The organism is Ferrovibrio sp., from assembly GCF_036381655.1.
Taxonomy (GTDB): domain Bacteria; phylum Pseudomonadota; class Alphaproteobacteria; order Ferrovibrionales; family Ferrovibrionaceae; genus Ferrovibrio.
On record NZ_DASVCJ010000007.1, the window covers coordinates 1 to 42,989 of the forward strand.

Below are 42,989 nucleotides of genomic sequence, written 5' to 3' on the forward strand. Positions count from 1 at the left end.
ATACGCCGTAAACGACGCCCCGCCCGTCTCAGCCAAAACCTTCGTGATCGCCGCCGTCAGCGACGTCTTCCCATGGTCAACGTGACCAATCGTCCCAATGTTGCAATGCGGTTTCGTACGCTCAAACTTTGCCTTGGCCATTGTTTTGTCCTGTTTCCGACCTGCGGTGTCGCTCGACCTGCTTTGCCGCCCCTTTCGGAAGCGGTCTTGGTTAGTAATGACCGGTCTCCGACTTTGCCGCGCTGCATCAGCGCCCTGGGCATTGCCGAACACCGTCGACGGATCAGACCCTTAGGTCGGCTCCGCCCAACGAGCTGGAGCGGGTGAAGGGAATCGAACCCTCGCAACCAGCTTGGAAGGCTGGGGCTCTACCACTGAGCTACACCCGCCGCTTCGCGTTACGTCCGAAGACTCTACGCTAACTCTCTGGTGCCAAGGCACTTTTGCGTCAGCGTCTGATGGTGGAGGGGGTTGGATTCGAACCAACGTAGGCGTGCGCCAACGGATTTACAGTCCGTCCCCTTTAGCCACTCGGGCACCCCTCCGACCGGGCCCCCCGATTACCGAAGGGATTACCGCTAGTCAATGGATTAAACGCGACAAAAGCACCATCATCGCCCCCATAGCCCCAAAAAATTTAAGAGGTTGGGCGGCAATGTTGTTGCTTCTACCGCCAGCCAGTATAAGAGCCGCCATGCGCAGACGCAAGCCGAATGCCCGTTCGCCCAAAGCGGCGACGGGCCCTTCCCGCCCACGCCACGGCCATTCGCCACAGCCGAATCGGCCGCATGGGCCGAAGCCGCTGGAGACCGGATCAGGACGGGAACGCCGCCCCGAGGCCGACCACCGGCGGCATGAGCGCGGCGGCCGGCCCGATCTGCCGGTCTGGCTCTATGGCCGGCATGCCTGCCTCGCCGCGCTGCAGAACCCGCACCGCTACCTGCGCCGCCTGCTGCTGACGCGGGAGGCCCTGGCGGAACTTCAGGGGCATCTCCCCCCCCATCCTCAGCCCGAGATCGTCGACCGGTCGCGGCTGGAAGCCACCTTGCCGGCCGGGGCGGTCCACCAGGGAATCGCGGTTTTCGCCGATCCGCTTGACGATCCGGGCATCGAAGGGCTGCGGGTCCCGCCAGAGAGCGGTCGCGACACCGTCCTAGTCCTCGACCACGTGACCGATCCGCGCAATATCGGCGCCGTGCTGCGCTCCGCCGCCGCCTTCGGCGCCCGCGCCCTGCTGGTCACCGACCGCCATGCCCCCGAGGCCACCGGCGCCTTGGCCAAAGCCGCCTCGGGCGGGCTGGAGATCGTGCCCATCATCCGGGTCACCAATCTCTCGCGCGCACTCGATCAATTGGCCGAATACGGCTTCTGGCGGATCGGGCTGGAAATGGCGGCGGACCGGACGCTCGCCCAAGCGGTGCAGGACATCCACCGCATCGTCCTGGTGCTGGGGGCCGAGGATGAAGGCCTGCGCCGGCTGACGCGGGAGAAATGCGATTTCCTCGCCCGGCTGCCGATGACGGGCGCGGTGGAAAGCCTGAACGTTTCCGCCGCCGCCGCGATCGCGCTCTACGAATGCGTGCGCCGCTAGGGCGAACGCATTCGCTTCAGGACGGCTTGCCCTCGCCCATCTGTGACTGCAGATAATTCTGCAGTCCGACCGAGTTCACCAGATCGAGCTGGGTCTCGAGATAATCGATGTGGTCTTCCGTATCCTCGAGGATTTCCCGCAGCAGATCGCGGCTGACGTAATCAGGGGTAGTCTCGCATAGACCTATGGCGGCGATCAGATCGGTGCGGCCCTTGCGCTCGAGATCCAGATTGGACTGCAGTCCCTCGGGAATAGTTTCGCCGATATGCAGCTTGCCAAGGTCCTGCAGATTCGGCATGCCCTCGAGCAGTAGAATGCGCTCAATGAGCTTGTCGGCATGCTTCATTTCTTCGATGGATTCTTCGTATTCGTGATGTCCGAGCCGCTCGTAGCCCCAGCTCTTCCACATCCGCGCATGCAGGAAATACTGATTGATGGCGGTCAGTTCATTCTTCAGCACGGCGTTGAGGTGCTGGATGACTTTCTTGTCGCCCTTCATGCGAGCCTCCTTGCAAAGCGCACCCGATCATCGAGGCACCGCTTAAAGGCATAACGCCGCAAGCTGCATCCTCTCAAGGGAAATAGCGGGAAATACGGGGTGATTTAGAGAAACTCAGCCTGGCGAAGAACCGTGCGACTGCATTCCACCGAAGTGAGAGCGCGCATCATTCGCAGTTTGAGCACCAGCAGGCCACCGCCGCCTAGGCAGGTCAGGGCGATGAGAACAACGCCCGTCATGCCGCAGCTTCCGTCAGCGCCATGGTCATGCAGCAGTTTCCTTGTTCGGAAGCCGCCTCGGCCACGCCCTGCCCGTTCACCATGCTGCGGACATCCGGCACGCATTTGCCGCATTGCGGACGGTCGGCGATATGGCGGTACACCGCCGCGACCGATCTGCATCCATCGGCAATCGCCTTGCGGACATCGCCGTCAGTAAATCCATGACACAGGCAGACATACATGACGCTCACTCACCTCAATGAACGGATAGCGCGACGGGCATGGCAACGAACGGCACAGGCCGATTCCGCTGCCCCACGCGGTATGGGAGATCGTGCCCGCTGGAGGCGAGGCGCTCGCCAAACGCATTCAGCGGCGTCAGGAAGGCATCCAATCCAGAAGGAAGAACCAGCCACCCAGCCATAGCCCGGGCCGCAGTGGTCGCCCCGGCCTGCTGCGCTGCGACGATGCACACCAGGCAAACCTCGTCGGCTCCCACGCAGGCACAGCACGGTTGGTGATAGACAATCGACCGGCGCGCATGGCGGCTGAGGCCGGTCAGCGCCGCATCGAGCGCAAACAGAGCGGGCCGCGCTTCCTGGCGCAGGAACTGCCGGTCGAATTCCCGGGCCAGCATCGGCAGATGCTCCGGCCCCGAAACCCAGCGCCGGAATGCCCAGACGACGAGACGCTCGCCTTCGGTCAGTTCGCCGGTGGTGGTCGGCCAGGCATGCCCCTGACGGAGTTCCGCCCGATCCTCTGCCTCGTCGCCGCGCTGCGCCATATCCGATCCTGCAAATCACTCGCAGAAACAAGTTAGTTTTATTGCGATTGATTATCAAGTGCCAATTTGACGCAGCGTCGGCTGTTCGCGGCCTTGCCGGGTGAAGAAGCCTTGCGTAAATAAGGCCACGCCGAAGCGTGAAAAAATGCCGGATTAGCTCAGCGGTAGAGCAGCGGTTTTGTAAACCGAAGGTCGGGGGTTCAATCCCCTCATCCGGCACCATTATCAAATATTAAGCATTCGGCCCCGCAAACGATAAAGACATCGTAACGCTTTGCCCCGATCATCGCTCTGCCTGAGCGTTGTTTTGCCTAGGCAGATGGGGGGCTTTTTGCTGTCGTATATCCGCCATCTCTTTGTAATGGCTGCGCTCATGGCTATGACCCCGATTGCCATGGCGGATGACGGCCGCTTTCCCGAGAAATCCAGCCAATCCGATGTCGGGCTGATCGTTTCCATCGCCCCTCCGGCCGGCGCCGTGCCTTCCGGGGCCGAGCTGCCGCCGCCAGGACCGCAGATCTGCCCCCTCTTCGTCAGCCCGCAGGATCCGGTTTTCTGCCTGGCCCAGCTGGCTCCGACCTCCCTGACGGAAAATCCGGATACCGACTTCTCCCTGCGGGTTCTGGACCATTTCAGCCTGCTGGATTTCGACCACCTCTTCAGCGACCTGGCTCCATCGGCGGGACCGGACGGCATGGGGTTTCACTCCCGCTTCACCGATCCGCTGGCGCTGACCATCGTGGGATTGCCCGCGGGCGACGAAACCGGGGCTTCGCCGCGGGCGCTGCGCGCCGCCTATGACGTGCCGCAGTTTTTCGAGGGTCTGACGGTCACCAGCTCCGGCGCCATCCGCCGCACCACTCTGGCGGGCGATCTCGCCAGCAATTCCGCCAATGGCCGGATTGGCCTGACCTACAAGGAATACGGCATCAACGTGAATATCGCTCCGGATGTGCTGGTCAACTGGGGCGACATGGCCGGCAGCGAAACCCGCTATGGCGTGGTCAACCAGGTCTCGACCGATCTGGCGCCCAATCTGAGCCTGATGCTGTCCTCCGCCTACAATTACTTCAGCTACGAAGATCCGCTGCAGAACCGCAGCGTCGTGCGGGGCCGCATGGGGCTTACCTACAAATACGCCAGCGGCTACAGAATCGGCGCGAGCTTCCGGAGCCAGAACGCCTACGACGAATACGACAGCCGCTATATCTTCGGCCCGGGGATTTCCGTCACCGTGCCGGTTTCCGATACGGTCAGCTTCACCGCCACGAATCAGTTCGACTTCACGCAACTGAGCCAGTCGGATGCCGGCATCGACATTCCGCAATATGGCCGTCGCCAGCAGGTCGAACTGCAGGCCAACTGGACGCCCAAGGCCGTCGCCAACCAAGGCATGACCGTCACGGCCGGCTATGCCTATACCTATGATACGCTGACCATCGACAGCGCGGAGCCGCGTGTCGCCTCGGCGAGAATCGCCGTGGCGATGCGGTTCTGAATCATCAGGGACAAATAACGGCTATTCGCCGAGAAGCAGGTCTTTTGCCCGGTTGATTTGCGCGGCGAGATGCGTCGAGCCGCCCTGATCGGGATGAAATTTCTTCATCAGCCGGCGATGGGCGGCGCGAATGGCATCGGGAGATGCGCCCGGCTTCAGCCCGAGCACGGCGAATGCCTGTTCGCGCGTCAGACCATCGCCGGTCGAGCCGGCATCGGAGTCGCCGGCCCGGTCCGCCTGTTCGCGCCAATCCTCGCCCACCATGCGGTCCAGATAGGCTTCCAGCAAAGCGGCCGATTGATTGTCCGCAGCATTGCACGTGCGCCATAAAGCCACCAGATCGTCGAAAGTCAGGGACGACAGGCGACGGCCGGCGAACACCCCCTGCAGAACGTCGCCGTCCATACGTCCCGTGGCGTGGTCGAGCTGCATTCTCAGCCAGGCGGTTTCCACGCTGGAGCGGTTGCCGGACGAGCCGGCCGGGGATGGCCCCGAACTGTCGTAGCCGGTGCGCGCTCTGCTCCATCCGCTGCCGAGGCCGCGGCCGCCAAGCAAACCGCCCTTGCCGAAGAGCTGACCGCCGAGCTGAAACAGGCCGCGCGGCCAGTATCCGAGCGCCCCGATGGCGGCGAGCGCCAGGAACACCGCGACATCGACACGGCCACGCACGAGAAAGAACAGCCCGAAGCCGCCGCACAATATCGCGGCGACGATCCTCAGCCCCTTGGCCAGCGCTTTCGGATCGGCACGCACAAAAGCCTGCGCGGCCAGCCACAGAATGATGACCCCAATGACGCCCAAACCGAACCAAGCGAGCATTTGCCTACCGCATCTGTCCGATCAGTAGCCGTACTTCGGAACCTGCCGTCTTGGCATAGCTTTCGAGTGCCTTGAGGCCGCCGGCCGCGTAGACGGCAACCGCGGACAGCAATTGCCGCAAGACGGCTGCGCTGGAACGATCGAAAGCGCAAAACGCGCCGCGGGTGAGCCGAGCCATTTCCTTGAAACAGGCTCTGGCCTGCGGGTCTTCGCCCTCCTGGAAGGCAAAGATCGGCACGCCCATCAATCCCAGTTCGCCGGCACGAACCGCGACATCGTCAGGATCCTCCTCCAGGCAATCGCCGACATAGACCAGAGCATTGATCCGACCCTCGCGCGCCTCGGCGATCGTATGATTGAGCACGCGCTCGATCTGGGTATGGCCGCCGACGCATTCGACCTGCCGCATCAGGCGCAGCAACGCTCCGGCCTCGGAAACCCAGCCGGATGCCTTGCATTCCCCCAGGCCGCGAAAGAACACCAGTTGGATATCCAGGCCGCCGAGTTCTGCCGTGGCGCGGAACATGTCGCCCTGGATCCGCTGCGCCTCGTCCCAGGTCTGGCGACGGCTCGCCGTCGCATCCATGGCGAAGATCAGCCGACCGCGCCCGGACTGTTGGCCAGCGGCACGCGGGGCGGCAGCGACGCGGCGGAGGAAGTCGCTCACCTCCTCGCCGGTGGATCTGGCAGGGATGCCGCCTGAGCCGGGCGGCTTCGAATCTGATGGGTTCATCCGCTGACCTTCCCATAGGCCATATCAGGTATAGGCCTCTGGCGCCGGCAGCGCCAGAGGCCCCAATCAGCGGCCGGCCTACGCCGTCAGTGCGAGGCAACCCCGAAAAGAAGGTTCGGAAGCCATGTCGAGACGCTCGGGATGTAGGTCACGATCATCAGGAACAGCAGCAGGATCATCAGCCAGGGTAGCGCCGCGCGGACGACCTTCAGGATCGGCATGCCGGTTATACCCGATGTGACGAACAGGTTCAGACCCACCGGCGGCGTGATCATGCCGATTTCCATGTTCACCACCATGATGACGCCAAGATGGATCGGGTCAATGCCGAGCTTGACGGCGATCGGGAACAGGATTGGCGCCAGGATCAGGATGATCGCCGATGGTTCCATGAAGTTGCCGGCAATCAGCAACAGGATATTGACCACGATCAGGAAGGCCCAGGGCGGCAAGCCCCATTGAACGATCGCCGCGGTGATAGTCTGCGGAATCTGTTCCGTCGTCAGGACATGCGCAAACAGAAAGGCGTTGCAGATGATGAACATCAGCATCACCGTCGTCTTGCTGGCCTCGAGGATCACACGCGGCGCCTCGGTCAGCTTCATGTCCTTGTAGACGAAGACCGCAACGACAAAAGCATAGACGGCCGCCACCGCCGCCGCCTCGGTCGGCGTGAAGATGCCGCCATAGATGCCGCCGAGGATGATGATGATCAGCATCAAACCCCAGATGGCATCGCGCCCGGTCCGCAGCCGCTCCGCCCAGGAATGCCTCTCCTGCCGCGGCAGATCGAGCATACGCGCCGAGATGTAGACCGCCGCGATCAGCATCAAACCAAGCAAAATGCCGGGGATGACGCCGGCCATGAACAGCCGGCCGACGGAACTCTCGGTCGCCGCGCCATACACCACCATCACGATCGACGGCGGAATCAGAATCCCCAGCGTGCCGGCGTTGCAGATCACACCGGCGGCATATTCCTTGGAATACCCGGTGCGCACCATTCCGGCGATCACGATCGAGCCCACGGCCACGACCGTGGCCGGCGAGCTGCCGGACACCGCGGCGAACAGCATGCAAGCCATTACGGAGGCGATGGCGAGGCCGCCATAGGTATGGCCGACGCAGCTGATCGCGAAGTTGATCATGCGCCGCGCCACGCCGCCCGTCGTCATGAAGGCGCCGCCAAGGATGAAAAACGGAATCGCCAGCAGCGTGTACTGGTCCATCGTGGCGAAGAATTTCAGCGCCAGCGATGCAAGCGAATCCTGCGCAAAAAGCATGAGCGTCAGAAGACTCGACAAGCCGAGCGAAATACTGATCGGCACGCCGATCGTCATCATGACGAACAGCAGGGAAAACAGGAAAACGATATTCATCGGGCCTGCTCCCCGCCCACATCCTCGGCATGCGCGCGCAGCACTTCCGCCGCTTCGTCGCCGAGATTGAAGCCTCCCAATTTACCGGTGACGATTTTCCACCAGACCTGCAGCAGTCGGATCCCGAGCAGCGCAAAGCCGATCGGCATGATGCTGACGAGCAGCCAGCGCGGCAGCGGAATATCCTCGGCCTCGACACCCAGCATGTGCATCGTATCGAAATATTGGTAGGCACCGTAGGTCAGCAGCCCTGCATAGGCCAAGCAGAGCAGCGTGGTAAGCAGGCCGATAATGCGGCGCCCCTGGCGCGGCATCAGATTGACCACGGCATCGACGCCAATGTGGAAGCCGACCTTGATGCCGTAGGAAATCCCGACCATCACCAGCCAGCCGAACATGTAGGTGGTCGCTTCGAGCGCCCAGCCCCAGCCGGTGTTGAAGATGTAACGCAAAACCACCTGCGAAAAGGTGAGCAGCGTCATAGCGGAGAGGAGGAGGATCAAAAGACCCTCCTCCAGCCGGTTCATGAACTTCTCGATCATGAGCGCCGCGTCCCCCCTCGCGACGGGCCGATCACGCTCAGCTAGCCTTGTTCGAGGCCAGGGCGGCGTCGATCAGATCCTTACCGACAGCCGGCTCGAACTGCTTGTAGACCGGAGCCATCGCCTTGCGCCACTGCTGCTGCTGCTGCTTGGTCAGAGTGATGATCTCGGTCTTGCCCGAGTCCATGATCTTCTTCTTGTCACCCTGGTTGATGTCGTCAGCCAGCTTGTTGGCATACAGCGTGGCCTCGTCCATGCACTGCTCAAGGGCGGTGCGGATGTCCGCCGGCAAGCCGTTCCAGAACTTGGTGTTGGTCACCACCATGTAGTCGATCACGCCGTGATTGGACTCGGTGATGTATTTCTGGGCTTCGTGGAACTTCTGCGAATAGATGTTCGACCAGGTGTTCTCCTGGCCATCGACGGTGCCGGTCTGCAGGGCCTGATACACCTCGGCGAAAGCCATCTTCTGCGGATTGGCGCCGAGAGCCTTGAACTGCGCCTCCAGCACATCGGAGCTCTGGATGCGGAACTTCAGCCCCTTGGCATCCGCCGGCACCCGCAGCGGCTTGTTGGCCGAAAGCTGCTTCATGCCGTTATGCCAATAAGCCAGGCCAGTATAGCCCTTGCTCTCGATCGACTTCAGCAACGACTGGCCGACCTTGCTCTTCTGGAAGCGGTCGACGGCCTGAATGTCGTCGAACAGGAAGGGCAGATCGAAAACCTGCAGTTTCTTGGTGAATTTGCTGAACTTCGACAGCGACGGAGCGATGATCTGCACGTCGCCGAGCAGCAGCGCCTCCATCTCCTTGGAATCGCCGTAAAGCTGCGAGTTCGGATAGACCTCGACGACGACCTTGCCGGGCAGTCGCTTTTCCACCAGTTCCTTGAACTTGAGGGCACCCTGCCCCTTCGGGGTCGCGTCGGCAACGACATGGCTGAACTTGATCTTGATCGGTTCAGCCGACGCTGTCGTGGCAAATGCCAACGCCGCACCCAGCATCGCCACGCCGGTGATAAAATTCCGCATCTGTTTTCCTCCTAATTGTCCACCACCCGGATTTCCGCCGGATTACTATTTTTCGTTTAGCTCTCCCTCGGCGATCCGGGTACCCCGGTCATCCGGTCGGGCAGAATAACCAGATCGTATACCGCCAGCAACAATCTCATGGCCCGCAATCGCTTGATGACGCGACGAAATTCAACGCTTTTTCCCGAAGCGGTTTTTGTTGCAAGTGCACAATGGCACCATTAGTCGTCCGTGAAGAGCCCGAGACCAACCAGCAGTGAACGAACCTCTTGCCGCGCCGCCGCCTGCGCCATGTTGATACTGCCGGTGCGGTCGAGGTCCATCAGGGTGAGGCCAGACAGGAACAGCTCGCGGAAGATGACGCGCTCCGACAGGCCGGGCAGGAAGCGGAAGCCGATCCGCTTCTCCAGGGACTGCAGCACATGGCCGACATTACGCTTGTTGCGCGCATCGAGATGCGAAAGCCGATTCCTGATGACCACCCAATCCACACTCTGCCGGTCGCGGGCAAAGCGCTGCTTGCGCTGTTCCCAGACCATGACCGCGTAGCGGCTCGGCTTGACCACCTTGAGGGTTTCCGGGTCGACGGTCGCCAGCAGGTCGACATCGATGAAGCTGTCATTCACCGGCGTGATCAGCAGATCGGCATAGGAATGGCCGTGCCGCGAGAGATTGGTATCGCTGCCCGGACAATCCAGCAGCACGAAATCGTGGCGCGCCGACAGATCCGCCATCGCCGCCGCCAGCCGTTCGGCTTCTTCTGCTGCGGCTTCGCTTCTGACCGGCCTGTCGCTTTCCGCAACAACGACATGCTCGGGCATCGGCAGCCGCAGCCCGTTCTTTTCAATGAAGGCTTTGCGGTTTTCCAGATACCGGGTCAGGGTCCGCTGCTTGGCATCGAGGTCGATGGCAGCCACCCGGCCGCCTTCCAGCAGCAATCCGGTCAGGATGTGCATCGCCGTGGTCGACTTGCCGGAGCCGCCTTTTTCATTGCCGACCACGATGATGCGCGCCCGCGCCGGAGCGTCCATTGCCCTACTCCCGATGATTTGCAGCTTGGTATTACAACAAGCCGAGGTCGCGCAACTCTGCCGCAAGCTCGGGCGGCAATTCCGCACTGCCCCTGCCCATTTTCGGCAGATCGGCCGGGGCTTCATCAGCCTCGAGATAGCGCCAGCCCTGATGCGGCCGGCGAGGCTGCGGCACGACGGGGATGAGTTCCGTCTTCATGACGATGCCGCAATGCGGCCCCTCGCCTTCCAAAACGACATCCTTCAGCCCGACGATCGGACAGCGTACCGCGATCCGTCCCTTGACGATCCAGTACAGCGATCCGCCGGCGAGAACTTCCTCGGCGCGCTTGGGCATATGCCGCGTGTGGTGGGTGAACGTCCTGCCGCGGCGCGCCTTCATGCGCTGGCGGAAATGCTCGATGCTTTCGATCCCGACCGCAACTTTCACCAGATGAACGGGCACGGCAGTCTCACAGGCACTTCGACTTCATCGCCTTGGCGACGCGGGAGGCCGGCGGGCGGCCAAGCCGGTCGGAAATCCACCAGGCCGTCTGGACCAGCTTCTTCAAATCGACGCCGGTTTGGATCCCGAGGCCATCGAGCATGTAGACCAGATCTTCGGTCGCGACATTGCCGGTGGCTCCGGGAGCATAAGGGCAACCGCCCAGTCCGGCAATTGAGGCATCATGACGGGCAATGCCGCATTCCAGCGCCGCCAGGGTATTCGCCAGGGCCTGGCCGTAGGTGTCATGGAAATGTCCTCCCAGGGCCTCCAGCGGCACGAGCCTGGCACAGGCCTCTATCATCGCCTTTATCTTGCCTGGCGTACCGACGCCGATCGTATCGCCCAGACCGATATCGTCGCAGCCGAGATCGTAAAGCTGCCTGGCGACCTTGGCGGTCTGCTGCGGCGGAATATCGCCTTCGAAGGGACACCCGACCACCACCGAGACGAAGCCGCGCACTTTGACGCCGTCCCGCCTGGCGGCCTCGACCACGGGCCGGAACCGCTCGATGCTCTCCTCGATGCCGCAATCGATGTTGCGGCGGGAAAAGCTCTCGCTGGCCGCAGCAAACACGCCGATTGCCTCGGCGCCGGCGGCACGCGCCGCCTCATAGCCCCTCATATTCGGGGTCAGCACCTGATGGAGGACGCCGGGCCGAGGCTTCAGCTGCGCCATCACCTCGGCATGGTCGCCCATCTGCGGCACCCATTTCGGCGAAACGAAACTGGTCGCTTCGATATGGGTCAGGCCGCAATCGGCCAGCCGCTCGATCAGCTCGACCTTGATCGCCGTCGGCACCACGCCTGGCTCGTTCTGCAGCCCGTCGCGCGGCCCGGCTTCCCAGAGCGTGACGCAGCGTGGCAAACCCATTGTCATTCTTCCGCCTCGATACTGAGCAGCGCGGCGCCTTCAGGCACCTGGTCGCCGGCCCGGAAATGCACCTTGGCAATGCTGCCGCGTCCCGGCGCGCTGATCGTGTGTTCCATCTTCATCGCTTCCAGGATCATCAGTGGCTGGCCACGTTCGACCCTGGCTCCCTCGGCCACCATCACCTGCACTACCTTGCCCGGCATCGGCGCAGTCAACTGGCCGCTGCCGGCCTCGTCGAGTTCGACGGCGGCGCGCGGATCGACCAGAATCAGGCGGTGCGTTTCGCCCGGCAGCAGAATCGTCAGGTCATCGCCCTGTCGGACGATCCCGACTTTGATGCGCCGTCCGTCGAGCACGGCGTCCAGGCTGCCATTATCCAGGTTCCCCTGCGCGACCACGTCTTTCTCAAGACCGCGCAACCGGATCGCACCGTCGCTGAGATACTCCACGCGGCAGATCGTGTCGGTATCGCGATCCTTGAAGATCAGCTCGTCAGCACCCTGATCATTCAGCCGCCAGCCATTGACCGCCGCCCAGGGCGACCAGGGATCGCCTGCGGTACTGGCCGCCGCCCTGGCGCGCCGCTCCAGAACGACCGCCAATGCCGCCAGGGCCAGCACGTTGGCGGAAGCCGGTGCCGGCTGGGGGATCAGATCGGCACGGAAACGCTCGATGAAGCCGGTATCGAGATCGCCGCCCGCGAAGGCCTCGTGGCTCACCAGCGACATCAGGAAGGCGGTATTTGTCGTGACGCCGGCGATCTGATACTTGCCGAGCGCCTGGCGCATCCGGCGCAAAGCCGATCCGCGATCCTTATCCCATACAATCAGCTTGGCGATCATGGGATCGTAATGGGGCGAGACCGCATCGCCTTCGCGCACGCCGGTATCGACCCGCACATGCGCGGTCTCCGCCGGTGCACGCAGGCGGCATAGCGTGCCGACGGATGGCAGGAAATTGCGGCCCGGATCTTCCGCGTAGACGCGCGCCTCGATGGCATGGCCGGTGATCGCCAGATCATCCTGCCCGGCGGGCAGGGTCTCGCCGGCGGCGACGCGCAATTGCCATTCCACCAGGTCCTGCCCGGTGATCATCTCGGTCACCGGATGCTCCACCTGCAGGCGGGTATTCATTTCCATGAAATAGAAGCGGTCGGCGCGCAACCCCTCCGAAACGTCGGCGATGAACTCGACGGTGCCGGCGCCGACATAGCCGATCGCCTTCGCCGCGGCGACCGCCGCCTGCCCCATCACCTCGCGCATGGCGGCCGGCATGTCGGGCGCCGGCGCCTCTTCCAGCACCTTCTGGTGCCGGCGCTGCACCGAGCAGTCGCGCTCGAACAAATGCACGGCATTGCCCTGGCTGTCGGCGAAAACCTGGATTTCGATATGGCGCGGCTTGACGAGGTATTTCTCCAGCAGGACCTTGTCGTCGCCGAAGGCATTGGCCGCTTCGCGCTTGGCACCTGCCAAGGCGGCTGCGAAATCCTTCGCCGCGTCGACGCGCCGCATGCCCTTGCCGCCGCCTCCGGCGACCGCCTTGATCAGTACCGGATAGCCGATCCGCTCGGCTTCCTTGGCGAGAAAATCCGGCGCCTGTTCGTCGCCGTGGTAGCCCGGCACCACCGGCACCTTGGCCTTTTCCATCAGCGCCTTGGCAGCACCCTTCAACCCCATGGCGTCAATCGCGGCGGCCGGCGGACCGATGAAGACAATTCCGGCCTCGGCGCAGGCGCGGGCGAAGCCGGCATTCTCCGACAGAAAGCCGTAGCCCGGATGGATCGCCTCGGCCTCGGTCATTCGTGCCGCCGCGATGATCCGCTCGGCGAGCAGATAGCTTTCCCGCACCGGCGCGGGGCCGATATGCACCGCTTCGTCGGCCATGCTCACATGCATGGCCTTGGCATCGGCATCGGAATAGACGGCGACGGTGGCAATGCCCAGCCGCCTGGCGGTGCGGATGACGCGGCAGGCGATCTCGCCCCGGTTGGCGATCAGGATCTTGTGGAACATCGTCTTACTCCGCCCATTTCGGCCTGCGCTTCTCGAAGAAAGCCACCAAGCCCTCCTGCCCTTCCGCGCTGGCACGCCGGTCGGCGATGTTCTGTGCCGTGAATTCCATCAGCTCGTCATCGACTGCCTGCTGCGCCACGCGGCCGATCAAGGTTTTCGAATCGCGGATCGCCCCCGGTGCACCCAGCAGCAATGCCTTAACGATCTCCTCGCCGCGCGCCGCCAGGGCGGCTTCGTCGGCAGCGACCTCATGCACCAGGCCGATGCGGCAGGCTTCCGCAGCGCCGAAACGCTCGCCGGTCAGGAAATAGCGATGCGCCTGGCGGCGCCCGATGGCAGCGACCACGTAGGGGGAAATCGTCGCCGGCGTGAGCCCCAGCCGCACTTCAGTCAGCGCGAACTGCGCCGACTGCGTCGCCAGCACGATATCGGCGGCCGAGGCCAGGCCGGTGCCTCCGGCCATACAATTGCCATGCACCAGAGCCAGCGTCGCCTGCGGCAGGTCGCGAAGCTGCTTGAGCATGCGCGCCATGTTGAGCGTGCTGGCGCGGTTCTGCTCCGGCGTGGCCCGGCCGGACCTGCGCATCCAGTCGAGGTCGCCGCCGGCGGAAAAGCTCTTGCCCGCCCCCTTGAGCACGACGACGCGGATCGCGGGATCGGCCGCCACCTGGCTCCAGATGGCAGCAAGCCGCTGCACGATGTCATCGTTGAAGGCATTGTGAATCTGCGGCCGGTTCAGCGTCACCGTGGCGACGCCGCGGCCATCGCGTTCGAACAGCACCAGGGTCTGGCTATCGCTCATGGCTCACATCCTGAAGACGCCGAACTTCGTCGGCTCGATCGGCGCGTTATGGGCCATGCTCAATCCCAGCGCTAGAACCATGCGGGTATCGAGGGGATCGATGATGCCGTCGTCCCACAACCGCGCCGAGGCATAATAAGGGTGGCCCTGGCGGTCGTATTGCGCGCGGATCGGATTCTTGAACGCCTCTTCCTCTTCCTTGCTCCAGTTCTGCCCCGCCGCCTCGATGCCGTCCCGCTTCACCGTCGCCAGCACGCTGGCAGCCTGCTCGCCGCCCATCACGGAGATGCGTGCATTCGGCCACATGAACAGGAGGCGCGGACCGAAGGCGCGACCGCACATGCCGTAATTGCCGGCACCGTAAGAGCCGCCGATGATGACGGTGAATTTCGGCACACGCGCACAGGACACCGCCGTGACCAGCTTGGCGCCGTCGCGCGCGATGCCCCCGGATTCGTATTTCTTGCCGACCATGAAGCCGGTGATGTTCTGCAGGAAGACCAGCGGGATGCCGCGCTGGCAGCAAAGCTCGATGAAATGCGCACCCTTCAGCGCGCTTTCGGAAAACAGGATGCCGTTATTGGCGATGATGCCGACCGGGTAGCCATGAATCCGGGCGAAGCCGCAGACCAGCGTGGTACCGTACAGCTTCTTGAATTCGTCCAGCTCCGAGTTGTCGACAATGCGGGCAATGATTTCGCGCACGTCAAACGGAATGCGCCCGTCCTTCGGGATGACGCCGTAAAGCTCTGCGGCATCGTAACGTGGCGCCACCGGCTCGCGAACATCGCCGGATACCGACTTGGTGCGGTTCATATTCGCGACGATACGCCGCGCCAGACCGAGCGCATGGGCGTCGTTCATTGCGTAATGATCGCTCACGCCGGAGGTGCGGGCATGCACATCGGCGCCGCCCAGTTCTTCGGCCGTGACGATCTCGCCGGTCGCCGCCTTCACCAGCGGCGGGCCGCCGAGAAAGATGGTGCCCTGGTTTCGCACGATGATCGACTCGTCCGACATGGCCGGAACGTAAGCGCCACCCGCCGTGCAGGAGCCCATCACCACGGCTATCTGCGGAATGCCCTCGGCCGACATCGTCGCTTGATTATAGAAGATCCGCCCGAAATGCTCCTTGTCGGGAAACACGTCGTCCCAGGTCGGCAGATTGGCGCCGCCCGAATCGACCAGATAGATGCAGGGCAGCCGGTTCTCGTGGGCGATCTCCTGCGCGCGCAGATGCTTCTTGACCGTCATCGGGAAATACGTGCCGCCCTTGACCGTCGCGTCATTGCAGACGATTACGCATTCGCGGCCGGAAACGCGCCCGATGCCGGTGATAATGCCGGCGGCATGGATACCGCCGCCATACATGTCCCAGGCGGCGAACTGGCTGAGCTCCAGGAAGGGCGAGCCGGGATCGAGCAGCGTGCGTACGCGCTCCCGCGGCAGCATCTTGCCGCGCGAGAGGTGCTTTTCGCGCGCCTTGTCGCCGCCGCCTCGCTTGATCTGCTGCACCTTCTGCTTCAGATCGTCGACAAGGGATTGCATCTGCGCGGCGTTGTCCCGGAAGGCCTCGGACCGGGTATCCAATTGGCTGGAGATCGCGCTCATGGCTGGGCGTTCTGCTTCTTGTTCTCTGGCGGCATGACGCGAACATGCCAGCCCCCCTTCCCTGCCGCAAGGGGCGCGGCGGCAAAAGGATGCGCGTGCCGCGGCGACCTGCTAATTTCCGCCATCTATCGGCCACATCGAGAAAAACTATGGAGGAGTCATGGCCCGCAGCAGCATGGATTTGAGCGGCAAGGTTGCATTGGTCACCGGCGGCAATGGCGGCATCGGCCTGGGCATGGCCGAGGGCATGGCGGCAGCCGGTTGCAACCTGGTCATCTGGGGCGGCAATCCAGACAAGAACGCCGCTGCGGAAGCCAAGCTGAAAGGATACGGCCATCGCGTCCTGGTTCAGAAGGTCGATGTCGCGGATGAACAGCAGGTCGAAGCCGCCTTCGCCAAGGCGCTGCAAACCATGGGCCGGATCGACGGCTGCTTCGCCAATGCCGGCGTCAGCCAGAAACGCTCGCCATTCCACGAGCTGAGCACGGCGGAATGGCGCCGAGTGCAATCGGTCAATGTGGATGGTGCCTTCTTCACCCTGCGGGCGGCTGCCCGGCACATGGTGGATCGTGCCAAAACCGGTGATACGGCTGGCGGCCGGCTGGTCGGCATGGCCAGCACGGCAGCGGTCCATGGAGCGGCCCAGGCGGAATCCTACGCTGCCAGCAAGGGCGCCATGGTGGCGATGATGCGCGCGCTCGCCGTCGAGATGGCGCGCTATAAGGTGACGGCCAATTCCATCCTGCCCGGCTGGATCGAGACAGAGATGACCGCGCGCGGCGTGGCCGACCCGAAATTCAGCGGCGCGGTGCTGCCGCGCATCCCGGCACGGCGCTGGGGTCAGCCGGACGATTTCGCCGGCATCGCGGTCTACCTGATGAGCGATGCCAGCCAGTACCATACCGGCGACAGCTTCGTGATCGACGGCGCCTATACGATCTTCTGAACGGCAAATGCCTTGCGGGCCTGCTGGGCTTGCAGCCATTGCATGCGGAAGACGCCCACGAGGATCAGTATCCCGCCGGCGATCTGCTGCAACGTGATGCTGCTGCCGAAAAACAAGGCAGCGACCATCACCGCAAAGACGGGCGCAAGGCTGCTGTAAAGCGTGGCAATCGGCACGCCGACATGGCTGACACCGTAATTCCAGAACAGGATGGCGATGCCGGCACCTCCCAGCCCCAGCCAGGCCAGCATGCCGACTGCCGGCAGCGGCGGCCACTCGACCGGCAGGCGGATCGGATCGATCCACGCCAGAATGGCAAACAGGCTGCAGATCAGGATTCCGCCGCACAACGACGTCAGGAAGGTGATCCGCATCTGACTCCAGGCCAGCGGCGTCAGCCAAGCCTGCGCCTTCAGTGAATACCAGCTCCAGCTTGCCATCGCGATAACCAGCAGCGCTTCGCCGGTATAACCATAGTCGCCGGCGGAGCCAGTCTTCGGCCGCACGGCGTCGAGCGCCACCAGCGAGGCCCCCACCATCGCGAGGATGGCCGCCGGCCAGAAGCCGCGCGCAAGCGGCGCCCGGATCATCATCTTCGCCATCAACGCCGCGATCAGCGGGCTGCAGCTCATGGCAATGGCGGCGCGGACGGGGTCCGAAAGCATGATGCCGATGGTGTAGAAGACAGAGAAAGACGCCATCCCGGCACCCAGCAGGAAGACCCGCGGCCAGGGCAGCGGTCCGCGAAACGGCGAGGCGCGCTCCAGGCCAAGGCTCATCAAAAACAGCAATGGCGCCGGAATCAGATACCGGATGGCCGAAACGAAGAAGGGATCGAGATACCGCGTCGCCAGCGCATGCGTCATCGGAATCATCGCGCCCCACAGCAAAGCCGTGACGACCAACCCGACGATCGCCTGCGGCGCGGCTCCCGCGTCCTTCCCGGTCATGATCAGGATCGCGACCGTCGCGCCAGCCAACGGTCGATATGATCGATCCGGTCGGCACCCCAGAACATCTCGCCATCCACAATGAATGTCGGCGTGCCGAAAGCCTGCCTGGAAATCGCCTCCGCCGTTGCATCCAGCACCGCCTGGCGCGCCGCGCCGTCCTCGGCGGCTGCGGTCAGCTCCGCTTCGGGAATGGCCAGCGACGACAACAGCCCGGCCAGATGTTCCGGCCTGGCGATGTCCCTGCCCTCGCCCCAATACTGCCGGAACACAGCCTTGGCCAAGGCGATCGCCTTGGCCGGATCCTGCGCCTTCAGGCGATAGAACAGCAGCCGCGGCAGCTTGGCGTCGGTGGGGAATGGCGTCGGCGTCGTGACGATCGGCAGATCGGCCAGTTCGGCCGAGCGTGTCCAATCGTGCATCATGTAATCCATCTTGATCTTGGGAAATGGCGTCCGGTCCGGGATCGCCTTCCACAAATGGCCAATGGAGACCGCCCGCCAGTCGACCGCTCGGCCATGCTTGTTCGCCACGGCCTCGATCAGGTTGGCACCGATATAGGCGTAGGGTGACGGGAAATCCCAATAGAAGATGATCGGCTCAGCCATTTGGCCCTACTCCTACCAGCCGCCGCGCTCAAGCCAGCGATCGATCATCTCCAGCCGATCGGCGCCCCAGAATGGCTCGCCGTCGACGATGATGAAGGGCGAACCGAAAACTCCGCGATTCTTGATCGCGTCATCGTTGACTTCACGCAGCTTGTCCTTGATCTCGGGATTTTCGATGCCGGCGAGGAGCTCCTTCCGGTCGACGCCCATGCCGGCCGCGATATCCGCCAGCAGGTCCGGCGACGATATGTCCTTCCCATCGACGAAATAGGCGGCATAAACCGCTTTGATGAACGGCACCGCTTTCGCCGGCAACACCTCCTTCAGCCAATAGACACCGCGTGCAGCCGCCTGCGTCGGAAGCGGAAATTTCTCCGGCATATTGAAGGCGATGCCATGCTCCCGTGCGCTGCGCTTGAAGTCGTGCGTGGAATACTGGCCCTTCAACGGATAATGCGTAAGCGGCTGGGTGCCTGCGATCTTGAAGACGGCGCCCAGCAGCATCGGCCGCCAGTCGACTTCCCGGTTGTGCTTGGCTGCTATCGCATCGATGCGCTGGGCGGCGATATAGCCATACGGCGATGAGAAGTCGAAATAGAATTCCAGTGGGGCGGCCATGCTTCCTCCTTTTTTGTCCATTTCAGTCGAAACCGAAGGCGCGACGGAAGCCTCGCAGGAACGGGTGCTCCTCCGGCTCCAATTCGATGCCAACCGACGTTATCCGCTCGTTGCGGACTTCGCGCACGACCAGCTCGACGGGCCCGACGCGCAAACGATCGCCGACAACGGCACGCTGCCGCAAGCGCCGGCGGATATAGGCGCCGACCGGTTCGTTGCGGTCCGTCTCGTCGATGGGTACGCCATAGAGGTTGGCGACCTCCCCCAGCAGCGTATCGCCTGTGAGGATGAATTCGCCGAAAACCTCCTCGCCACGTTCGCGCCGCTTGCGCGTCGGCTTCCGCCGGGCGGCAAAAAGCCTATCCAGCGAGAAGAACTGCTCGGGCGGCGCCAGGACCAGCAGGTAGTCGTCAGGCTGCAGGCTTTCGAGCCTGGTGCGATCCATGACGGTGCCATCGCGGATCACCGAGATGATACGGCAGCGGCGCGGCAAAGGCAGTTCGAGGAAACGATAGCCTAGCGCCGGTGCTTCCGGTTCGACCCGGTAGCTGGCGATATCGCGATCCAGGGCCGAGCCCAGATCGATTTCGGTGCGGGTCGGCGCCTCGGGTGATGGCGGCAGTTCGAGGCCGAAGAACCGGGCGACCGGCCCGATCGTCCAGCCTTGCAGGGCCAGGGACGCCACGACACATACGAAGGCCGCGGTAACGTAAACCTCCGCCTGCGGCACATTGGCCAGGACCGGGATCGTGGCCAGGAAAATCGGCACTGCGCCGCGCAGCCCGACCCAGGCAACGAAGCCGATCTCGCGCATCGTGTAGCGGAACGGCAGCAGGCAGAGCACGACGGCGACCGGACGGGCGAGGATGATCAGGAGTACCGCGACCACGGTGCTGCCGATGAAATAGGGTTCCATCTCCGCCGGCGTCATCAGCAGGCCAAGCAGAAGGAACATGATGATCTGGCCCAGCCAGCTCAAACCGTCGTAGAAGCGCAGAATTACCTGGGCGCCGCGATGGCGGCGGTTGCCCAGCACGAGGCCGGCAACGTAGACGGCGAGAAAATTCGAGGCGTGGACGAAATGCGCGCCCGAAAAGATCAGCAGGGTCGCCGCCATCGCCACGATCGGATAAAGACCGCCGGCGACCGGCACGCGGTTGAATAACGCCACCAGCAGGAAGCCGCCCACGGCGCCGATCACCAGACCGCCGACCATCTGCAGCAGAAACTGAGCGGCAAGGTGGAGCGTGTCCGGCGGCTGTCCCAGCCTGAGCAATTCGACGCAGATCATGGTCAGGAAGATCGCCATGGGATCGTTGATCCCCGATTCCACCTCCAGCGTGCCGCTGACGCGCTTTTGCAGCGCCATGCCCTTGACGTTGAGCAGGAAGAACACGGCGGCCGCGTCCGTCGAGGCCACGATCGAGCCGACCAGGAAGGCTTCGAGATAGCCGAGGCCAAGGGCGAAATGTGCCGCCGCGGCCAGCAGGCCGGCGGTCACCAGCACGCCGATGGTGGCCAGCGCCAGGGCCGGCGCCGCGACCAGCTTCACGGTGGCAAAGCGCGTGCGCAAGCCGCCATCGAATAGGATGATGCCGAGCGCCGCGGAACCGACCGAGTAGGTCAGCTGATAATCGTGGAAGACGATGCCGCCCGGGCCGCCTTCCCCTGCAAAAAGGCCCAGTCCCAGGAAGACCAGCAGGAAGGGGACGCCGAAGCGGCTCGAAGCCGAACCGGCGAAAATGCTGACCAGAACCAACAGCGAGGCAACGAAAAGGATATCGTTGGCCTGGTTCAATGCTGCGTCCTCTAGGTAGTTAGGGCGCGGCTGATCACCAGCCGCTGCACATCGCTGGTGCCTTCATAGATCTGGCAGACCCGGACATCGCGATAAATCCGCTCGACCGGAAAATCGGCGAGATAGCCGTAACCGCCATGAATCTGGATGGCGTCCGAGCATACGCGTTCCGCCATTTCTGATGCAAATAGTTTAGCCATGCTGGCTTCCTTCAGGCAGGGCAAGCCGGCTTCCTTCAGCCTTGCGGCGTTCAGCACCATCTGGCGCGCCGCCTCGATGCGGGTCGCCATGTCGGCCAGTTTGAAGGCCACCGCTTGGTGATTGCGGATCGCGGTGCCAAAAGCCTGACGCTCGCCGGCATAGGCCAAGGCCGCCTCGAAGGCAGCCCGAGCCATGCCCACCGCCTGGGCGCCGATGCCGATGCGGCCGGATTCCAGATTGGCCAGCGCGATCCGGTAGCCTTCGCCCTCCTCGCCCAGCAGGGCATCGTCGTCCACGACCAGATCCTCGAAAACGATCTGGCAGGTATCGGAGCATTTCTGGCCGAGCTTCCTTTCGATGCTGGCCACCTTGTAGCCCGGCGTACCGGTCGGAACCGCGAAGCAGGAGATGCCGCGCTTGCCCTGCCCCGGATCGCTGACCGCGAAAACCAGCGCCAGCTTGGCGATGGAACCGGAGGTAATGAACTGCTTGACGCCGTTGATCACCCATTTGCCGCCCTCGCGGCGGGCGCGGGTCTTGAGCGCCGAGGCGTCCGAGCCGGCCTGCGGTTCGGTCAGGCAGAAGGCGCCGATCCATTCGCCGCGCGCCAGCGGTTTCAGATAGCGTTCCTTCTGCGCGGCACTGCCGTAGCGCTGCAGAGCGGCGCAGACCGGCGAATTATTGACCGACATGATCGTGCTGACCGCGCCATCCGCCGCCGCGATCTCTTCCAGCGCCAGCACATAGGCGATGAAATCGGTCCCGGCACCGCCCGCTTCCTCGGGCACGACCATGCCCATCAGGCCGAGTCGTCCCATTTCCCGCAGCAGGTCGAGCGGCGGCTGGCCGTTGCGATCCCGCTCGGCCGCGCCCGGCAGCAGCTTCTCCTGCGCGAAGCTGCGGGCCATATCGCGGACCATTTGCTGCTCTTCGGTCAGCATTGCCGTATTCCTTCTATTTTGTGGCGCTCGAGTCCGCTTCGTCGGCTTGTCCGAGCCGCAAAGCCCCGGCTGTCGCCTTCGCCCGCTCCTCCGTCATCTTCTCGCCGGCGCTCGCGCAGTAGACGCCATCGAGGCGCAGACTGCCCTCGGTAAGAGCGTGGCCTTTCGCGGGGGCCTTGCCTTCCGGCGCCGCGTAAAACCCGACCGCGAGGCATTCCCTGGCGCCCAGCTCGAAACGGCGGGTTTCCGCCGGTCCGGCCGGCGTCTGCCGCTCATGGTCCTTGTCGTCGAGCGCCTTGGGCGAAGGCGCTTCCAACCCCTTCAGCACCGTGCGGGCAAACTTCATCAGATCGACCGGCCCGCTCAAATAATGATCGTCGCCGGTCAGGTCGCGCAGGACGACGATGGCGAAAGCGCCGGCCGGCTTCTGCGCCCGCCAGAAATAGCGTTCGATCCGATAGCCCAGCGGCGCGGTGAAGGACTCGGCCATATGCGGGCTGGCGGCGAGGTCCTGGGCCTGCCACTGCACTTGCCGATCCTGCGGCGCAATGGCGGACCAGTGAACCTCCTCATCCGCGGCCAGGACGGTATGGGAGCCGATGAGCGGCAGCAGAACGGCGGCGAGAAACGACACCCTACGCAGCAGAATCACTTGGTCTCCTCGAAGATTTCACGGCCGATGAGCATGCGGCGGATTTCCGACGTGCCGGCGCCGATTTCGTAAAGCTTGGCATCGCGCAGCAGCCGTCCGGTCGGATAGTCGTTGATATAGCCGTTGCCGCCAAGAATCTGGATCGCATCCAGCGCGATTTTGGTAGCCTTCTCGGCCGCGAAAAGAATGGCGCCCGCGGCATCCTTGCGCGTCGTCTGGCCGCGATCGCAAGCGCGCGCCACCGCGTAGACATAAGCGCGCGCCGCGTTCATCTCGGTATACATATCGGCGACCTTGCCCTGGATGAGCTGGAAGGTGCCGATCGACTGGCCGAACTGCTTGCGCTCGTGGATATAGGGGATCACCACATCTATCGCAGCTTGCATGATGCCAAGCGGCCCGGCCGCCAGCACGGCGCGCTCGTAATCCAGCCCGCTCATCAGCACATTGACGCCCTTGCCGACCTGGCCGAGGACATTCTCCTCCGGCACCTCGCAATCCTCGAAGACCAATTCACCAGTATCCGAACCGCGCATGCCGAGCTTGTCGAGCTTCTGCGCCGTCGAGAAGCCCTTGAACCCCTTCTCGATCAGGAAGGCGGTAATGCCGCGCGGCCCGGCATTCGGATCGGTCTTGGCATAGACCACCAGCACGTCGGCGCTCGGCCCGTTGGTGATCCACATCTTGTTACCGTTGAGGATATAGCGGTCGCCCTTCTTCTCGGCGCGCAGCTTCATCGACACGACGTCGGAGCCGGCATTCGGCTCGCTCATCGCCAGCGCGCCGAGATGCTCGCCGCTGATCAGCTTGGGCAGGTAGCGCTTCTTCTGATCGGCATTGCCGTTGCGGCGGATCTGGTTGACGCAGAGATTGGAATGCGCGCCATAGGACAGGCCGACCGAAGCCGAGCCGCGGCTGATCTCCTCCATGGCCACGCAATGCTCAAGATAGCCGAGCCCCGCGCCGCCATATTCCTCCTCCACCGTGATGCCGTGCAGACCGAGATCGCCCAGCTTGGTCCAAAGGTCGCGCGGGAATTCATTGGTCTTGTCGATAGCGTCGGCGCGCGTCGCCAGCTCGTTGTCGACGAAGCTGCGCACGCTCTGGCGCAGCATATCGGCGGTCTCGCCGAGCCCAAAATCGAGCGTCGGATAAGTATTGGCGATCATGATGGTAGCCTCGCGGAATCAGGTTGCGGGATATTAGCGAATCAGATGCAGGGATGCAGCATCAGCGGGGTGCGTCGGCGCGTCCCAGCAGACACATCATCGTGGCCAGTCCGGTGGCGCAGGGCGTCACCTTGCCGCCCCGGTGGGCGAAGACGTCCAGCGTGCAGACGGTGAGCGTGCGGCCATGGCGGGTGACCCGGCCGCACGCCAGCAGCAGATCGGCATCGGCGGGCGCCAGCAGGTTGAGCTTGTACTCCACGGTCAGGACGGTGGAATTGGCGGGAAACAGGCTGAAGGCGGCGTAACCGGCGGCGCTGTCGGCGATCATGCCGACCACGCCGCCATGCACGAAGCCGTGCTGCTGGGTGATCTCCGGTTTCTTGGGCAGGCTGATCTCGCACAGACCGGGCGCCACCGTGGCAAGCCTGGCGCCGATCAGTTCCATGGCCGGCTGGCGGGCGAAGCTGTCGCGCACCCTCGCCTCGAAACCGGCATCCTGCGGCTGAAAACCGGTCACCGCGTTCATGTCACCACCTCCTGGGATGCAATCGGCTTTGACTTGAAAGCCGCCGCAATTCGCGAAATCCGCCGGAAAGGCGGTGTTGGCCGGATCCAGCCCTAGCCCGAAAAACGACATAGAGGAAATCAATTGTCTTTATGGATTAAATAGTCTTTCTCTATTGCCATGAACCTGACCCTGATCCGCTATTTCATGGCCGTGGTGGAGACCGGCAGCTTCACCCGGGGCGCCGAACGCGCCAACGTCACCCAGCCGACGCTGTCGGCCGGCATCAAGCGGCTGGAGGAAGCGCTGGGCGCCTCGTTGTTCGAACGCAGCCGCGGTGCCCAGCTCACTCCGGCGGGGGCGCGCTTTCTGCCCCGCGCCCGGCTGCTGCTGCAGGAATGGACCGCCGCCCGGCGCGAATTGCGTCAGGCCAGACCGGCGCCGTTGCGTTTGCGGCTCGGCTACATCCCCGGCCTGCCGCAGCATGGCCTGACCGCCCTGCTCGGCAGCTTCATCGCCGCCCATCCCGACATAGCGCTCGAGATTCTTGAAGCGCCGGCGGCGGCCCTGAGCCGCCGCCTGCAGCTGGGCCGCATCGATGCCGCCCTGCTGTTCCTGGAGGACAGCTCGGGCGACGCCGCTCTGCCGCTTTTCCGCCAGCGCTATCTGCTCGGCGCGCCGCCGATGCACCCGCTGGCGCATCGCAGCGCCGCGCGCATTGCCGATCTTCAGGACCAGCCCTTCGTGATCCGGCCGCAGGCCGAGATCATGCCGGCGGCCGAGCGGCTGTTTGCCTCGTTGAATGTCCGGCCGCGCATCATCGGCCGGGTGGAAAGCGACCTCGGCCTGCTGGCCCTGGTGAAAGCCGGCGTCGGCATGGCGATCCTGCCGCATTGGCTGGCCGGCGACGGGCTGGCGACGCTGACGCTGCCGGAATTACGCGACACCCACCGCGTCGGCCTCATCTGGCGCGACGATGCCGCGCCTGCCGTCCGGCAACTGCGTGACTTTGCCGCCGGGCACGACTGGGACAGCGATTCTTCGCTGCCCATAATCGGCCATTGATTCTCAGCCCAGCCGGGCCAGCCAGTCCGGGCCGCTGCCGGCCACCGGCTCGAAATGGCCGGTTGCGGGATTGCGCACCAGCATCTGGCCGGTGGCGACGCCGAAATAGGCGCCGTGCAATTCCAGCTTGCCGCGTTCGACCAGGATGCGCACGCAAGGAAAAGTCAGAAGGTTGCGCAGGCTGAGTTCGACGGCGGCAAGCTCCAGACGGCGCAGATACAGGAAATCATCCGGTCCGCGCGCGCCGAGCTGCTCGGCGGCCGGCGCGATCTGCGACATCCAGCGCCCGATGAAATCGCCGGGCGACAACGGCTCCTGCTCGTCAGCGAAGGCGCGGATGCCGCCGCAGAAGGCATGGCCGAGCACGACGATATGCTTGACCCTGAGCGCCTGCACGCCGAATTCCAGCGCGGCGGAGGTGCCGTGCTGGGAATCGCGGTCCGGCTCGTACGGCGGCACGATGTTGGCGACGTTGCGCACCACCAGCAGCTCACCCGGTGCCGCATCGAAGATGACTTCCGGCGAGACGCGTGAATCGACGCAGCCGATCACCATGATCTCCGGCCGCTGCCCGGTTTCGGCCAGCATCTCGTAGCGGCTGCGCTCGCTGGCGAACCGTCCGCCGAGAAACGCCTTGTATCCGTTGGTCAGCCGTTCGGGAAACATCGCACCTCGCTCTAGGCTTTCAGCCACTGGCCCATGACGCCATCGGCGTGATCTTGGGCATCGACCACCGCCACGGCGCTCATATTGACCAAGCCCCGCACGGTGACATTGCGCGAAACGATATGCGCCGATTTCGCCATGCCCATCAGGATCGGCCCGACGAAGAAACCCTGATCGATCTGCCGCACCAGATTGGCAGCGATATTGGCGGCGTCCAGATTGGGCATGATCAGCAGATTGGCGCTGCCCGTCAGCTTGCCGTCCGGCAGCAGCTTGGTGCGGATGGTTTCCGACATGGCCGCATCGGCCTTCATCTCGCCTTCGACTTCGATGTCGGGCAGCATTTCCTGCAGCTTAAGCACGGCATCGCGCATCTTGCGCGAGGAAGTCGTCGGCGCGCTGCCGAAATTGGAATGCGACAGCAAGGCGATCTTCGGCACCAGGCCGAAGCGCCGCACCTCTTCTGCCGCCAACCGTCCGATCGCCGCGATCTCGTCGGCGCTGGGATCGAAATTCACGTTGCTGTCGGCGATGAACAACATGCCCTGCGGCAGCACCAGAAGCTGCATGGCGGCGGGCAATTGCGCGCCGGGCCGCAGGCCGATCACGTCCATGATATGGGGCAGATGCTGCTCGAACTGGCCGATGGCGCCGCAGAGCATGGCATCCACCTCGCCGCGATAGACCGCCATAGCCGCGATCACCGTGGTATTCGTGCGGATGATGATGCGGGCGTCGTCCGGCGCCACGCCCTTGCGCTTCATCAGCGAACGATAGCCGTTCCAGTATTCATGGTAGCGATCATCGCGCTCCGGATCGATCAGTTCGACATTCCCGCCGATCTTCATGCGTAAGCCCAGGCGCTCAATCCGCGTCTCCACCACGGCCCGGCGGCCGATCAGGATCGGCTGCGCCAGCTTCTCGTCGATGACGATCTGCGCCGCACGCAATACCCGCTCGTCCTCGCCCTCGGCATAGATCAACCGCATTGGCCGGCGCTTGGCGCGCTCGAATGTCGGGCGCATGACGAAGCCGGTGCGGTAGACGAACCGCTCCAGGCTCTGGCGGTAGGCTTCCAGATCGGCGATCGGCCGCGTCGCGACTCCGCTCTCCATCGCCGCCTTGGCCACCGCCGGCGCGATATGCAGAATCAGCCGCGGATCGAACGGTTTTGGGATGAAATATTCCGGGCCGAAACTAAGCTGCTCGTCGGCGCCATAGGCGCGCGCCACGATGTCGGAAATCTCGGCCATCGCAAGATCGGCGATCGCCCGCACCGCTGCCAGTTCCATCGCCGTGTTGATCGTCGTTGCGCCGACATCCAGCGCGCCACGGAACAGGAAGGGGAAGCACAGGACGTTGTTGACCTGGTTCGGATAGTCCGACCGGCCGGTGGCGATCACGACGTCGGGCCGCGCCTTCTTGGCGACTTCCGGCAGGATCTCGGGCGTCGGATTGGCCAGAGCGAGGATGAGCGGCTTCGGCCCCATTTTCTCGACCATCTCCGGCTTCAGCACGCCGCCGGCGGACAGGCCGAGGAAGACATCCGCGCCGACGATGGCATCGGCCAAGCTGCGGTGATTGGTCGGCCGCGCGTAGCGCGCCTTGAATTCATCCATCTGCTCGGTGCGGCCCTCGTAGACCACGCCGACGATATCGGTGACGACGATATTCTCCTTCTTCACCCCCAGCTCGACCAGCAAATCGAGGCAGGCGAGCGCGGCGGCGCCGGCGCCGGAGGCAACCAGGCGCACATCGCCGATCTTCTTGCCGACCACGCGCAGGCCGTTGAGGATTGCCGCCGCCACGGTGATCGCCGTGCCGTGCTGATCGTCATGGAAGACCGGGATCTTCATCCTCTGGCGCAGGGCGCGCTCGACCACGAAGCATTCCGGCGACTTGATATCCTCGAGATTGATGCCGCCGAAGGTCGGCTCCAGCGCCGCGATGATCTCGACCAGCTTCGCCGGATCGGTTTCGTTGATCTCGATATCGAAGACATCGACGCCGGCGAATTTCTTGAACAGCACCGCCTTGCCTTCCATCACCGGCTTGGAGGCGAGCGGCCCGATATTGCCCAGGCCAAGGACGGCCGTGCCGTTGGAGATGACCCCGATCAGGTTGCCGCGGCCGGTCATCTCGGCGGCCTGGTTGGCGTCCGCCACGATGGCATGACAGGCAGCGGCGACACCGGGGCTGTAGGCCAGCGCCAGGTCGCGTTGGGTGGCAAGCGGTTTGGTCGGAGTAATTTCGAGTTTGCCCGGCTTCGGCAGCCGGTGGTATTCCAGCGCCGCGCGGTCCAGGTCGGAAGTCATCTTTTTCTTTCTGGCTCAGTCTGATCGGAATCGTCTAGGACAGACTGGCAGTATGCAAAAAACCGGCCCGCGTTAGGAGCCTCGGAAAACCGAAATAAAAATAAAATCTGGAGGCGAGCCGGAAATTACAACCCAAATGGGTTTAATGGTGCGGTCGAAAAGACTCGAACTTTCACGGCCTTTCGGCCACAGCGACCTCAACGCTGCGCGTCTACCAATTCCGCCACGACCGCATTTTCGGGCGACGCGGGGAAATAGCAAATCCCGCCGCCCGGTTCAAGGCTGCACCCCGCCTATTCGTCCGACATGGTATCGGTGATCGAAATCGCGACCTTTTCGCCCGAAATGACGATTTCGCCCCGGGCGATCAGCTTGTTGTTGGCGAAGATCCAGGCATGGTCGTCGACACTGGCGTCCAGCTCGATGACGGCGCCGCGGCCGACCTTCAGCACCTGGTGGATCGGCATGGTCGCCTTGCCCAGGACCACCGAGATTTCCACCGAAACGTCATTGACTGCCGTATTGCTGGCCATGCCGCACCTTCCTTCCGGCCGTTACTGCCGCTAAGTAAGCCTGGTCAGGTTAGCACAGGGTTAAGGTTCCGGTATCCGAAATGGCCATAATTCCCGCCGCCTCCGAGATCATCGACACGCCGGCCGGCCCGGTCGAATGGGCGATCAGCGACGAGTTCGTGCCCTATCCGGCGGCCGTTGCCGCGATGGAGGAGCGGGTCGCGGCCATCCGCGCCGGGGAAGCCCGCGAGGCCATCTGGCTGCTGCAGCACCCGCCGCTCTATACCGCCGGCACCTCGGCCAAGGCGGCCGACCTGCTGAATCCCCGCTTTCCCGTCTACCAAACCGGCCGTGGCGGGCAATACACCTATCACGGGCCCGGCCAGCGGGTGGTCTACCTCATGCTCGATCTCGGCCGGCGCGGACGGGATGTCCGCGCCTTCGTCTGCCGGATGGAGGATTGGGTAATCGCCGCCCTGGCCCGCTTCAACATCAAGGGCGAGATCCGCGACGGCCGGGTCGGCGTCTGGGTCGACCGCAGCGCCAGCCAGGGGCCAGGCCGCGAGGACAAGATCGCCGCAATCGGGGTGCGGGTGCGCCACTGGATCACCTTCCACGGCCTGAGCCTGAATGTGGAGCCCGAACTGAGCCACTATGACGGCATCGTCGCCTGCGGCATCAAGGCCACCGAAACCGAGCCCTTCGGCGTTACCTCGCTGGTCGATCTGGGCCATCTGGTCAGCATGCCCGAGGTCGATCTGGTGCTGCGCGACACCGTCGAGGCGGCCTTACTCGACCGGCTCGGCACGCCAGCCTGCGCCGCAACGGCCTAACCGCTTATTTCCGCTTGCGCGCAAGCGCCCGCCGCTGCTGCCGGGACAGGCCTTCCGGGGGTGTCTTGCCCGCCTCCTCCTGATTGGCCTTCCCTGCCAAATAGAAGACGTAAACAGCTGTAAATACGACAAGAACGCCGATACCAATCCAAGGATTCTTGGTCGCCCACCAGGCCAATCCGCCAAATCCGAGCGAGCCGGCGTAGCAGACCGCCCATTGCCCGAGGGTCAGCTGCATTTTCTTCTTTTCAGCCATGATGTTATAGCGGATTTATAATCAAACGGTTGGAGTCTGCTCGAAACCGGTGGCACGCGCCGTCAGCTCGGCCTCTTCCGGGGTGACGGGCGCCGGCTCGACGCTCTGGACCATGGCGCCCGGCGGCCCCTCCGCCAGCTCCCGTTCCAGCAGGTCGAGCTTTTCCTTTTCGCCAAAGACCAGCACCTCGACCCGGCCATCGCGGCGGTTGCGCACCCAGCCGGTCAGGCCATGATGCTGCGCCCGCCCGGACGTCCAGTAGCGGAATCCGACCCCTTGGACCAGGCCGGTTACGTAGAAGCGGCTTGCCATTTTTGCCATGGCCAAAATTTAGCGTGGCGGCAGCGGGCAGGCCAGAGGGAGCGTGGAGTGCACCCTCAGAGCGGCCTTTCGCCAGCCCTGCGGATTTAGAAATGATGGTTCTGGAGGCCCCGATTGGCCGCCAATCGACCTCCTTTGGCTCCCATCAAACGCGCTGAACAGGCTTCGAACCGGTCCGGATCAGGCGAAGCTGACCGGATAGCTCAGGAAACCCCGGAAACGCGCCCGGCCGCCGCGGACAAAATCGCCGCTGCGGCGGAAATCGGGAAAACGCGCCAGCAGCCGGCTGATGGCGATCTGCCCCTCCAGCCGGGCCAGCGACATGCCGGCGCAGGCATGGATGCCGGCGCCGAAAGCCAGATGCCGGTTGGGCTGGCGGCCGAGGTCGAGGCAGTCGGGATCGGGGAACTGCGCCGGATCGCGATTGGCGGCGCCGATGCAGAGCGTGATCAGCGTGCCCGGCGCGAAGGTGACGCCGGCCAGCGTCACCTCCTCCACCACGCGGCGGTTGCCGAGCTGGTTCGAGCTCTCGAAGCGGAGGAATTCCTCGACCGCGCTGCGGATCAGTCCGGGATCGTCGGTCAGCCGGCGGCGCTGATCCGGCCAGTCGATCAGCGCGGCGATGCCATTGCCGATCAGGTTGGTCGTCGTCTCGTGGCCGGCATTGAGCAGGAAGATGCAGTTCTGGGTCAGTTCCTCGGCGCTCAGGCTTTCGCCATGCTCGCCGCGGATCAGCGCGGTCAGCACGTCGCCATAGCCCTCATGTGGCTTTTGGCCGCGCCAGGCGTTGATATGGCGGTCCAGATAAGCCTCGAATTCCACCGTCGCGCGGTTGCCGGCTTCGGCGCGTTCCGGCGTTAGCACCGGCTCGAGCGCGCCCAGGATGGCCAGCGACCAGTCGCGCAACAGATGGCGGTCTTCGCTCGGCACTGCCAGCATGTCGCCGATGATCTCCACCGGCAGCGCGGCGGCGTAGTCGGTGATCACGTCCATGCCGCCCTGCTGCGCCGCCCGGTCCAGCAGCCGGTCGACCAGGGCGACGAAGCGGGTTTCCAGCAGCTTCAGGGCCCGCGGCGTGAAGGCCGGCGCCAGCAGCCGCCGCACCCGCGTATGCAGCGGCGGATCGTTGAAAACCAGGCTGGTCGTATGGTGGCGATAGAGCGGCGTGCCATCACCGAATTTCGGCTTGAACTCGGTCTTCTTGTCCGAACTGAAGCGCTTGTTGTCGCGATAGATTTCCTGCAGATCGTCGTAGCGGGTCAGGAAATAGCTGCCATCCGGCATCTTGCGGATCGGCTCGTATTCCCGCAGCAGGTGATAGGTCGGGTAAGGATCGTCGAGGAACTCGCGGTCCAGCGCGCGCAGATCGAACGAGGCCGCGATATTGCGCCGCTCGGCCTCGCTCAGCCCGGCAAAACGGCCGAGCCGAAGCCCTTCGAGTCCATCATGGCGTAAAGCCGCCGTTGCCTCCGTCGCCGGGTTTGTGCTGGCCATTGTTTCCTCCCGCGGCGCTGCGGCGCGCCGTCTTCTCCGGCGGCACGATCACGCCGCAGGAGATAATCAGCTTCATAGCTTCGTCGACGCTCATCGACAATATGGTGATGTCGCGGCGGCGATAATAGGTCATGTAGCCGCCGGTCGGGTTCGGTGTCGTCGGCACGTAGACGGTGACAAGATCCTCGCCCAGCGCCGCCCCTACTTCGCCCTGCACGTAATTGGTGACGAAAGCGATGGTCCAGGAGCCGGCCGAGGGCCAGGGCACCAGGGCGACCTGGCGGAAGGATTGCCCGGACTGGCTGAAGACCGTTTCGAAAATCTGCTTCAGGGCGCCATAAATGCCGCGCACGACCGGCATCCGCGCCACCAGCCCCTCGCCCAACCGCAGCAAGGTCCGGCCGAGGAAGTTGGTCGCCAGGAAACCGATCAGGGTCAGCAGCACCACCGCCACCAGCATGCCCAGGCCGGGGATGCCGTAGGGCAGATGATAGGGGATGAAACGCTGCGGCTCGTAACCCGCCGGGATCAGGTTCTGCACATTGCGGTCGATCGCCTCGATGGTGATGACGACCAGATAGATCGTCAGCCCGATCGGCGCGGTGACGATGATGCCGGCCAGGAAATAGTTGCGCAGGCGCGTAAACAGGCTCGGCCGCGGCGGCGGCAGAATGATCGGCGGCGTTTCGGTGCTGTCGGGAGAATGGTCGGGCGGCGGCGAAGTCACATAGGCCTCGTCTGATTAACTGATGAAAAAACGGCGCAGCGCCTGATAGGTTTCCTCCGGCGCCTCTTCGGGCAGGAAATGGCCGCTGGGCACGGCATGGCCCTGCAATGCCGCCCTGGTCTTGTCCTTCCAGGTGGCCAGCACGTCATAGGCCTTGTGCATCAGCCCCTTCTCGCCCCAGAGGACCAGCAGCGGGCACTCGATCCGCTTCGCGTCATCGGCGCGGTCATGCTCGAGGTCGATGCCGGCGGCGGCGCGGTAATCCTCGCAGGAGGCATGGATGGTTTCCGGCCTGCTGAAGCAGCGGACATACTCGGCCCAGGCCTGTGGGTCGAACTGGAAACCGGCACCCGACCACTGGCCGGTCTTGCGGCGCAGGTAATATTCGGGATCGGCGCCGATCAGGCGCTCGGGCATGTCGTAGGGCTGGGCCAGGAAGAACCAATGATAATAGCCGGTGGCGACCTGCTGATTGACCGTCTCGAACAAGGTGCGGGTCGGGATGATGTCGAGCACTGCCAGCTTCTCGACGGCTTGCGGATGGTCCAGCGCCAGGCGATGCGCGACGCGGCCGCCGCGATCATGACCCGCGAGGCAAAAGCGCGCGAAGCCCAGCGCCTGCATGACCGCGACCATGTCGGCGGCGGTGGCGCGCTTCGCGTAGCTGGCGTGATCGGGCAGGGTAGCCGGCTTGCTGGAATCGCCGTAGCCGCGCAGATCGGCGCAGATGACAGTGAAATCTTCCGCCAGCCGCGGTGCGATGCGGTGCCACATGGCATGGGTCTGCGGATAGCCGTGCAGCAACAGAAGCGAGGGCCCCTTGCCGCCGATCCTGAGGTTGATCTCGGCGCCTTCTCCGGCAATGCGTTTCTGCTCGAATCCTGGAAACAACATGCCGCCGCCCCTTTGCTATCGTCGGCTGAAGAAAGTCGGATCGTCCCTGATCGCCGCCGCGTCCCAGATTACCATAATCCGGCCGCGGGAGGGCTGCATATAGATGGGCTTGGGCGCAGTAGCGAGCTGGCTCTGGTAATAGCGGCTGACGATCCAGCCGTTGGGATGCGCTTCCAGCCAGGCAGCGGCCTCTTCGCTTGAAATTTCCCGGAGGGGCTGCTTCAGGCGGCCGAGGAACTGAAACTCGCCGGCATAGTCGCCCAGATAAGCGATCGGGCGCCCCTCCTGCTGGCCATGCGCGATGAATTTCGCACCGGGCGCCAGATCATAGGCCGCGCGCGCCGGGGGAAAGCCGATCAGGTGAACGGCGAGATACACCGCAAGCGACGGCACCATCATGCTGGCCAGCGCCGCCGACAGTTTCTGCCGGCCGGCAAGCCAAATCGAAAGCATTGCGGCGATCAGCAACACGATGGCGATTTCCGCTGTCGTCGCGAACTCCCAGTTCGGCAATTGCACCTTCTGAGCCAGCTTCGGCATCAGGCCCAGCACGATGGAAAACCCGAGAACGCCAGCCGCCAATGCAAGGATGACGATCGCCACCAAGATAGCATCGCGCCGCCGCGGCGGTACTGCCCATTCCGCCGTCAGGCTGCGCGCCACCACCAGCATCAGCGCCGGCGCGAGCGGCAGCAGGTAATGCGGCTGCTTGCCGCTGATGGCGGAGAAAACGATCAGCCCGACGGCGGCGACGATCAGGCCGAAGCGCAGGCCGGGTTCCGCCGGCTTGTTCCATAGACGCAGGCTCCGCCAGGACGGCAGCCACAGCGACCAGGGGAACAGCAAGAGCGGCAGCAGCGGCAGATACCACCAGAACGGCCGGCGATGGGCAAAGCTGTGTTCGACGCGGCCGGCGGTCTGGCCCCACAGGATCGCCTGCTCATAGGCAGGGCCGCCGGCCTTGGCGGCGGGCAACGCCCAGGCAAGGCCGATGGCCGCTCCGATGGCGATCGACAGAAACACGCCGGCATACCAGAGCAGCCATCGCGGCCGCGGATCGGGTTTCGCCCAGAGTGGCGCGAACAAGGCCGGCGGCAGGATATAAACCAGGATGACCGGCCCCTTGGTCAGAACGCCCAGGCCGATGGCAATGCCGGTCAGCACAGCCCCGCGCCAGAGACGGCCGTAATGCAGTCCCTGCACCAGGCCGATCCAGCCCAGCAGCGCGCAGAAAGCCACCATCAGATCGAAGAAGGTCATGGTGGAAAACAGCATCCACCAAGCCCCGGCGATCAACAGCAGCGGCGCGACGTTGCCTGCCTGCCGTCCTGCCTCCCCCGGCCACAGCATCCGGCCCAGCCAGGCAGTCAGACCGAGCGCTCCCAGGCCGAATAGCGGCGCCACCAGCCGCGCCCAGGTTTCACTGACGCCGAAGAGCATCCATCCCAGCCGGATGAGCCAGAAGAGCATCGGCGGCTTATGGCTGTAGGCCTCGCCATTGAGGATCGGCACCAACCAGTGATCGGCAACATGCATTTCCCAGGCGACGGTGACGTAGCGCGTCTCATCGATCGGCAGTAGCGGGCGCGCATAGAGGCCAGCCCCAATGATGACGATCCAGAAGATAGCGGTGACAATCGCCGCGGTGCGGCCTTCAATACGTTGCAGGTTCATACGCCAAATCCGGTCGGCGCGCGGCGCGCGCGATAAATGAGGTGCAGATTCCGCATATAGACGAACAAGCCGCTCGCCTGGCCGATGATGAAAACGACATCCGCGATATGGATGGCGTAGAACAGCGTGATGACGCCGCCGGCAATGCTGATATACCAGAAAAGGAGCGGTATCTCGCTGCGCTTCTTCCGCTCGGCATGGAGCCATTGCACGACGAAGCGCGAGGCGAATACCCCCTGCCCCAGGAAGCCGATGACGGCCCATAGATTAAGGCTACCCTCGAGCCGGTCCCAATACTCGGCAAAAAGCTGCGCAATCATCGCATAAGTCCTGTCAGAGCGGCTCGATGCCGCCGCAATCACGCCAGCGGCGCTTCAGCCACATGACGCCAAGCAGATCGACCAGCCCGACCCGCAAACGGCCCCATGTCCCGTAATGGGAACTTCCGCCGCCGCGCGGCCTGTGGTTGACCGGCACCGAGCGTACCGTGCCGCCCATTCGCAGCACCAGCGCCGGAAGGAAGCGATGCATATGATCGAACGCCGGCAGGCGCAGGAAGAATTCGCGGTGCAGCATCTTCACCCCGCAGCCGGTATCCGGCGTCGAATCCCCCAGAAGCCGGGAGCGGACGCCATTGGCGATCCGGGACGACAGCCGCTTGATGGCACTGTCCCGCCGCTTCACGCGATGGCCGGCCAGGAGCAGGCCGGCACCGCCATCCGGAGCGGATTGCAGCACCTGCCACAGCGCCGGAATATCGGCCGGATCATTCTGGCCGTCGCCATCCAGGGTGACGATCACCGGCCCCCTGGCTGCCCTCACGCCCGAGAGAACGGCCATCGACTGGCCGGCATTGCGCCGATGGCGCACCGGCCGCAGTTCCGGCATTGCCGCCCGGCATTGCCGCAGGATTGCCGGCGTCTGGTCGCTGGAACAATCATCCACGACAACGATCTCGAAGCTGATCCGCCCACGCAGCGCCGCGCAGACCTCGTCCAGCAAGGCGCCGATATTGGCTGCCTCGTTGTGAACGGGAATGACGACCGACAATTCTGGGGGAAGATCGGTCCCGGCAGACACGGCAGTCTCTGCCAGGGTGGTAACATCGCTCATTGGCGTAATCCGTACCCGAGGGCATGAGCCCGGCGGCCTCTCATATCCGCCCGGCATGGCATTCACAAGCGGCTAGTTGTGTATCAGACCTGCTACGGTGTCGCACCCGTCAGAATTTGTTAATCTTGCTAATTACTTGCACCGGAATACAGCCCCGCTACAGTGCGGGATCGCATCCGGCAAGATCCGCGGAAAGGGAGGATAATATGCGTCTGGCGAACAAGGTGGCCATCGTGACCGGCGGCGGATCTGGCTTCGGCGAGGGCATAGCCAGACGATTCGCCGCCGAGGGCGCGGCCGTTGTTATCGGCGACCTTGACCAGGGCGCCGCCGAACGGGTCGCCGGAGAGATCGCCAAGGCCGGCGGCAAGGCAGCAGCCGTTACAGCCGATGTCAGCAATTCCTCCCAGATGAAAGCGCTGGTGCAGGCCGCTGTCGGCACCTATGGCGGCCTCGATATCATGGTCAACAACGCCGGGATGCCGCAGCGTAACCGCCCCATGTTGGAGGTTGACGAAGCCGCCTTCGATCGCCTCTTCGCCGTCAATGTCAAGAGCATCTATCTTTCGGCGATCCATGCCGTGCCGGAAATGCGCAAACGCGGCGGCGGCACTATCGTCAATATCGCCTCCACCGCCGGCGTGCGGCCGCGGCCAGGCCTGGTCTGGTACAACGGCAGCAAGGGCGCGGTGATTACCCTGACCAAGGCGATGGCGGTGGAACTCGCGCCCGAGCAGATCCGCGTCAACGCCCTCAATCCCGTCGCCGGACTGACGCCCATGCTGAAAGAATTCATGGGCGGCGAGGAAACCGACGAGATGAAGGCGAAATTCATCAGCACCATTCCGATTGGCCGCTTCAGCACGCCGCAGGACATCGCCAATGCGGCATTGTATCTTGCCTCCGACGAAGCCAATTTCATCACCGGCGTTTGCATGGAGGTCGATGGGGGCCGATGCATTTGAAATCCGCAATCGCAATCGGCGTGGCCTGTCTGGCGGCGTTGACGCTGCCGAACACGGCATCCCACGCTCAACAGCAACAGCAGCAACAGCAGAAGCAAACGGAAGCGCAGCCGGATCCGCGTGCCAAACAGCCGGAAAGCCAGCCGATCGTTCCGCCTGCTGCAACGCCGGCCCCTGCCGCCAAACCCGCAGCCGAGAAGAAGAGCGCCCCAACGAAAAAGGCTGCGGCCGCGCCACGCAATCGCACTTTGAATTTCGATCTGCCGCCACTGGTGCCGATCGCGGAGATACCGCGCGGCCGGGCGGTTACGATCCAAGGCATCGTCGCCTCGCCGCAGCCGACGACCCTTGTGCTGAACGATGGTAACGCGTCCATGGTCGTCAACCTGGGGCCGACCTGGCGGGAATTGACCGAGGTGAAGGCCGGCGACCGTATTCGGGTGATTGGTCAGATGGATCCTTACGGCGCACCGGTATTCCGGGCCGGCAGCGTGATGCTGGAGAACAACAGAATCATCGTCGTTCCGCCGAACGGGTGATCAGGGCGCCGCACCACGCTTCGGTTTGCAGGCCTTGACCTGCGTTTTGACCTGGCCGAGCTCCGTCAGCCGAGCATGGGCAAGGAAATCGTTCCAAGTCTTGAGCTTGCCTACCACATCGGCAGCCGCGAGACATTCCTCCGGGCTGGGTCGGCCCAGGCCGCGCGACGCCAGGGTATTGTCGATCACCCTTTGACCGGCATAGGGATCGTCCGGATAGTTGCGGGCATAAGCCTCATTCCTGAGCCGCACGGCGTTCTGCAGACTGGCGGCATTGGCCGCGTCAAAGGCGCCCCATTTCGGCAGGATGCTGCCGTCGATGCCGTAACGGGCGCATTGGCGCGCATAGGCACGAAGCACGATGCCAGCGCGCACCACCGCTTCCGCTTCCAATTCGGCGTCGTTCATGCAGATTTTCGGCTGCGGCGGCCTGCGCCCCGGCCCAAGCCCATCCTGTGCCAGGAGGCGATGCGGCCAGACCGCGAAGGTCAAGGCCAGCAATGATATGCCAACGATGGCGGAAACTTTCACCGCTTATGCGACACGGCGGCTACGAAGGTGGCAGCGGCATCGGCCGCCTGGTCGACCTTTTCGGCCGGTAATGCAGGGGTCTGATCCAGTGCCTGCTGGATTGCCAGCGCCTCTTGTGGCGGCAACCGCTTCATGATCGCGGCGGTGCGCTCCGGTCCCGCGACACGCAGGAAAGCGACCAGCTTTTCCCGGCTCATGCTCTGCCCTATTCCCCAGATGCCCCGGCCATTCTATCGCAGAATCGGCTCAATACCAGACAGCGGTTAATAATACGTTCTCCGTCCTATTTGGGCTTGGGAGCCGATTTCATCATCGCCAGATACATAGGCATCACCACATTGGTGAATTTGTTCTGGCCGTACTGCAATTCGTCCATCGCCGCCTTCACCATCTCGACGGTGGGATAATACGGCACGACCACATAGCCGTGCTGTTTCAACGCGGCGATCACGGCATTCGCCTGCTTGGTGTAATTCTCGAAGAAATAGCTGGTATCCGCCTTCTTGATGGCGTCCGCGATCACCTCAACCGCGGGGATCGGCTTAATCGCCTGAGGACGCCAATTATAGCCTTCCGGCGGTTGATTGGCATTGCTGCGGTCATCCGACGATGCCATGAACGAACTCCACACACTCAACTGGCTGGCAACCGCACACCGCCAGGCCATTGACGCGCAGTGCCTTTCAGTTCCGGCGCCTCCACTGAACGCTTGCCATCAAGCTGACGGACTGCGGCAGCCACCTTCTGCTCCGCATTGGCTGCGGCCGGTGTCCGCAGGCGCATCTTCACATAGGCCTCGCGCAATGCCTCGGCGACGCGCCGCTCCAACGTGCTGCCAGGACCCGTGATGCGGCGGCGAATGATGATGCCGAGCGCATCGATATTCAGCCCGATGATCGCATGCAGGCGTGATGAAGGCTGTGTCAGGCTTGCGGTCAGGTTCCTCAGCGTATCGGCGTAGAGCGTCACCAGCGGATAGCCGAACAGGCTGCCCTGGCCTTTCAGTTCCAATGCCAAATCGTGGATCCATTCGTAATAGCGCGCCCGCCCTATCGAATTGAAGGCGGCGGAATTCCAAGCATCCTTGAGATCGCCGAGCATGCCAAGGGCCGCGGTTTCGAAATCGGCCTGGTTTTCGACGATGACCTTCTCGATCTTGCCGCGCAACTCCGACGTCAGGCGCACGTCCTGGCCACGCCTGAAGTTGACGGCCTTGCGCTTGAGATCGCCGCGATTGGCGATCAGCCTGGCGGCGGCATAGGGGTCTATCATCGCCTTCCTTGCTCCCGGCCACCTCCGTTGCACCCGAATCGGATCGGCCTTCTGGAAATCATCCCGGCAGGCAGGGCGCTTAGCAACAAGGAAAGCGCGGGCTTACCCCCTGCCGGCTATTCTTCGCGGGGGATGACCCGGAGCCGGTGATTGCAAATGTCGATCTTGTCGGCCATCCGGGCGCGCCAGATCTTGTCCGCTTCCGCCTCGGTCTTAAAAGGCCCATAGCGCTCTTCGGTTCCGGCGATCGGCGCTGGGTCTGACAAGTCCTTGAAAATACCGCCTTCAACATAGAACACGGGCATTGCTGTATGACCTCCAACTACCGCCATTATCTCGCAACTGCGAAGAAATGACAGGCCTGCCGTGGTTTAAAAATGGATATGGGATTGCGTCCAGCCTCTAAAAGCCTGCTCCAGTTCAGAAATCACCGCCTGCCAGTCTCCTGCCCTGGCCTGCCGGAAGCAGCGTACCGCCGGGTAGAAGATGGAATCGGTCGGCTCGACGAACCAGTACCATAGCAAGCCGTAGCCCGGCGCGGGCAGCAGCAGCCATGTCGGCACGCCCAGCCCCCCGGCCAGATGGGCGGTCGTATTGCTGCTGGTAATGACCAGGTCCAGGGCTGCCACCTGGGAAGCGGCGGCATCGATGTCCAGCAGAGGATCGATCTCAGGGTCGTGCCAGAACTGCACATCAGGAGCGACATGCAACAGATCCGCCCGTTCGGCGACAGTATCGCCGTATTGCAGGTCGACCCAGAAGGCGTTTTGCCGCAACAGCGGCAGAAAATCCTTCAACTGCAATGATTTATATTCACCGTACTCAGCGTTGGCGCTGCGCCAGGCAAGGCCGATGATGGGCCTTCCCGCGGCCCTGTCCCTGAGCTGCCGGCGCTGCTGCTCCGATTGGCCCGGATCGGCGTGCAAATAACCTGCGACCATTGCGGCAATGTAAATCCCAGACCAAGCTGACGCCAGAGACCATGACCGCCTCCCAGCCCATTGCTCCGCTTGTCCAATCCGCCCTAGCTGCCCTCGCGGCTAACGACATGGAGGGGGCGATCTTGCGCTTCGCCGCAGCCTCGCGGCTCGCCCCAACCGACCCCGGCCTGCTCCGCAGCCTCGCGACGCTCTGTCTGCGCGCCGGCCGGCCCGCCGAAGCCTGGTCGGCGGCGGAAACCGGATTGCGGCTGCAGCCGGCTGACCGGGATTTCACCAACAACCGCCTGGCCGCCATGGCAGCGGCTGGCTTTCTCGACGCCGCCCTGGCCTTGGCACGCCGATGGGCCAGCGAAGCGCCCGGCGAGGCCCAGGCGCGCCATCGCCTGGGCAGCCTTCTGCTGCAAACCGGGGATGCGCCTGCGGGACTGGCTGAGCTGGAGGCGGCTTTGGCGCTACGGCCGGATTGGCCTGAGGCGCTGATTGCCGCTGCCGAGGCCGCTTTCCGCGACCGTCAGGTCGATCGCGCCAGGGCGTGGCTGGACAAAGCCGTCGCTCTGGATCCGGAAAACCAGACTGTCCGCATGGCGCGGGCGACGATCCTGCTCAGCCTCGAGATATGGGATCCGGGCCTGCACGACTATGAGTACCGCCTGCGCCCCAGTGCAGCGCGCGAGATTGTGCGGCACCGGCTTACCGTTCCGCGCTGGCAAGGCGAAGATCTTTCCGGTCGCACCCTTCTGGTCGTCGCCGAGCAGGGCATTGGTGATCAGATCCGCTTCGCCCGCGATCTGGCAGCCCTGCAACGGCTCTGTGCCGGTCTGATCGTAGAATGCACGCCGCGGCTGGCGCCGCTGTTGAAGCGGAGCCTGCCGGAGGTCACTGTCATGCCGAGTGTGGAACGGCGCGAGGGCCACCGCCATACCTTCACATACGACTGGCTGGCCCAGCTCGGCCCGATTGACGCCTATATAGAGGCCGGCAGCATCCTTCTGCGGCTTTGGCAGCGGGGCATTCTTCCAGATCGCTCAGGCGGTTAGCCTGCGGATCGCGCTTCGGGAAAGCGACATTTCCCTGGCGACGGCTGGTTGACGGGGCAGGCTCATCGACCTATGGTCGCCGCGCCTCGGACGAGGCCCTCCAAGACCTCCGTGAGCCCGTAGCTCAGCTGGTAGAGCAAGCGACTTTTAATCGAGAGGTCCCGGGTTCGAATCCCGGCGGGCTCACCAAACTTGCAGATTTCGGCTGAAAACAAGCATTTTTCCGGCGTTTCCAAGCCTCTTGGTACACCGGAAGGTACACTTTATGCTTGTGGACATGAAAAACCTGACTAAGAACGCTGCCGGAACTTATGTCTACCGGCGCAGAGTTCCGACCGATCTTCTTGAAGTCATCGGCATGCGCGAGCTTAAGCGCAGCCTCGACACGCGCGACCTCGCGACAGCGATTGAGCGCTTCGCTGCCGCTCAGCGCTGGGCTGACGGCCTGATAGCAGCAGCGCGCAGCCGGCCCGCCGCTGGCGACGATTACGACCGCCTCGCCGGCCGTTGGCTGCATGGCAAGCTGACCGCAGCAGCCATCGAAACCACCCGCCTGCCGGCCGCTTCCGCTGCCTTGCCGGCCGACGATTTCGACGCCGAGGCCGCCGCCGAGGAGCCACCGCCGGCTGACACGCGGCAGCCAGCTTTTTACGATCCCGGCCCAGCACCGTGGCGTCAGGCCCAGGCCGAAGAAGCAGCGCGCGCGATGGGCCTCAAAATCCGCCCTGGCTCTCGCCAGTGGCGGCAATGGCAGGATGCAATCGACCGCGCTTTGGGCGAACTCAGCCTCGCAGACGAAGCGCGGGCTTGGAACGAGCCGGTGCCGCCGCACATCGAGCAGCGAGCGGCGCGGGCGATGCAGCCGACGATTTCAGACGGCCACGCTCGCTGGCTGACCAAGCGTGGCGACTCCTTGCGCAAGCGCACTGATCACGAGGCGCGCTATGTTCTCGACCTTTGGCTTACAGCTCACGGCGACAGCGAGATCGCGCAGATCAGTAAAAGGCAGGTCGCAGAGTTCCGCGACGCACTTATCGCCGATGGCCGTGCGGTTGCGACCGTCAAAAAGATGATGCAATTTTTTAAGGGCTTCATCGACGCCGCCATCGCGGATGGTGTGATTGAAATCGTGAACCCGGCAGCCGGCCTCAGCTTCGCAGGCATTAAATCAAAAAGCCGAGCGCCCAAGCGCCGCGCATTCACAACCGACGAGCTTCGCCGCCTTTTCACTGACGCGACGTTCACGCAGCCAGATTTCAAAAATCCTATGGCAGCGGCAAAATTCTGGCTGCCGCTGCTTGCCCTCTACAGCGGCGCGCGGCAGAGCGAATTGATTTGGCTCGACAGCAGCGATGTAACGCAGATCGACGGCATAGATTGCATTACGATCCGCGAAGATGCAGAAGCCGGACGCACACTCAAAACAGAATCCGCAGCCCGCATCGTTCCACTGCATGAAACACTCATAAGCCTCGGCTTCCTTGACTACGCCGCCCTCTTAAAAGGCCGCTTATTCCACGTGCCGCCTGACGCCCA

49 protein-coding genes and 5 tRNA genes are annotated in these 42,989 nt (G+C 63.7%); 11 read left to right on the forward strand and 43 right to left on the reverse strand.

Annotation, left to right across the window (positions count from 1 at the left end; all coding sequences use genetic code 11):
- From VF194_RS01700 to VF194_RS01710, 3 genes are all read right to left on the reverse strand, one after another.
- Positions 1-141 (reverse strand): GTP-binding protein (locus VF194_RS01700; protein WP_330887489.1); only part of this gene is annotated, 141 nt, incomplete at its 3' end.
- A gap of 174 nt (positions 142-315) precedes the next feature.
- Positions 316-389: transfer RNA gene (locus VF194_RS01705), tRNA-Gly, on the reverse strand.
- A 70-nt stretch (positions 390-459) separates the two neighbouring features.
- A tRNA-Tyr gene (locus tag VF194_RS01710) sits at positions 460-545 on the reverse strand.
- A gap of 149 nt (positions 546-694) precedes the next feature.
- On the opposite strand from VF194_RS01710, the gene rlmB reads away from it, so the two are divergent.
- Positions 695-1,591, forward strand: a complete 897-nt coding sequence (gene rlmB / locus VF194_RS01715; protein ID WP_330887396.1) for a 23S rRNA (guanosine(2251)-2'-O)-methyltransferase RlmB — start codon at positions 695-697, stop codon at positions 1,589-1,591.
- Between the two features lie 16 nt (positions 1,592-1,607).
- Here the strand turns inward: rlmB and bfr are convergent, their stop codons facing one another.
- The 3 genes from bfr to VF194_RS01730 form a co-directional block, all read right to left on the reverse strand.
- Positions 1,608-2,090, reverse strand: coding sequence for a bacterioferritin (gene bfr / locus VF194_RS01720; protein WP_330887398.1), 483 nt, complete (start codon positions 2,088-2,090; stop codon positions 1,608-1,610).
- Between the two features lie 235 nt (positions 2,091-2,325).
- A complete protein-coding gene (locus tag VF194_RS01725; RefSeq protein ID WP_330887491.1) occupies positions 2,326-2,553 on the reverse strand; it encodes a (2Fe-2S)-binding protein in 228 nt (75 codons plus the stop codon).
- 14 nt (positions 2,554-2,567) lie between these two features.
- Positions 2,568-3,095 (reverse strand): hypothetical protein, encoded by a 528-nt coding sequence (locus VF194_RS01730; protein ID WP_330887400.1) that lies wholly within the window; start codon positions 3,093-3,095, stop codon positions 2,568-2,570.
- Positions 3,096-3,242: 147 nt separating this feature from the next.
- Here VF194_RS01730 and VF194_RS01735 point away from each other — a divergent pair.
- Positions 3,243-3,317: transfer RNA gene (locus tag VF194_RS01735), tRNA-Thr, on the forward strand.
- 151 nt (positions 3,318-3,468) lie between these two features.
- Entirely contained in the window at positions 3,469-4,593 is a 1,125-nt protein-coding gene (locus VF194_RS01740) for a hypothetical protein (protein ID WP_330887401.1), read from the forward strand.
- A gap of 21 nt (positions 4,594-4,614) precedes the next feature.
- Here the strand turns inward: VF194_RS01740 and VF194_RS01745 are convergent, their stop codons facing one another.
- The 11 genes from VF194_RS01745 to VF194_RS01795 form a co-directional block, all read right to left on the reverse strand.
- On the reverse strand, positions 4,615-5,412 hold the full coding sequence (locus VF194_RS01745; RefSeq protein WP_330887403.1) for a DnaJ domain-containing protein: 798 nt from the start codon (positions 5,410-5,412) through the stop codon (positions 4,615-4,617).
- A gap of 4 nt (positions 5,413-5,416) precedes the next feature.
- Positions 5,417-6,079, reverse strand: a complete 663-nt coding sequence (locus VF194_RS01750; protein ID WP_330887405.1) for a VWA domain-containing protein — start codon at positions 6,077-6,079, stop codon at positions 5,417-5,419.
- A gap of 152 nt (positions 6,080-6,231) precedes the next feature.
- Positions 6,232-7,524, reverse strand: coding sequence for a TRAP transporter large permease (locus VF194_RS01755; RefSeq protein ID WP_330887407.1), 1,293 nt, complete (start codon positions 7,522-7,524; stop codon positions 6,232-6,234).
- Positions 7,521-8,066, reverse strand: coding sequence for a TRAP transporter small permease (locus VF194_RS01760; RefSeq protein ID WP_330887409.1), 546 nt, complete (start codon positions 8,064-8,066; stop codon positions 7,521-7,523). The genes VF194_RS01755 and VF194_RS01760 overlap by 4 nt, the downstream gene beginning before the upstream one ends.
- 37 nt (positions 8,067-8,103) lie before the next feature.
- On the reverse strand, positions 8,104-9,096 hold the full coding sequence (locus VF194_RS01765; protein ID WP_330887411.1) for a TRAP transporter substrate-binding protein: 993 nt from the start codon (positions 9,094-9,096) through the stop codon (positions 8,104-8,106).
- A 221-nt stretch (positions 9,097-9,317) separates the two neighbouring features.
- Entirely contained in the window at positions 9,318-10,127 is an 810-nt protein-coding gene (locus VF194_RS01770; RefSeq protein ID WP_330887413.1) for a division plane positioning ATPase MipZ, read from the reverse strand.
- 31 nt (positions 10,128-10,158) lie between these two features.
- On the reverse strand, positions 10,159-10,572 hold the full coding sequence (locus VF194_RS01775; RefSeq protein WP_330887415.1) for a DUF1489 domain-containing protein: 414 nt from the start codon (positions 10,570-10,572) through the stop codon (positions 10,159-10,161).
- A 7-nt stretch (positions 10,573-10,579) separates the two neighbouring features.
- Entirely contained in the window at positions 10,580-11,485 is a 906-nt protein-coding gene (locus tag VF194_RS01780) for a hydroxymethylglutaryl-CoA lyase (RefSeq protein WP_330887417.1), read from the reverse strand.
- Between the two features lie 2 nt (positions 11,486-11,487).
- Complete coding sequence (locus tag VF194_RS01785; protein ID WP_330887419.1) at positions 11,488-13,497, reverse strand: acetyl/propionyl/methylcrotonyl-CoA carboxylase subunit alpha; 2,010 nt, start codon at positions 13,495-13,497, stop codon at positions 11,488-11,490.
- Positions 13,498-13,501: 4 nt separating this feature from the next.
- Positions 13,502-14,299: an enoyl-CoA hydratase-related protein gene (locus tag VF194_RS01790; protein ID WP_330887421.1), complete on the reverse strand. Its 798-nt coding sequence runs from the start codon at positions 14,297-14,299 to the stop codon at positions 13,502-13,504.
- A 3-nt stretch (positions 14,300-14,302) separates the two neighbouring features.
- Positions 14,303-15,910, reverse strand: coding sequence for a carboxyl transferase domain-containing protein (locus tag VF194_RS01795; protein WP_330887423.1), 1,608 nt, complete (start codon positions 15,908-15,910; stop codon positions 14,303-14,305).
- 160 nt (positions 15,911-16,070) lie between these two features.
- Between VF194_RS01795 and VF194_RS01800 the strand changes: the two genes are divergently transcribed.
- A complete protein-coding gene (locus tag VF194_RS01800; protein ID WP_330887425.1) occupies positions 16,071-16,856 on the forward strand; it encodes an SDR family NAD(P)-dependent oxidoreductase in 786 nt (261 codons plus the stop codon).
- Here VF194_RS01800 and VF194_RS01805 read toward each other — a convergent pair.
- The 8 genes from VF194_RS01805 to VF194_RS01840 all read right to left on the reverse strand — a co-directional run bounded on the left by VF194_RS01805 (position 16,841) and on the right by VF194_RS01840 (position 24,319).
- Complete coding sequence (locus VF194_RS01805) at positions 16,841-17,806, reverse strand: DMT family transporter (RefSeq protein ID WP_330887426.1); 966 nt, start codon at positions 17,804-17,806, stop codon at positions 16,841-16,843. The two genes, VF194_RS01800 and VF194_RS01805, sit on opposite strands and share 16 nt — an antisense overlap.
- Positions 17,807-17,808: 2 nt before the next feature.
- Positions 17,809-18,414, reverse strand: a complete 606-nt coding sequence (locus VF194_RS01810) for a 2-hydroxychromene-2-carboxylate isomerase (protein ID WP_330887428.1) — start codon at positions 18,412-18,414, stop codon at positions 17,809-17,811.
- Positions 18,415-18,426: 12 nt separating this feature from the next.
- Complete coding sequence (locus VF194_RS01815) at positions 18,427-19,032, reverse strand: 2-hydroxychromene-2-carboxylate isomerase (protein WP_330887430.1); 606 nt, start codon at positions 19,030-19,032, stop codon at positions 18,427-18,429.
- 22 nt (positions 19,033-19,054) lie between these two features.
- The gene (locus tag VF194_RS01820; RefSeq protein WP_330887432.1) at positions 19,055-20,830 is read right to left on the reverse strand and encodes a potassium/proton antiporter; all 1,776 of its coding nucleotides are present in this window, start codon (positions 20,828-20,830) and stop codon (positions 19,055-19,057) included.
- Positions 20,831-20,841: 11 nt separating this feature from the next.
- Positions 20,842-21,972 (reverse strand): acyl-CoA dehydrogenase family protein, encoded by a 1,131-nt coding sequence (locus tag VF194_RS01825; protein WP_330887434.1) that lies wholly within the window; start codon positions 21,970-21,972, stop codon positions 20,842-20,844.
- A 13-nt stretch (positions 21,973-21,985) separates the two neighbouring features.
- Entirely contained in the window at positions 21,986-22,624 is a 639-nt protein-coding gene (locus VF194_RS01830) for a hypothetical protein (protein WP_330887436.1), read from the reverse strand.
- Positions 22,621-23,793, reverse strand: a complete 1,173-nt coding sequence (locus VF194_RS01835) for an isovaleryl-CoA dehydrogenase (RefSeq protein ID WP_330887438.1) — start codon at positions 23,791-23,793, stop codon at positions 22,621-22,623. Before VF194_RS01835 ends, VF194_RS01830 begins: the two co-directional genes overlap by 4 nt.
- A gap of 61 nt (positions 23,794-23,854) precedes the next feature.
- Complete coding sequence (locus tag VF194_RS01840; RefSeq protein WP_330887440.1) at positions 23,855-24,319, reverse strand: PaaI family thioesterase; 465 nt, start codon at positions 24,317-24,319, stop codon at positions 23,855-23,857.
- 159 nt (positions 24,320-24,478) lie between these two features.
- Here VF194_RS01840 and VF194_RS01845 point away from each other — a divergent pair, with 159 nt between their 5' ends.
- Positions 24,479-25,363, forward strand: a complete 885-nt coding sequence (locus VF194_RS01845) for a LysR family transcriptional regulator (RefSeq protein ID WP_330887442.1) — start codon at positions 24,479-24,481, stop codon at positions 25,361-25,363.
- A gap of 3 nt (positions 25,364-25,366) precedes the next feature.
- Here VF194_RS01845 and VF194_RS01850 read toward each other — a convergent pair whose 3' ends face one another.
- The 4 genes from VF194_RS01850 to VF194_RS01865 all read right to left on the reverse strand — a co-directional run bounded on the left by VF194_RS01850 (position 25,367) and on the right by VF194_RS01865 (position 28,877).
- Positions 25,367-26,029 (reverse strand): carbonic anhydrase, encoded by a 663-nt coding sequence (locus tag VF194_RS01850; protein WP_330887444.1) that lies wholly within the window; start codon positions 26,027-26,029, stop codon positions 25,367-25,369.
- An 11-nt stretch (positions 26,030-26,040) separates the two neighbouring features.
- Positions 26,041-28,344 carry an NADP-dependent malic enzyme gene (locus VF194_RS01855; RefSeq protein ID WP_330887446.1) on the reverse strand — a complete coding sequence of 768 codons (2,304 nt, stop codon included), beginning with the start codon at positions 28,342-28,344 and terminating at the stop codon, positions 26,041-26,043.
- Between the two features lie 146 nt (positions 28,345-28,490).
- Positions 28,491-28,577, reverse strand: a tRNA-Leu gene (locus tag VF194_RS01860).
- Positions 28,578-28,637: 60 nt separating this feature from the next.
- Positions 28,638-28,877 (reverse strand): FliM/FliN family flagellar motor switch protein, encoded by a 240-nt coding sequence (locus tag VF194_RS01865; RefSeq protein ID WP_330887448.1) that lies wholly within the window; start codon positions 28,875-28,877, stop codon positions 28,638-28,640.
- An 80-nt stretch (positions 28,878-28,957) separates the two neighbouring features.
- On the opposite strand from VF194_RS01865, the gene lipB reads away from it, so the two are divergent.
- Complete coding sequence (lipB, locus tag VF194_RS01870; RefSeq protein ID WP_330887450.1) at positions 28,958-29,689, forward strand: lipoyl(octanoyl) transferase LipB; 732 nt, start codon at positions 28,958-28,960, stop codon at positions 29,687-29,689.
- A gap of 4 nt (positions 29,690-29,693) precedes the next feature.
- Here lipB and VF194_RS01875 read toward each other — a convergent pair whose 3' ends face one another.
- From VF194_RS01875 to VF194_RS01910, 8 genes are all read right to left on the reverse strand, one after another.
- The gene (locus tag VF194_RS01875; protein WP_330887453.1) at positions 29,694-29,945 is read right to left on the reverse strand and encodes a hypothetical protein; all 252 of its coding nucleotides are present in this window, start codon (positions 29,943-29,945) and stop codon (positions 29,694-29,696) included.
- Between the two features lie 21 nt (positions 29,946-29,966).
- Positions 29,967-30,266 (reverse strand): acylphosphatase, encoded by a 300-nt coding sequence (locus VF194_RS01880; RefSeq protein WP_330887455.1) that lies wholly within the window; start codon positions 30,264-30,266, stop codon positions 29,967-29,969.
- Positions 30,267-30,446: 180 nt separating this feature from the next.
- Positions 30,447-31,760, reverse strand: a complete 1,314-nt coding sequence (locus VF194_RS01885) for a cytochrome P450 (RefSeq protein WP_330887457.1) — start codon at positions 31,758-31,760, stop codon at positions 30,447-30,449.
- Positions 31,711-32,487, reverse strand: a complete 777-nt coding sequence (locus VF194_RS01890; protein WP_330887459.1) for a DUF502 domain-containing protein — start codon at positions 32,485-32,487, stop codon at positions 31,711-31,713. The genes VF194_RS01885 and VF194_RS01890 overlap by 50 nt, the downstream gene beginning before the upstream one ends.
- Positions 32,488-32,502: 15 nt before the next feature.
- A complete protein-coding gene (locus tag VF194_RS01895; protein WP_330887460.1) occupies positions 32,503-33,381 on the reverse strand; it encodes an alpha/beta hydrolase in 879 nt (292 codons plus the stop codon).
- Between the two features lie 15 nt (positions 33,382-33,396).
- Positions 33,397-35,055 carry an ArnT family glycosyltransferase gene (locus VF194_RS01900; RefSeq protein ID WP_330887462.1) on the reverse strand — a complete coding sequence of 553 codons (1,659 nt, stop codon included), beginning with the start codon at positions 35,053-35,055 and terminating at the stop codon, positions 33,397-33,399.
- Positions 35,052-35,375, reverse strand: a complete 324-nt coding sequence (locus VF194_RS01905) for a lipid-A-disaccharide synthase N-terminal domain-containing protein (protein ID WP_330887464.1) — start codon at positions 35,373-35,375, stop codon at positions 35,052-35,054. The genes VF194_RS01900 and VF194_RS01905 overlap by 4 nt, the downstream gene beginning before the upstream one ends.
- 13 nt (positions 35,376-35,388) lie before the next feature.
- Positions 35,389-36,168, reverse strand: coding sequence for a glycosyltransferase family 2 protein (locus tag VF194_RS01910; RefSeq protein WP_330887466.1), 780 nt, complete (start codon positions 36,166-36,168; stop codon positions 35,389-35,391).
- Between the two features lie 206 nt (positions 36,169-36,374).
- Here VF194_RS01910 and VF194_RS01915 point away from each other — a divergent pair, with 206 nt between their 5' ends.
- Together VF194_RS01915 and VF194_RS01920 are read left to right on the forward strand one after the other, a co-directional pair.
- A complete protein-coding gene (locus tag VF194_RS01915) occupies positions 36,375-37,133 on the forward strand; it encodes a glucose 1-dehydrogenase (protein WP_330887468.1) in 759 nt (252 codons plus the stop codon).
- Positions 37,124-37,672: a hypothetical protein gene (locus VF194_RS01920; protein WP_330887470.1), complete on the forward strand. Its 549-nt coding sequence runs from the start codon at positions 37,124-37,126 to the stop codon at positions 37,670-37,672. The genes VF194_RS01915 and VF194_RS01920 overlap by 10 nt, the downstream gene beginning before the upstream one ends.
- Here VF194_RS01920 and VF194_RS01925 read toward each other — a convergent pair whose 3' ends face one another.
- The 6 genes from VF194_RS01925 to VF194_RS01950 all read right to left on the reverse strand — a co-directional run bounded on the left by VF194_RS01925 (position 37,673) and on the right by VF194_RS01950 (position 40,416).
- Entirely contained in the window at positions 37,673-38,080 is a 408-nt protein-coding gene (locus VF194_RS01925) for a hypothetical protein (RefSeq protein ID WP_330887472.1), read from the reverse strand.
- 119 nt (positions 38,081-38,199) lie between these two features.
- Complete coding sequence (locus tag VF194_RS01930; protein ID WP_330887475.1) at positions 38,200-38,400, reverse strand: hypothetical protein; 201 nt, start codon at positions 38,398-38,400, stop codon at positions 38,200-38,202.
- Between the two features lie 86 nt (positions 38,401-38,486).
- Positions 38,487-38,819: a hypothetical protein gene (locus VF194_RS01935; RefSeq protein WP_330887477.1), complete on the reverse strand. Its 333-nt coding sequence runs from the start codon at positions 38,817-38,819 to the stop codon at positions 38,487-38,489.
- A gap of 17 nt (positions 38,820-38,836) precedes the next feature.
- Complete coding sequence (locus tag VF194_RS01940) at positions 38,837-39,475, reverse strand: hypothetical protein (RefSeq protein WP_330887479.1); 639 nt, start codon at positions 39,473-39,475, stop codon at positions 38,837-38,839.
- 116 nt (positions 39,476-39,591) lie between these two features.
- Entirely contained in the window at positions 39,592-39,780 is a 189-nt protein-coding gene (locus VF194_RS01945; protein ID WP_330887481.1) for a DUF4170 domain-containing protein, read from the reverse strand.
- Between the two features lie 66 nt (positions 39,781-39,846).
- Entirely contained in the window at positions 39,847-40,416 is a 570-nt protein-coding gene (locus VF194_RS01950; protein ID WP_330887483.1) for a hypothetical protein, read from the reverse strand.
- A gap of 107 nt (positions 40,417-40,523) precedes the next feature.
- Here VF194_RS01950 and VF194_RS01955 point away from each other — a divergent pair, with 107 nt between their 5' ends.
- The 3 genes from VF194_RS01955 to VF194_RS01965 all read left to right on the forward strand — a co-directional run.
- Positions 40,524-41,453, forward strand: a complete 930-nt coding sequence (locus VF194_RS01955; protein WP_330887485.1) for a tetratricopeptide repeat protein — start codon at positions 40,524-40,526, stop codon at positions 41,451-41,453.
- Positions 41,454-41,566: 113 nt separating this feature from the next.
- Positions 41,567-41,642, forward strand: a tRNA-Lys gene (locus VF194_RS01960).
- Between the two features lie 76 nt (positions 41,643-41,718).
- A partial coding sequence (locus VF194_RS01965; RefSeq protein ID WP_330887487.1) for a DUF6538 domain-containing protein occupies positions 41,719-42,989 on the forward strand: 1,271 nt, incomplete at its 3' end.

What these genes read in the sequence shown, in the direction of transcription:
- rlmB (WP_330887396.1), top strand. Translation starts at nt 695, where the DNA reads ATGCGCAGACGCAAGCCGAATGCCCGTTCGCCCAAAGCGGCGACGGGC.
- bfr (WP_330887398.1), bottom strand. Translation starts at nt 2,090, where the DNA reads ATGAAGGGCGACAAGAAAGTCATCCAGCACCTCAACGCCGTGCTGAAG.
- VF194_RS01725 (WP_330887491.1), bottom strand. Translation starts at nt 2,553, where the DNA reads ATGTATGTCTGCCTGTGTCATGGATTTACTGACGGCGATGTCCGCAAG.
- VF194_RS01730 (WP_330887400.1), bottom strand. Translation starts at nt 3,095, where the DNA reads ATGGCGCAGCGCGGCGACGAGGCAGAGGATCGGGCGGAACTCCGTCAG.
- VF194_RS01740 (WP_330887401.1), top strand. Translation starts at nt 3,469, where the DNA reads ATGGCTATGACCCCGATTGCCATGGCGGATGACGGCCGCTTTCCCGAG.
- VF194_RS01745 (WP_330887403.1), bottom strand. Translation starts at nt 5,412, where the DNA reads ATGCTCGCTTGGTTCGGTTTGGGCGTCATTGGGGTCATCATTCTGTGG.
- VF194_RS01755 (WP_330887407.1), bottom strand. Translation starts at nt 7,524, where the DNA reads ATGAATATCGTTTTCCTGTTTTCCCTGCTGTTCGTCATGATGACGATC.
- VF194_RS01760 (WP_330887409.1), bottom strand. Translation starts at nt 8,066, where the DNA reads ATGATCGAGAAGTTCATGAACCGGCTGGAGGAGGGTCTTTTGATCCTC.
- VF194_RS01765 (WP_330887411.1), bottom strand. Translation starts at nt 9,096, where the DNA reads ATGCGGAATTTTATCACCGGCGTGGCGATGCTGGGTGCGGCGTTGGCA.
- VF194_RS01770 (WP_330887413.1), bottom strand. Translation starts at nt 10,127, where the DNA reads ATGGACGCTCCGGCGCGGGCGCGCATCATCGTGGTCGGCAATGAAAAA.
- VF194_RS01780 (WP_330887417.1), bottom strand. Translation starts at nt 11,485, where the DNA reads ATGGGTTTGCCACGCTGCGTCACGCTCTGGGAAGCCGGGCCGCGCGAC.
- VF194_RS01785 (WP_330887419.1), bottom strand. Translation starts at nt 13,497, where the DNA reads ATGTTCCACAAGATCCTGATCGCCAACCGGGGCGAGATCGCCTGCCGC.
- VF194_RS01790 (WP_330887421.1), bottom strand. Translation starts at nt 14,299, where the DNA reads ATGAGCGATAGCCAGACCCTGGTGCTGTTCGAACGCGATGGCCGCGGC.
- VF194_RS01795 (WP_330887423.1), bottom strand. Translation starts at nt 15,910, where the DNA reads ATGAGCGCGATCTCCAGCCAATTGGATACCCGGTCCGAGGCCTTCCGG.
- VF194_RS01800 (WP_330887425.1), top strand. Translation starts at nt 16,071, where the DNA reads ATGGCCCGCAGCAGCATGGATTTGAGCGGCAAGGTTGCATTGGTCACC.
- VF194_RS01805 (WP_330887426.1), bottom strand. Translation starts at nt 17,806, where the DNA reads ATGACCGGGAAGGACGCGGGAGCCGCGCCGCAGGCGATCGTCGGGTTG.
- VF194_RS01810 (WP_330887428.1), bottom strand. Translation starts at nt 18,414, where the DNA reads ATGGCTGAGCCGATCATCTTCTATTGGGATTTCCCGTCACCCTACGCC.
- VF194_RS01815 (WP_330887430.1), bottom strand. Translation starts at nt 19,032, where the DNA reads ATGGCCGCCCCACTGGAATTCTATTTCGACTTCTCATCGCCGTATGGC.
- VF194_RS01825 (WP_330887434.1), bottom strand. Translation starts at nt 21,972, where the DNA reads ATGCTGACCGAAGAGCAGCAAATGGTCCGCGATATGGCCCGCAGCTTC.
- VF194_RS01835 (WP_330887438.1), bottom strand. Translation starts at nt 23,793, where the DNA reads ATGATCGCCAATACTTATCCGACGCTCGATTTTGGGCTCGGCGAGACC.
- VF194_RS01840 (WP_330887440.1), bottom strand. Translation starts at nt 24,319, where the DNA reads ATGAACGCGGTGACCGGTTTTCAGCCGCAGGATGCCGGTTTCGAGGCG.
- VF194_RS01845 (WP_330887442.1), top strand. Translation starts at nt 24,479, where the DNA reads ATGAACCTGACCCTGATCCGCTATTTCATGGCCGTGGTGGAGACCGGC.
- VF194_RS01850 (WP_330887444.1), bottom strand. Translation starts at nt 26,029, where the DNA reads ATGTTTCCCGAACGGCTGACCAACGGATACAAGGCGTTTCTCGGCGGA.
- VF194_RS01855 (WP_330887446.1), bottom strand. Translation starts at nt 28,344, where the DNA reads ATGACTTCCGACCTGGACCGCGCGGCGCTGGAATACCACCGGCTGCCG.
- VF194_RS01865 (WP_330887448.1), bottom strand. Translation starts at nt 28,877, where the DNA reads ATGGCCAGCAATACGGCAGTCAATGACGTTTCGGTGGAAATCTCGGTG.
- lipB (WP_330887450.1), top strand. Translation starts at nt 28,958, where the DNA reads ATGGCCATAATTCCCGCCGCCTCCGAGATCATCGACACGCCGGCCGGC.
- VF194_RS01875 (WP_330887453.1), bottom strand. Translation starts at nt 29,945, where the DNA reads ATGGCTGAAAAGAAGAAAATGCAGCTGACCCTCGGGCAATGGGCGGTC.
- VF194_RS01880 (WP_330887455.1), bottom strand. Translation starts at nt 30,266, where the DNA reads ATGGCAAAAATGGCAAGCCGCTTCTACGTAACCGGCCTGGTCCAAGGG.
- VF194_RS01885 (WP_330887457.1), bottom strand. Translation starts at nt 31,760, where the DNA reads ATGGCCAGCACAAACCCGGCGACGGAGGCAACGGCGGCTTTACGCCAT.
- VF194_RS01895 (WP_330887460.1), bottom strand. Translation starts at nt 33,381, where the DNA reads ATGTTGTTTCCAGGATTCGAGCAGAAACGCATTGCCGGAGAAGGCGCC.
- VF194_RS01900 (WP_330887462.1), bottom strand. Translation starts at nt 35,055, where the DNA reads ATGAACCTGCAACGTATTGAAGGCCGCACCGCGGCGATTGTCACCGCT.
- VF194_RS01905 (WP_330887464.1), bottom strand. Translation starts at nt 35,375, where the DNA reads ATGATTGCGCAGCTTTTTGCCGAGTATTGGGACCGGCTCGAGGGTAGC.
- VF194_RS01910 (WP_330887466.1), bottom strand. Translation starts at nt 36,168, where the DNA reads ATGAGCGATGTTACCACCCTGGCAGAGACTGCCGTGTCTGCCGGGACC.
- VF194_RS01915 (WP_330887468.1), top strand. Translation starts at nt 36,375, where the DNA reads ATGCGTCTGGCGAACAAGGTGGCCATCGTGACCGGCGGCGGATCTGGC.
- VF194_RS01920 (WP_330887470.1), top strand. Translation starts at nt 37,124, where the DNA reads ATGCATTTGAAATCCGCAATCGCAATCGGCGTGGCCTGTCTGGCGGCG.
- VF194_RS01925 (WP_330887472.1), bottom strand. Translation starts at nt 38,080, where the DNA reads ATGAACGACGCCGAATTGGAAGCGGAAGCGGTGGTGCGCGCTGGCATC.
- VF194_RS01930 (WP_330887475.1), bottom strand. Translation starts at nt 38,400, where the DNA reads ATGAGCCGGGAAAAGCTGGTCGCTTTCCTGCGTGTCGCGGGACCGGAG.
- VF194_RS01935 (WP_330887477.1), bottom strand. Translation starts at nt 38,819, where the DNA reads ATGGCATCGTCGGATGACCGCAGCAATGCCAATCAACCGCCGGAAGGC.
- VF194_RS01940 (WP_330887479.1), bottom strand. Translation starts at nt 39,475, where the DNA reads ATGATAGACCCCTATGCCGCCGCCAGGCTGATCGCCAATCGCGGCGAT.
- VF194_RS01945 (WP_330887481.1), bottom strand. Translation starts at nt 39,780, where the DNA reads ATGCCCGTGTTCTATGTTGAAGGCGGTATTTTCAAGGACTTGTCAGAC.
- VF194_RS01950 (WP_330887483.1), bottom strand. Translation starts at nt 40,416, where the DNA reads ATGGTCGCAGGTTATTTGCACGCCGATCCGGGCCAATCGGAGCAGCAG.
- VF194_RS01955 (WP_330887485.1), top strand. Translation starts at nt 40,524, where the DNA reads ATGGAGGGGGCGATCTTGCGCTTCGCCGCAGCCTCGCGGCTCGCCCCA.